We start from the raw sequence: 42902 nt of genomic DNA, 5'->3' as shown, positions 1-42902 counted from the left end.
TTTGCTCGTCAGAGCAAAGCGGGTGGGGATCTGCTCTGTCAGCTTGCAGCGTCGCCCGCGGCTGACCCCATCCCGACCTTCCCCCTTTCAGGGGGAAGGAGAAGACAGGCAGTCGCGCGGACTTAGGCATGTTATGCGTCACGCCTTCGTCGCATCATCCGCGAGATGCCGCGCCAGCACGACCGCAAGCGGACAGATCGCCAGCGCCGTGAGCGCGGTTGCTGCGGTCGCGAGCCTCGGGCCGAGCGCGTCGCCAAGCAGGCCGTAGATAACAGGCGCGATCGCGCCCGATCCGATCGTTCCGGTATAGAACAGCGCGAAGGCGCGCTCGGTCTGATGCGCGGGGGTGAGCTCGGGCACGGTGCCGTAGAGCACCGATGACGTGCCGTTGAGCATCACGCCGAGCAGCGGCAGCAGCACGATGGCCGGTGCGAGCGGCAACGCCAGCACCGCGACGATCAGCGCCGCCGTGCCGCCTTCGGTGATCAGCACGGTGCGCAGCGTGCCGACCCGCGCGCCGAGCCAGCCGCAGGTGAATTTTCCCGCGGCGCCGCCGATGAAGACCAACGCCAGCGCGAGGCCGTTGGTCGGCAGCGAGGCGCCCTTGTCGCGCAGCAGGAACGGCAGGAAGGTGAGAAAGCCCATCCTGACCGCGGTGTCGAGAATTCCGATCGCGAGCAGCCAATGAAAGCCGCGGCCTGTGCTGGCGCCGCGCGATGCTGATGTCGCCTTGTGCTCGGCGCCCCTGCCGACGGCCGGCATCCAGAGCGCAATGCAGATCGCGACGAGCAAGCCTGCGAGAGCGAGCACGAGCAGCGTGTGCCGCCACGACATGATCACCAGCAGGATCGAGGTCAGGGCCGGGATCGCCGCCTTGCCGAGATCGCCCGAGAAATTGTAGATGCCGAGCGGCCCGCGCGCCGCCGCGCCATAGGCACGCGACACCGCGGCGGATGCGATCGGATGCTGCGTGCTCGAGCCCGCGCCGGAGAGCGCGAGCGCCAGGCCGAAGCCAATGACACCGCCGGAGAATCCAGCAAACGCGTAGCCGAGCGCCGACAGCGCCGTGCCCGCAATCAGGATGATCTTGCCGTCGATCCGCTCTGCCATGCGTCCGACCGGAATCTGCAGCCCGGCCATGGCGCCGGCATAGAGCCCGCGCAGCAGCGCCAGCAGCCCGTAGCTCAGCGCAAATTCGGCCTGCCAGACCGGCAACAGCACGTAGATGACGTCGGTGTAGCCGTCGTGGAGGGCGTGGTTGAGCCCGGTCACGGTCAGGGTGCGGGTTGACCGGGCACGGTCGGGCCGCGTCGTGCCGGTTTCGGCCGACACGCTCATTGCCGCCCTCTAATGCAAGAAAATCTAAAGCTTGGGCGGGCGAGCATCAGAAGGGGACCTCAGAAAAGAAAGCTATGCAAGGAGCTTGCATGGCAGTATGCGCCGCCAAGGCGCTTGTCACAAATCAGTAATGATCGGATCATGCGTTAGAAAATCTTGTATTGAGGGATCATGTTCGTCCCACGCCGCAGCCTGCCGCCGCTCAATGCGGTCCGTGCCTTCGAGGCCGCCGCCCGGCTCGGCAGCTTCAAGGAAGCCGCCGCCGAGCTCAGCGTGACCCATGGCGCGGTCAGTCAGCAGATCCGCCTGCTCGAGGAATGGCTGGGCGCGCCATCGCTGTTTCGGCGATCGGTGCGGCGCGTGGTGCTGACGCCGGCGGGCGCGGCATTGCTCGCAGAGTTCGCACCTGCGCTCGACCGGATTTCCGCCGCCGTGCAGCAGCATCGCGAGCGGCGCGGCGATCTGGCGGTCGCGGTGTTGCGCGTCAATGCGCTCGCGACCTTCAGCCTGCGTTGGCTGCTGCCGCGGATGAGCCGGTTTCGCGCCGAGCATCCCGATATCGAGGTGCGCCTGAGCACGTCGAACGATCCGGTGGATGCGTTGTCTGAATCATTCGACGTCGTGATCCGCGGTGGCCCCGACACCTTCCACGGCTTCTCGTCACGTTTCCTGGTGTCGGAGCGCAGATTGCCGGTGTGCAGTCCGTCGCTATTGGCGCAGCTGCCGCTCAATGAGATCGCGGATCTCTCCAGGCACACGCTGCTGCATGTCACGTCGATGCCGCGGCTGTGGCGCGACTGGCTCACCGAGGCCGGGCAATCCGCGCTGGAGCCGGCGGCCGCGCTGACCTTCGATCACTTCTATCTGACGATCCAGGCCGCGCTCGATGGTCTCGGCGTCGCGATGGGACCGACCGCGCTGATCGCGGACGATCTCGCGGCCGGGCGCCTGGTGACGCCGTTTCCGGATGTCAGCCTGCCGGCGCGGAGCTACTTCGCTTACTTCCCGGCGGGGCGCAGCAACGATCCGCTCAGCGCGGTGTTCTGCGACTGGCTCGAGCAGCAGGGCCGGATGACGGGTTGAAGATATTGATCAGGCCGCCGACGGATCGTCGCCGTCGATTTCCTTGGGCAGGTCGATCACCACGCGGCCGCCGTCGAGATCGACGGTCGGCACCACGGCATTGGTGAACGGCAGCAGCATCGTCGCGCCCTGCGGCGGGGCGATCTCGATGATGTCGCCGGCGCCAAAATTATGGATCGCGATCACCTTGCCGAGCGGCTGATCCGTCGTGGTCACCGCGGCGAGCCCGATCAAATCGGTGTGGTAGTATTCACCGTCGTCGGTGTCCGGCAGCCGGTCGCGCGGAACGTAGAGCTCGAGACCGTTGAGCCGTTCGGCATCATCGCGGCTGGCGACGCCCTTCAGCGTCACCACCAGATGGTCCTTGGCCTCACGCACATGCGTGACCTCGAACTGGCGCGTGCCGTCCTTGGTCATCAGCGGACCGTAGTCCTTCACGGCCAGCGGATCTTCGGTGAAGGTCCAAAGCCTGACGGCGCCGCGCACGCCATGCGCAGCGCCGATACGGGCGACACAGACCGGTGCAGCCACCGTGGTCGCCGTTCAGCCTTAAGCCTTGGCGGCGGCTTCGGCCTGCGCCTTGCGCTCCTTGCGCGGCACGGCCTTTTCCGGGTTGTTGCGCGGTGCGCGCTTCTTGACGCCGGCGGCGTCGAGGAAGCGGGTCACGCGATCCGACGGCTGCGCACCCTTGGCGAGCCAGGCCTTCACCTTGTCCATGTCGAGCTTCAGGCGCGACTCGTTGTCCTTCGGCAGCAGCGGGTTGAAGTGGCCGAGACGCTCGATGAAGCGGCCATCGCGCGGGAAGCGCGAGTCGGCGACGACGACGTGATAGACCGGACGCTTCTTGGTGCCTGCGCGAGCGAGGCGGATAACAACGGACATTCAGTTCTCCTTCAAAGGTCGATGTGTTCGATTGATTGGCATTCCGCGTCGCGCCGGCCGTATGCGAGCCGTCGCGACGAATCCTCATTTCTTCTTGCCCGGGAAACCGCCGAGGCCCGGCAGCATCGGCTTGCCGGAAAGGCCGGTCAGGCCCGGCACGTTCGGCAGGCCGCCGCGCAGCCCGGCCGGCAAATCCTTCGGCAGATTGGGCAGGCCGCCGCCGGCGCCGCCCTGCATCTTCTCGGCGAGCGCCTTCATCTCCTCGGCCGAGGGCGGCTTCATGCCGCCGCCAAATCCCATCGCCTGCGCGATGCCGGCGAGCGGGCCGCGCTTGCCGCTGCCCATGGCCTTCATCATGTCGGCCATGTTCCGGTGCATCTTCAGCAGCTTGTTGACGTGCTCGACGCTCTGGCCGGCGCCCGCCGCGATGCGCTTCTTGCGGCTCGCCTTCAATATGTCCGGGTTCTTGCGCTCCTGCCGCGTCATCGAATCGATGATCGCGACCTGGCGCTTCAGGATCTTGTCGTCGATGCCGGCCGCCGCGATCTGGTTCTTCATCTTGGAGATGCCGGGCATCATGCCCATCAGGCCGCCGATGCCGCCCATATTGGCCATCTGCTGCAGCTGTTCGCGCATATCGTTGAGGTCGAACTGACCCTTGCGCATCCGCTCGGCGGTGCGCGCGGCCTTCTCGGCGTCGATATTGGCGGCGGCCTTCTCGACCAGCGAGACCACGTCGCCCATGCCGAGGATGCGGCCGGCGATGCGGTTCGGATGGAAGTCCTCCAGCGCGTCGGTCTTTTCGCCGGTGCCGATCAGCTTGATCGGCTTGCCGGTGACGGCGCGCATCGACAGCGCCGCGCCGCCGCGGCCGTCGCCGTCGACGCGCGTCAGCACGATGCCGGTGAGGCCGACGCGCTCGTCGAACGAGCGCGCGAGGTTGACCGCGTCCTGGCCGGTGAGGGAGTCGGCGACCAGCAGCACTTCATGCGGGTTGGCGGCGGCTTTGATCTCGGCCGCCTCCTTCATCATGTCTTCGTCGAGCGTGGTGCGGCCGGCGGTGTCGAGCAGCACGACATCGTAGCCGCCGAGCTTGCCGGCCTCTAGCGCGCGCCTTGCGATCTGCGGCGGCATTTGGCCGGCGACGATCGGCAGCGTCGGAATGTCGAGGTCGCGGCCGAGCACCGCGAGCTGTTCCATCGCCGCCGGGCGGTAGACGTCGAGCGAGGCCATCAGCACCTTGCGCTTGTCGCGCTGGACCATGCGGCGCGCGAGCTTCGCGGTGGTGGTGGTCTTACCGGAGCCTTGCAGACCGACCATCATGATCGGCACCGGCGGCACGGAATTGATATCGATGGTCTGGCCGTCGGAGCCGAGCGTGGCGACAAGCTCGTCATGGACGATCTTCACCACCATCTGGCCCGGCGTCACCGACTTGACGACGGTGGCGCCGATCGCCTGCTCGCGGACCCGGTCGATGAAGCTGCGGACCACCTCGAGCGCGACGTCGGCTTCGAGCAGCGCGCGGCGCACCTCGCGCATCGCGGCATCGACGTCCTTTTCGGTCAGCGCGCCGCGCCCCGTCAGACGATCGAGAATGCCACCAAGCCGTTCCGACAGATTGTCGAACAATGCCGTTGTCCTCTTTTACCTCTCCCCGCCTGCGGGGATAGGTCGCCGCGCACGTGCGCGGCGGGTGAAGGGGGTACAGGGCTATCCACACGCACAGTGCGCGGAGAGAGCCCCTCACCCCGACCCTCTCCCCGCAAGAGCGGGGCGAGGGAGAAGGAAATCCAAACACTTTCGCGCCCGAGGGCGCATCGCGCTGTCGGACGTTGGCCTCTGGCCTCCAGGACCAGTCGGCGGGTCGAAAAGACGGAGCTTTCCGAGAAAGTGGCCGCGTTAAACGCTGCCGGGGCGGCAAAGTCAAGGAAAGTTTCGCTGAAATCCGCTCAGTTCGGACAGTAAGGTACTGAAATTACGTCGATTTGCCGTCTTGGTTCCGAAATTCGCTGCTGCCACCCATATAACCGGAGCCTGCCTCCTATTCCGGAACCCGCGTGCTGATCACCCGCCGCCGCCTTCTCGCAACCTTGACCGGAGCCGCCGCGGCGATCGGCCTGCCCTCGATCTGGATGACCAAGATGAAAACCTACGACGGCCCCGTCTCCGATCATTTCGACGGCCTGCACTTCTTTGATCCGGACGGCTCGCCGCCGAAATCGCTTGGTGAGGTGCTGCGCTGGCAGTTCGGGGGCGGCCGGAAGCGCGCGGTCTGGCCGGAATGGGCGCCGAGCCCCCATGCCGATACGCCGCCGCCCCGCGTCGAGGGCGACAAGGTGCGGCTCTGCTTCGTCGGCCATGCCAGCTGGCTGATCCAGACCGCGGGCCTCAACATCCTGTTCGATCCGGTCTGGTCGATGCGGGCCTCGCCGTTCAGCTTTGCCGGGCCGAAGCGGCGCAACGATCCCGGCATCGCATTCGATAAACTGCCGAAGATCGACGTCGTGCTAGTGTCGCACGGCCATTACGACCATCTCGACGTCGCGACGCTGTCGAAGCTTGCGGGCGCATTTGGTCCTCGCGTGATCACGCCGCTCGGCAATGACGTCACGATGCGTGCATCCGATGCCGCGATCAAAGCCGAAGCGTTCGACTGGCATCAGCGCGTCGAGCTCGGCAATGGCCTTGCCGCGACGCTGGTTCCGACGCGGCACTGGTCGGCGCGGGGGCTGTTCGACCGCAACAAGGCGCTGTGGGCGAGTTTTGTCTTGGAGACGCCGGCCGGAAAGCTCTACATCGTCGGCGATTCCGGCTACGGCGACGGGGGGCATTTCCGCCGGGTGGCCGAGGCGCACGGTCCGTTGCGGCTCGCGATCTTGCCGATCGGCGCCTATGAGCCGCGCTGGTTCATGCGCGACCAGCACATGAACCCGGAGGATGCGGTGAAGGCGTTGGCCGATTGCGGCGCCGCCCAGGCGCTGGCGCATCACCACGGCACATTCCAGTTGACCGACGAGGCGATCGACGCGCCCGCGATCGCGCTTGGCGAAGCGCTCGACGCGGCGAGCGTGCCGCGCGAGAAGTTTCTGACGTTGAAGCCCGGGCAGGTGTTCGAGATTTGAACGCTGTTTGGGATTGAGTTGTCGTCCCGGCGAAGGCCGGGACGACAATCGCTACTTCTCCTTGATCGCCCAGGAGACGCTGACATTGACCGTCAGCGTTTCCTCGCCTTGCGCCACCGGCGTCGGCGCGGCGAAGCCTGCCGTCGCCATCTTGGGACGGAACACCGGGACCGGCGCCGAGCCGACCTCCGCGATATTCACGGGCGCGCCGAGCGTGACGCCGGCGGCCTTGGCGTAGATCTCCGCCTTGCGGCGGGCGTCGGCGATCGCCTTTTCGCGCGCCTCGTCGAGCAGCTTCGATGCCTGCGACACCGAGAAATTGAGCCCGCCGATATCATTGGCGCCGGCGCCGACCAGCACGTCGATGACGCTGGCGACCTTGCTCACATCGTGCAGCCTGATCGTGACGCGATTGCTCGCGTGGTAGCCGACGATGCTGGGCGGGGCGTTCGGCGACGACGGCCCACGGTTGGCGAATTGCGGCTGCAGCGACAGCCGCGAGGTCTGAAAGTCCTTCTCCGCGATCCCGGCGCCCTTCAGCGCGGCCAGCACCTTGCCCATCGTCACATTGTTGGCTTCGGCGGCTTCGCGTGCGGTCTTTGCGTCGGTGGTGACGCCCGCGTCAAGCTGCGCCTGGTCGGGCGGCGCCGACACGGTCGCCTCGCCGGTGACCGAAATCGCCGGCGGAAAGTCGTCATTGGCCAGTGCGGGCGCAGCCAGCAGCGTCGTCGCGATCAGGGTGGCGGCGAAGGGGAGGCCGAAGGGGAGGCCAAGGAGAAGGCGATGGGTCATTTGGCTCACTTCAGGGGTACGTAGACGTTGATCACAAGCTTGTCCTCCGCGGTCTTCAGCGGATCGGTGATGTATTCCTCGATAAAGGTGTCCTTGGCTTCGAGCTTCTTGTCGTCGAGGTGGTTGGTGATCGCCTCATAGGTGTTGTCCATGTTGTCGTAGGAGCCGCGATGGACGAACTTCAGCGCCTTGCCGTCGGGCGAATTGCCCATGCTCATGTTCTTGCCGAGGTTCCTGACGTCCTGATCGACCGGGATCTCGGCGATGAAGGTGAAGCCGGTGTCGTCGGTCGAGGTGTAGACGATCATCGGATTGCCCGATGCCTTGACGCTGTCCTTGTCGAGCAGCGCGGTAAGCTGCTTGAACGCCTCGATCAGCGCGTCGAAGGCGGAATCCCAATTGGCGGTGCCCTTCAGCATCACGACCTTTTTCGGCTCCAGCGTGAACGGCTCGCCGAAGGGATCGGCGGTCTGCACCGGGGCTGCCGGCGCCGGCGCCGGGGTCTGCGCTGCGGCCGGGCTGTCGGCCGGCGACTTGGTCTCGGCCGGCGGGGGCACCGGCGTTGCCGATGGTGCAGGCGCCGGGGTCGGGCTCGGGCTCGCCGCGGGAGCGGGCGAGGCTGACGGCGACTGGGCGGGGGCCGGGCTTGCCAGTGCGATCGCGGCCAAGGCCAGCAGCGCGACCAGGGCCGCGCGGAGCGTGTTGATACGGTTCATTGGTATTCTCCATCCCCTTCCTCGAACGGCCGCTCGATCTGTCCCGGCGCGCGGTCCGCGAGATGCGATATTCCTAACACGCTGGTTCTGCATTCGTCCCATGACAGATGTGTCATGGGGCCATTCAGGCTGGCTAACGGCCCACCACTCGCCATATAACCGGGCAGAATTTGGGAAAATCGATGAGCGCGCTCGCCAATCACGCATTCGCCAAGATGAACGGCATCGGCAACGAGATCGTCGTCGTCGACCTGCGCGATTCAGAGGCACAAGGTCGGGCACAGGTGTCGGCGGCAGAGGCGCGCGCCGTGGCTTCGCCGGCCGGTGTGCCCTACGACCAGCTGATGGTGCTGCAGCCGCCGCGACTCGAGGGCACCGAAGCGTTCATCTCGATCTACAACAATGACGGCTCGGAGGCCGGGGCCTGCGGCAACGGCATGCGCTGCGTGGTGCGGCGGATATTCGAGAAGACCGGCCAGACATCAGCGACGTTCCAGACCCGCGCCGGCCTGCTCAATTGCTGGCAGGGGCCGGCGCCCGATCTCTACACCGTCGACATGGGCGCGCCGAAGTTCGGCTGGCAGGACATTCCGCTGGCTGAGGAATTTCGCGACACCCGCTACATCGAGCTGCAGGTCGGGCCGATCGACAATCCGGTACTGCACTCGCCATCGGTGGTCTCGATGGGCAATCCGCATGCGATCTTCTGGGTCGATGACGTCAATGCCTACGATCTCGAACGTTTCGGGCCGCTTTTGGAAAACCATCCGATCTTTCCGGAGCGCGCCAACATCACGCTCGCCCATATCGTCGATCGCGACCACATCACGATCCGCACCTGGGAGCGCGGCGCCGGCCTGACCAGGGCCTGCGGCTCGGCAGCCTGCGCGACGGCGGTCGCGGCGGCACGGCTGAAGCGTGCCAACCGCGTCGTCGAGATCACGCTGCCCGGCGGCAAGCTCGGCATCGAGTGGCGCGAGCGCGACGATCACGTGCTGATGACCGGCACCGCCGATTTCGAGTATGAGGGCCGCTTCGATCCGGCGCTGTTCGCCAGCGTTGCTTGATCGTTATGGGCGTCGATGTCGTCACCTTTGGCTGCCGCCTCAATTCCTTCGAATCCGAGGTGATCCGCCGCGAGGCCGAGCAGTCGGGGCTTTCGGACACCATCGTCATCAACAGTTGCGCCGTCACCAACGAGGCGGTGGCGCAGGCGCGGCAGTCGATCCGCAAGCTGAAACGTGAACGCCCGCATGCGCGCATCGTCGTCACCGGCTGTGCGGCGCAGACGCAAAGCCGGATGTTCGCCGAGATGGCCGAGGTCGATCGCGTCGTCGGGAATGACGAGAAGATGCGCGGCGACGCCTGGCAGGCGACGCGCACTGCGTTCGAGGCGCCGTTCGGCATCGATGCGAGCGAGAAGGTCGCGGTCGCCGACATCATGGCGGTGACCGAGATGGCGCCGCATCTGCTCGACGGCTTCGAACGCGGCCTGCCGCGGGTGTTCGTTCAGGTGCAGAACGGCTGCGATCATCGCTGCACCTTCTGCATCATCCCCTACGGCCGAGGCAATTCGCGCTCGGTGCCGATGGGCGCGGTGGTCGATCAGGTCCGCGCGCTGGTCGAGCGCGGCCATGCCGAGATCGTGCTGACCGGCGTCGATCTCACGAGCTATGGCGCCGACCTGCCCGGCGCGCCGAAACTCGGCCAGTTGACCCGGCAGATCCTGCGCCATGTGCCCGAGCTGAAGCGGCTGCGCATCTCGTCGATCGATTCGATCGAGGCGGATCGCGACCTGCTCGATGTCATCGCCGACGATGCGCGGCTGATGCCGCATCTGCATCTGTCGTTGCAGTCCGGCGACGACATGATCCTGAAGCGGATGAAGCGCCGGCATTCGCGGAAGGACGCGATCGATTTCTGTGCGCAGGTCCGCCGGCTGCGGCCGGACATCGCTCTCGGCGCCGACATCATCGCGGGCTTCCCGACCGAGTCTGAAGAGATGTTCGCGCGTTCGCTCGATCTGGTCGAGGAATGCGATCTCACCTTCCTGCACGTGTTTCCCTATTCGCGGCGTCCGGGCACGCCGGCCGCACGGATGCCGCAGGTCGATGGCGGCGCGATCAAGGAGCGCGCCAGGCGGCTGCGCGCGGCAGGCGAAGCCGCGCTGCTGCGCCGGCTTGATGCGGAAGTCGGCGCGACGCGCGAGGTGCTGATCGAGAGCGGCACGCAGGGCCGCACCGAGCACTTCCTGCCGGTCGCGATCGAGAGAGATGTGCAGGGCATGGTGCGCGCGATGACTATCCGCGGCCATGACGGTGCGCGGCTCATTGCATCGGGCCGCTGAGAAAGTTCGCTCCCATTGTCGTCCCGGCGCAGGCCGGGACCCATTGCCCCAGATCTCAATTGTTGCGCGACGCTGGGGCCGCGATCTCGAACGGTCACCGAATGCGGTGGTTACGGGTCCTGGCTTTCGCCAGGACGACGAATATGGGGAGCCGCGCATGGCGCCTCCGGAGCAGCGGATCACCTGTATTTCGCAGGTGATGATACTGAACGAGCTATTTGACAGGTTGAATCTCTACATGGGCATCGTGCATGACGCACTCAGTGCGTGCGCCCGCCCAGCCTTGCCGGCTGCGACGCGCGAACCTGCCAGAACCGCAGCAGGCGATCGGCGTTTTCGCGGGTCAATTTCGTGAACTGGCCCTTCGCATGGGCGAGTTCGACCGGTCCCATGGAGCCGGTGGTATAGCGACATTCCATCACCGCGGCGGCGGTATCCCAACTCAGGCCTGCCGCCCGGCACGGCACCAGCAGGCCTTCACTGCGCAGGCTTTGCATCAGGGAGCGGATCACCTCGATGTTCGACTGCGCAAGATACGCCAGCGCAACGATGGTCTCTTCATATTTTCGCTGCCTGGCGAAACCGAGCAGTGAGGCTTCGTTGAGCTCGCCGTCGTCCTTCAGCTTCGCGACGTGGTGCTTGGCCGCGGTGAAGTCGCGGACCTGCGACATGTCGCGCTCGACGCCGGCGGCGACCGCGGCGATCGCGTGCCGGATCTCTTCGAACAGATAGGGCGGGGCGCGTTCCAGTAGACGGCCGCGAACCTCTTCCGTCGCGCGGCGCAGGAGCTGAAGGCGGAGCTCCGACGGCAGGTCCGCGCGAATGCCGGTCTCGACCGCAAGCACCGGATCGTGTTCGGCCTGCGCGAGGATGACGGCAAATCCGCCCGGCGATACTTTGGCGCCGGGATTGGTGACCAAGCGGTGGCTCACGCTCGCAAAGCGACGCGCCAGAAGCGCGTCAGTGACGACCTCCTTCAGCCACCAGCGGCCGGCGACGGCGAGCAGATGCTGCTCGCTCTTGGTCCGTGCGATCTCGACCAAATCGTCCGCGCTGAGCCGCGACGATTCCTGCAGGATCGGCCGCGCGATCCTGATCTCGTCATTGCTGGCGAGACGACGAATGATCGCGGGCGGTGCCTGGGCGACCGGTGCGAGCTGCTCGCTGATGTCGGTGAGCGCCATCCGGGCGCTGATGTCGGCGAGCGCGCGCAACTCGATGGTCTTCACCAGACGCTCGAGCACGTTGTCGAACAGCTCGATCTGTTCGCTGTTGAACTTGCCGGCGGATGCGAGGAAGAGGCTGGTGACGCGTCTTGCCGTGGCCAGGCATTTATCGGCGGAGCCGGCGCGTATCGCAGCCTCGACCTCGTCGACAATAGCTTGTCCATCATTCAGCATTGCTCGTCCTGAGCCGTCGCGGCGCGCTTTTTCTAAGCCGCCTGCAGGACTATCCGATGGGCCTGAATGTTCCGTAAAGGATAATTGTCCGTAAAATCACGGAGGCTAAAGCGCGATGAGGTTGGGGCTGGAAAACCGCTTCGCACTTTTCCGGATCATGCTTAGTCGCCGTTCCAGCCGCAGGCCCTGAGCCGCTCCCGCATGTGTTCGGGTGCCGGCGCCACCACATGCACCGGGTCCTTGTTCCTGGAGATCGGGATGCCGATCTCGCGGGAATGCAGATGCAGGGTCGGCTCACCGAAGCGCGGACCGTTGCCGTAGATATTGTCGCCGACGATCGGCCAGCCCATCGCCGCCGAGTGCACCCGCAGCTGATGGGTGCGGCCGGTGACCGGCTCCATCGCGAGCCAGGTGAGGCCGTCGCCACGCCCCAGCACCTTCCAGTTGGTGATCGCCTTCTGGCCATCCGGGTCCGGCTTCTGCCACCAGCCGCGCTCGGCGTTGAGCCGGCCGAGCGGCATGTCGATGGTGCCTTCATCCTCGGCAGGGCCGCCCTCGACCACCGTCCAATAGGTCTTCGAGATCTTGCTGTGCTTGAACAACAGCCCGAGAGAGGCGGTCGCCTTGCGGTGGCGTCCCAGGACAAGGCAGCCAGACGTGTCCTTGTCCAGCCGATGCGCCAGCACCGGCGGCCGCGGCAGGCCGAACCGCAGCGCGTCGAACGAGGCCTCCAGATTGGGCCCGCCCTTGGGACCACGATGCACCGGCAGGCCCGCCGGCTTGTCGATCACCAGCATCAGCCCGTCGCGGTGGAGCACCCGGCCCAGGATTTCTTCCGCGGTCAATTGGGGAACATCGATCAATTCGTCGAGACTTTCGTTTATGGGCCGAAACGGCTAACACGTCCGCGCCATGAACGATACCACTGCGGGAACTCCAAAACAGAGCTGGTGGCAGCGGCTGAAGGGCGGCCTGAAGCGGACCTCGAGTTCGATCGGGACCGCGGTCGCCGACCTCGTCACCAAGCGCAAGCTCGATTCGGCCATGCTCGATGACATCGAGGATGTGCTGCTGCGCGCCGATCTCGGTACCGATGTCGCGGTCCGCATCGCGGAGGCTGTCGGCAAGGGGCGCTACGACAAGGCGATCTCGGCCGACGAGGTCAAGGAGGTGGTCGCGACCGAGGTCGAGAAGGTGCTGTCGCCGGTGGCGAAGCCGCTCGAGATCGATGCCGCGATGCAGCCGTTCGTCATCCTGGTGGTCGGCGTCAACGGCTCCGGCAAGACCACGACGATCGGCAAGCTGGCGGCGAAATTCTCCGCCGAGGGCCGCAAGGTCATGCTGGCCGCCGGTGACACCTTCCGCGCCGCGGCGATCGAGCAGCTCAAGGTCTGGGGCGAGCGCACCAAGTCGCCGGTCATCGCCGGCGCCCAGGGCTCGGATTCGGCGAGCCTTGCCTTCAGCGCGCTGACCGCGGCCAAGGAGCAGCAGCGCGACGTGCTGCTGATCGACACCGCCGGCCGCCTGCAGAACAAGTCCGAGCTGATGAACGAATTGGAAAAGGTCGTGCGCGTCATCAGGAAGGTCGATGCGTCGGCGCCGCACGCGGTGCTGCTCGTGCTCGACGCCACGGTGGGACAAAATGCGTTGTCGCAAGTCGAGGCGTTTCATCGTACGGCAGGCGTCACGGGGCTCGTGATGACCAAGCTTGACGGCACCGCGCGCGGCGGCATCCTTGTCGCGCTGTCGGAGAAGCACAAGCTGCCGGTGCATTTCATCGGCGTCGGCGAAGGCGTCGAGGACCTCGCGCCCTTCGCCGCGAAGGATTTTGCCAAGGCAATTGCCGGAATCGATTGATGGACAAGACCCAGCCGCACCCGCTGTTCAAGCTGGCGACCGAACTCGGGCCGCTGCTCGTGTTCTTTATCGCCAACGCCAAATACCATCTGTTCGTCGCGACCGGCGCGTTCATGGTGGCGATCGTGGCCGCGATGATCGCATCCTATGTGGTCACCAGGCACGTGCCGATCATGGCGCTGGTGACCGGCGCGATCGTCTTGGTGTTCGGCACGCTGACGCTGGTGCTGCACGACGAGACCTTCATCAAGGTCAAGCCGACTATCATCTACGGGCTGTTCGCGGCCGTGCTCGGCGGCGGGCTCCTGTTCGGCCGGTCCTTCATTGCCATCATGTTCGATCAGGTGTTCAACCTGACGCCGCAGGGCTGGCGCATCCTCACCATGCGCTGGGCGCTGTTCTTCGCCGGCATGGCGGTGCTCAACGAGTTCGTCTGGCGCACGCAGACCACGGATTTCTGGGTGAACTTCAAGGTGTTCGGCGTGACGCCGCTGACCATGATCTTTGCCATCGCCCAGATGCCGCTGACCAAGCGCTATCACCTCGAGCCGGTCTCGCTGGAGGCGAGCGAGGCCGACGCGGGCGACGTGCGGAAGGGGTGATCACCGCTCTGCTCCTCGCCCCGCTCTTGCGGGGAGAGGGTTGGGGTGAGGGGTCTCTCCACGGACAGGCTCGGAGCCTATTACAAACACCGTCCAGAGCCCCTCACCCGAAATTCCCGCTTCGCGCGAATTTCGAGCTCTCCCCGTAAAGGACGGGGAGAGGGAGGCCAGTAAGCCGCTGTCACTAGCTGCCCGCCGCGAGCGCCTTCTCGATCTCGGCCTTGAGCACGCGGTTGACGTTGTCCGGGGTCACCGGGCCGACCAGCTTGTAGACGATGGTGCCCTCGCGCCCGACCAGGAAGGTCTCGGGCACGCCATAAACGCCCCATTCGATCGAGGCGCGACCGTTGCCGTCGACGCCGACGATGCCGAACGGATTACCGTAGCGGCCGAGGAAGCGCCGCGCGTTCTCGGGCGAGTCCTTGTAGTTGATGCCGATGATCTGGAAGCGCTTGTCCTTGCCGAGCTCGGTCAGCAGCGGCGCCTCGTCGTGGCAGGGGACGCACCACGACGCCCAGACATTGACGACCGAGACCTTGCCCTTGAAGGCGGCGGGATCGAGACCGGGGACCGGCGCGCCGTCCCGCACCAGGCCGTCGAGCGCGGGCAGCGCGGTCTGCGGCGCCGGCCGGCCGATCAGCGCCGACGGGATTTTCGAGGGATCGCCGCCATAGAGCCGCAGCAGGAACAGCCCGGCGAGGCCGAGAAAGATCAGCAGGGGCAGCACCACCAGCAGGCGGCGGGCTTGCGGCGGGCGGTTGGTCGCCTGATCGCTCATCTTGTATCTGCCGCACTGCGGCCGGAGCGGCGCGTCACGCCGCTGGCCTCGATCTCTCTGAGACGCGCCTGTTGCCGGCGATAGTCGGCGATGATCCAGACGATCAGCAGCAGCACGACCGCCGCGACCAGCGCGTAGGACGTCACGATGAAGGAGGCGTAGGGACCAAGCGCCATCGTGTCACGCCGCTCCAATTTCGTTTGACGCGGTTGCTTGCGAACCGCCGCCCGTCTCGCTCGTGAACGAGACGCGGCTCGCCTGCATCATCTGCAGGCTGCGCACGCGCCGGCGCAGGATCTCGTTGCGCATCGCCGCCAGGTGCAAGGTGATGAACAGCAGCGAGAACGCGATCGCCATCACCAGCAGCGGCCACAGGAACGCCTTGTCGAGCGTCGGCCCGCCGGCGCGAAACACCGAGGCCGGCTGATGCAGCGTGTTCCACCAGTCGACCGAGAACTTGATGATCGGGATGTTGATCGCGCCCACCAGCGTGAGCACCGCCGCCGCCCGCGCCGCGCGCGACGGGTCCTCCACCGCGCGCCACAGCGCCATCAGGCCGAGATACATCAGGAACAGGATCAAGACCGAGGTCAGGCGCGCATCCCACTCCCAATAGGTGCCCCACATCGGCCGGCCCCACAGCGAGCCGGTGACCAGCGCAAGGAAGGTGAAGGCGGCGCCGATCGGAGCTGCGGCTTTCGCGGCGACGTCGGCGAGCGGATGCCGCCACACCAGGGTGCCGAGCGCGGCCACGCTCATGACGCCCCAGACGAACATCGACAGCCACGCGTTCGGAACGTGGATGAACATAATCTTCACCGTGGCGCCCTGCTGGTAGTCGTCGGGCGCCATCGCCGATTGGTAGAGCCCGATCGCGAGCAGGATCACGGTCACGCCGGCAAGCCCCGGCAGGATGCGCGCGGTCAGCGCCAGAAACTTGGTCGGATTGGCGAGGTCGGTCAGCGTCATGGCACCCTGATAATCGTCCGGCGTGTCGCAGGCAATTGGCCGATTTCCTCCCGGCGAGATTTGATCGGGCTCATTTCAGTCCAGCCCGTGCCGCAGGCTCGCGGCGGCGGCAAAGGGGCCGATCACGAGGCTGGCAAGCGACAGCGCGCAGAGGATCGAGAACGGCGTTCCAAACGGCAGAGGCCCCGATATCGCCGCCTGCGAGGCCGCAACACCGAAGATCAGCACCGGGATCGACAGCGGCAGCACCAGCACCGCCAGCAATAGCCCGCCGCGATGCAGCGTCACGGCCAGAGCCGCGCCGATCATGCCCGTGAAGGTCAGTGCCGGTGTTCCCGCCAGCAGCGTCGCCGCAACCGCGAGCGTCGCGGTGCCGTCGAGATTGAGCAGCAGGCCGAGCACCGGGGTTGCGATGATCAGCGGCAGGCCGGCGGCGATCCAGTGCGCCAGCGCCTTGGCGGCGCAGGCGAGTTCCAGCGGCGTCCGGCTCATCACGATGAGGTCGAGCGAGCCGTCGTCGTGGTCGGCCGTGAACAGGCGGTCGAGGGTGAGCAGGCTCGCCAGCAACGCGCCGAGCCAGAGGATGGCGGGGCCGAGCCGCGACAGCAGCGCGAGATCCGGTCCGACCGCGAACGGCATCAGCACCGTGACGGTGAGGAAGAACAGCACGCCGATCAGCGCGCCGCCGCCGACGCGCAGCGCGATGCGGATGTCGCGCCGGATCAAGGCGCCAAGCGCGCTCATGCCGCGCCTCCCATCCGCAGATCACGCGCATCGATGCCGAGCGGAAGGTGCGTCGCCGCGACGATCAGGCCGCCGCCGGCGAGATGGTCGCGCATCAGGTCGACGAACAGCGCCTGTCCGGCCGCATCGAGCGCCGATGTCGGCTCGTCCAGCAGCCACACCGGCCGCCGCACCGAGAGCAGGCGCGCGATCGACAGGCGGCGGCGCTGCCCGGCGGAGAGGTAGGCCGCCGGCAGATGCGCGGCGTGGTCGAGCGCCACCGCGGCAAGGCAGCGGCCGGCATCCTTGGTCTCGCCGCCGAGGAATTCCCGCCAGAAGGACAGATTTTCCGCAACGCTCAGCGCCGGCTTCAGGGCGTCGCGGTGGCCGAGATAGTGGGCCTGCTCCGGCAGGCTGAGCTCGGCGTCGCCGCCCTCGAGCGCGACCACACCCTCGGCGGGGACCAATAGCCCGGCGAGGACGCGCAGCAGCGAGGTCTTGCCGGCTCCATTGGGGCCGGTGATGGCGAGCGCCTCGCCTGACGTGGCCGACAGATCGAGGCCGGAAAACACCTCGCGCCCGCCGCGCACGCATTTCAGATTTCGTCCCGAGAGCCGCATGGTTCGTCTTGTCACAGCCCTCTGAAATCTTTCGCTACCGCGTGAGAATTTTTGGGTCGCGCAACGCTGTCGCACGCTTGTCGGTGTGGCGGCGCTTCTAGAAAGGTTCTATAAGCCCGGAACTTGATGCAGCACACACAATCGGCGGCCGCAACCCACCCCAGGCCATCCCTTGGCCAGTGTCGACCGCCGGTGTTTAGTTACCCTTGCCGGGTATAACTGAGAATTGGGATTCCTCGCATGACCTCGCTCGACAGCTTCAAATGCCGCAAGACCCTGAAGGTCGGCGGCAAGTCCTACGTCTATTACAGCCTGCCCCAGGCAGAGAAGAACGGACTGAAGGGGATTTCGAAGCTGCCGTATTCGATGAAGGTTCTGCTGGAGAACCTGCTGCGCAACGAGGACGGCCGCACCGTCAAGAAGGAAGACATCGTCGCGGTGTCGAAGTGGCTGAAGAAGCGCCAGCTCGAACACGAGATCGCGTTCCGCCCGGCGCGCGTCCTGATGCAGGATTTCACCGGCGTCCCGGCCGTGGTCGACCTCGCGGCGATGCGCAACGCGATGCAGAGCCTCGGCGGCGATGCCGAGAAGATCAACCCGCTGGTGCCGGTCGATCTCGTCATCGACCACTCGGTGATCGTCAACTTCTTCGGTGACAACAAGGCGTTCGCGAAGAACGTCACCGAGGAATACAAGCAGAACCAGGAGCGCTACGAGTTCCTGAAGTGGGGCCAGAAGGCGTTCTCGAACTTCTCGGTGGTGCCGCCCGGCACCGGCATCTGCCACCAGGTCAATCTCGAATATCTGGCGCAGACGGTGTGGACCAAGAAGGAGAAGATGACGGTCGGCCGGAAGACCGGCACCTTCGAGGTCGCCTATCCCGACTCGCTGGTCGGCACCGACTCGCACACCACGATGGTCAACGGCCTCGCCGTGCTCGGCTGGGGCGTCGGCGGCATCGAGGCGGAGGCCTGCATGCTCGGCCAGCCGCTGTCGATGCTGCTGCCTGAGGTGGTCGGCTTCAAGCTCAAGGGCCAGCTCAAGGAAGGCGTCACCGCGACCGACCTCGTGCTGACCGTCACCCAGATGCTGCGCAAGCTCGGCGTGGTCGGCAAGTTCGTCGAGTTCTTCGGCCCGGGCCTCGACTATCTCTCGGTCGCGGACAAGGCGACCATCGGCAACATGGCGCCCGAATATGGCGCGACCTGCGGCTTCTTCCCGGTCGACGCCGCGACCATCGATTACCTGAAGACCTCGGGCCGCAAGGCCGATCGCGTCAAGCTGGTGCAGTCCTATGCCAAGGCGCAGGGCCTGTTCCGTACCGCCAAGTCGACCGACCCGGTGTTCACCACCACGCTGACGCTCGACCTCGGCGACGTCGTGCCGTCGATGGCCGGGCCGAAGCGCCCCGAAGGCCGCATCGCGCTGCCGGCGGTGTCGACCGGTTTCGCGACCGCGCTGGTCGGCGAATACAAGAAGCCCGAGGGCGAGCAGAAGCGTTATGCCGTCGAGGGCCGTGACTTCGATCTCGGCCATGGCGACGTCGTGATCGCGGCGATTACCTCCTGCACCAACACCTCGAATCCGAGCGTGCTGATCGGCGCCGGCCTGCTGGCGCGCAAGGCGGCCGCCAAGGGCCTCAAGGCCAAGCCGTGGGTGAAGACCTCGCTCGCGCCGGGCAGCCAGGTGGTGGCGGAATATCTCGCCAATTCCGGCCTGCAGGCCGATCTCGACAAGGTCGGCTTCAACCTGGTCGGCTTCGGCTGCACGACCTGTATCGGCAACTCCGGCCCGTTGCCGGAAGACATCTCGAAGTCGATCAACGAAAACGGCATCGTTGCCGCCGCCGTGCTGTCGGGCAACCGCAACTTCGAAGGCCGCGTCTCGCCCGATGTGCAGGCCAACTACCTCGCCTCGCCGCCGCTCGTCGTCGCGCACGCGCTCGCCGGCACCGTGACCAAGGATCTCGCGGTCGAGCCGCTCGGCATCGGCAAGGACGGCAAGCCGGTGTTCCTCAAGGACATCTGGCCGACCGCCAAGGAGATCAATGCCTTCATGAAGAAGTACGTCACCGCGACGATCTTCAAGAAGAAGTACGCCGACGTGTTCAAGGGCGATACCAACTGGCGCAAGATCAAGACCACGGAAAGCAAGACCTATCGCTGGAACATGAGCTCGACCTATGTGCAGAACCCGCCCTATTTCGAGGGCATGAAGAAGCAGCCCGACCCGGTCACCGACGTGGTCGACGCGCGGATTCTCGCGATGTTCGGCGACAAGATCACCACCGACCACATCTCGCCGGCCGGTTCGATCAAGCTGACCTCGCCCGCCGGCAAGTTCCTCAGCGAGCACCAGGTGCGCCCCGCCGACTTCAACCAGTACGGCACGCGGCGCGGCAACCATGAAGTGATGATGCGCGGCACCTTCGCCAACATCCGCATCAAGAACTTCATGCTGAAGGGTGCCGACGGCAATATTCCGGAAGGCGGTTTGACCAGGCACTGGCCCGACGGCGAGCAGATGTCGATCTACGATGCCGCGATGAAGTACCAGCAGGAGAGCGTGCCGCTGGTGGTGTTCGCCGGCGCCGAATACGGCAACGGCTCGTCGCGCGACTGGGCCGCGAAGGGCACCCGTCTGCTCGGCGTGCGCGCGGTGATCTGCCAGAGCTTCGAGCGCATTCATCGCTCCAACCTGGTCGGCATGGGCGTGCTTCCGCTCACCTTCCAGGACGGCACGTCGTGGTCCTCGCTCGGCCTCAAGGGCGACGAGAAGGTCACGATCCGCGGGCTGCAGGGCGATCTGAAGCCGCGCCAGACGCTGACGGCCGAAATCGTCTCCGCTGACGGCGGCAAAAAGGATGTCCCGCTGCTCTGCCGCATCGATACGCTGGACGAGCTCGATTACTATCGCAACGGCGGCATCCTGCATTATGTGCTGCGCAAACTCGCGGCCTAAGGGCCCCTTGTTTGAGCATGGTCTATCCGGAAAGCCACTTCACACTTTTCCGGACCATGCTCCAACGCGGATTTGTGATCGGTGCCTCACTGCTTAGTGAGTAGCGGCTAAAAAGAAGGCGGCCTATGAAAAGGCCGCTTTCTCGCGTTTTGGGGCACGCAAGTTCAGGGACAGACTTCATGCTCCGTACAATTACGGATGGAAATCATCACGACTGGTTCGCAGTATGACAGCGATGATGGCCTATAACTGTATCTCGCGATGGTCGAGCGCCCTTGGCATCTGCGCAATCGTCGCGATCATCCGCCCCGCCCACGCTGATCCGCGTGCTGTCGTCGAACTCTTCACCTCGCAGGGATGCTCGTCCTGTCCGCCCGCGGACAAGATCATCGGTGATCTCGCGAAGGACCCCAACGTCATCGCGCTGAGCATGCCGATCGACTATTGGGACTATCTCGGCTGGAAGGACACGCTGGCCGATTCCCGTTTCAGCGCGCGCCAGAAAGCCTATTCGCATGTGCGCGGCGACCGCGACGTCTACACGCCGCAGGCTGTGATCAACGGCTCCGCGCATGTGATCGGCAGCGACCGCGCCAGCATCGAGAGCGCGATCAAGGACACCGAGAAGGGCGGCAGCGTGATGTCGGTGCCGGTGACGATGACGCTGACCGGCAAGCAGATCAATGTGTCGGTCGCCGCATCGAAGTCGCCCGCAGTGTCGCGCGGCGAGGTCTGGATCTGCTCGATCTCCAAGTCGGTGCCGATCTCGATCGCGCGCGGCGAGAACCGCGGCCGCGAGATCACCTACCACAACGTGGTGCGCAATCTCCTCAAGGTCGGTGACTGGAACGGTTCGTCCGGGAGCTGGACCGTGCCGCTGGAGAACATCACGCGTGACGGTGTCGATGCTGCTGCGGTGTACGTCCAGGACGGCAACCGCGACAAGCCGGGCCCGATGCTCGGCGCTGCCTTCACCTCGCTTCACTAGCGCCTCGCCACAATAAGGCGCGATAAGCTGGCTTCGGCCAGTCGCGTCGCTGGCCGCACGCATGTTGTCGTCAGCCGCGCATGGCGACAAACCTGCATTCAGTGATTTGCCGAAAGGAAGGCGCCGGGGCTTTGCGCGCGTCTCGCTTGCGCAGGCCCCAAAACAAAAAGGACCAACTTTCGTTGGCCCAGTGTTGGGATTTGACTCCCCTGCGAACAGGCCCGATCCCGACGGCCCCGGGGGGCTGGGGGCTGAGGAATCCGGAACCGAAAGGACCGGGCCAACGCAGGGTTTCCTTTTCGCAGGGCAGCGGGGCGGGCGATGGGCGGAAGTGGGGCAGCAATATGATTCCGCTAACGTTCCCGTGACTCTGCGGTTTTCCGGACAATCCGCCGCGCGCGGCGGTGGTTAAGGCCCGGTTGCATTGCGATTGGCCCCTTGCGGGCCCCCTCGCTTAGCGCGATCATGTCACTCTCGTGACGATCCCGAACAGGGGCCTTCGGAACCCGATCGTCACCGAGGTGACAGGAGGCGCTCGATGAGTTTGATCTCGGAGGACACTGATCCGAGCGGGAGTCGTGCCGCGGCGCGCACCGCCGCCGCGACCCCTCAGCCCAACCGCGTGACATTCAATCGACTTGAGCTCAACCGCATTCTCAATCTCTACGGCCGCATGGTCGCCGACGGCGAGTGGCGCGATTATGCGATCGACTTCCTGAAGGACCGCGCCGTGTTCTCGGTGTTCCGGCGCGCATCCGAAATGCCGATCTACCGGATCGAGAAGGATCCCCTGCTTGCGCGCAAGCAGGGCATGTACAGCGTGATTTCCGCGACCGGCCTGATCCTCCGCCGCGGCCACGAACTGGAACGCGTGCTGTTCGTGATCGATCGCAAGCTGTCGCTGGTGTAAGCGCGTTCGCGCGACCCGTTGGTCCATCCGGGCTACTCACGTTCCAACCTCCCCCTTGAAAAGGGGAGGTCGCTTTGCTCGCCAAAGCAAAGCGGGCGGGGATATTCTCCCTCCACATACGCCGTCGTCTGCGGCTGACCCCCATCCCGACCTTCCCCCTTTCAGCGGGGAGGAGAAGAAACCGTAGCGCGGATGAAGCGCACGCAATCCGGGGCCGGTCTCTCCAAAGACTTACCCGGACGCTCCATCCGGGCTACGCCGCATTTTGCCTCGCGCAAAAGAAAAGCCCCGGCCGTGTGGCCGGGGCTTGGACTGCAAGGTTTGATCGATCGGCTCGCTCGAGGCGCTTAGTCGCGCTGGCCGAGCAGCTGCAGGAGCAGCGTGAACAGGTTGATGAAGTTCAGGTAGAGCGACAGCGCACCAGTGATTGCCGCACGCTCTGCCATCACGCCACCCTGCGAGGCGTAGCCGTAGATGTAGTCGTTCTTCAGCCGCTGGGTGTCCCAGGCGGTGAGGCCCGCGAACACCAGCACGCCGACCACCGACACGATGAACTGCAGCGCCGAGCTCGCAAGGAACAGGTTGACCAGGCTCGCGATGATGATGCCGATCAGACCCATGAACAGGAACGAGCCCATGCCGCTCATGTCACGCTTGGTGGTGTAGCCGTAGAGGCTCAGCGCACCGAACGTCGCCGCGGTGATGAAGAACACGCGCACGATCGAGGTGTGCGTGTACACTAGGAAGATCGACGACAGCGACAGACCCATCAGCGCCGAGAACACCCAGAACAGGAGTTGGGCGGTCGCGGGCTGCAGGCGGTTGATGCCGGCCGAGATGACGAACACCATCGCCAGAGGGGCGAGGATGAACAGCCACTTCAGCGGGCTCACGAACATCGCGTAGCCGAACTGCGTCAGATAGGCGTTGCCGAACTTGGCGACGGCGGCCGACTGGTCGGTCGTCACCGCACCCATGTAGACGCCGAGCGCGGCGAGGCCGGTGATGGCCAGGCCGATGCTCATGTAGTTGTAGATGCGCAGCATGTAGGCGCGCAGACCGGCGTCGACGGCCGCAGCGTCAATGCGCCCGGCGGCCCGGCCGAAAGGAGAAGCGTAGTTGCGGTCTAGGTCCGACATGGTCGAATTCCCGTGGTTGGTCCCGGTGGAGCGCAAGGGATTTGCGGCGCCGGTCGTAAATCTATCTCAGATGGCTCGGTTTGCGGAACATTAATTCCGTGTCATTCAAACCGACTATCCGACCCGATTGGTATGTGGGAAATTAACACATCCGACGCAAGCTTCCACGCGCGGCCGAATGTCGCTCTACCCTAGCGTTATAGGCAAAAACGGGCGCTCGCGCCGCTACATTTTGTCACAAATTCCGCAACACTGAGGCCGGCTTCTGGTTTAGCGCGAGCAGCGTCCCGGCGAGCCCCAGTCCGACCGTGACGACCAGCGCGGCGACCACGACCAGCGCGGCGCTGCCGGCCTGCCAGATAAAACTCAGCGTCATCAGCCGCGTCACGATCAGCCAGGCCGCGATCGAGCCGGCGATCACCCCGAACACGGCGGTTGCAAAACCGATCATCAGATACTCTAGCGCGTAAGCGCCGAGCAATCGCACCCGCGTGGCGCCGAGCGTCTTGAGAATCACGGCGTCATAGACGCGGTGACGGTGTCCGGCGGCCAGTGCGCCGCCGAGCACCAGGATTGCGGATATCAGCGTCACGGCGCTGGCGCCGCGGATCGCCAGCACCAGATTGCTGACCACGCTGCCGACCGTCTCCAGCGCCTCGCGGACCCGCACGCTGGTCACCATCGGGAACGCGTCGGCGACCTGCTTGATGATGCGCGCGTCGTCGGCGGAATCGGCGTGTGGTTCCGTCAGAGTCGCGACATGGCTGTGCGGCGCGCCCTTGAAGGCATTCGGCGAGAACACCAGCACGAAATTGATGCCGAGGCCCTGCCAGTCGATGTTGCGCAGGTTGGCGATCTTCGCCGGCACGTCGCGTCCGAGCACGTTGACGACGATCTCGTCGCCGATCTTCAACGACAGGCCGTCGGCGATCTTCTTCTCCATCGAGACCAGCGGGGGTCCGCTGTAGTCCGGTCCCCACCATTCGCCCTCGACGATCTTCGAGCCCTTGGGGATTTCGCCGGTATAGGTCAGGCCGCGGTCGCTCTGCAGCACCCATTCCGAATCGACCGACGGCCTGAGCTGATCCGCCTTGACGCCGCGCGCGGCGACGATGCGCCCGCGCAGCATCGGCACGTCCTCGACGGTCGAGCCGGCGGCGACCTTGGACAGGAAGGCATTGAAGCGGTCGGCTTCGGTGGAGGGGATGTCGATGAAGAAGAACGACGGCGCCCGCTCCGGCAGGGCGGCCAGGAATTGCCGGCGCAGATTGCCGTCGATCTGGGTGATGGTGACGAGCACCGCCAGCCCGAGCCCCAGCGACAGCACCACCGACGGCGTCAGCGCGCCCGGCCGGTGGATGTTGGCGATCGCGAGCCGCAGCATGGTCATGCGGCTGCGCGGCAACCGCCGCGCCACCGCCATCAGGAGCTCGGCAATTCCGCGCAGCAGCAGGAACACCGCGATCGACGAGGCGACGAACACGGCGGCGACCCGCTTGTCATAGGCAAGCCCGATCGCGACGCCGATCAGCAGCGCGATCACCACGGCCATCAGCGCCAGATAGCTCCAGCGCGGGCGATGCCACTCGCTGGCGACGGTCTCGCGGAACAGTGCGGCGACCGGCACGTCATGGACGCGGCCGAGTGGCCACAGCCCGAAAGCCAGCGCGGTGAGCTGGCCATAGATGAAGGACAGCGCGAGTTCGTCGGGATGCAGCGCGGGCACCACCGGCAGCGGCAGCAGCTTGCCGAACAGGCCGACGATGACGAAGGGCAGCGCCGCGCCGAGCACGAGCCCGATCACCGAGCCGATCCCGGCCAGCACCACCACCTGCGTGCAGTAGATCGTGAAGACGTCGCGGCCGGTGGCGCCGAGCGCCTTGAACGAGGCGATGACGTCGCGACGCCGGTCGATATGGCTCTTCACCGCGTTGGCGACGCCGACACCGCCGACCAGCAGCGCCGCGAGGCCGACCAGGGTCAGGAACTGGGTGAAGCGGTTGATGGTGCGCTCGAGCTGCGGCGAGGCATTGCTGCGGCTGCGGACCTCCCAGCCGGCCTCCGGCGCTGCGCTGCGTGCACCGTCGATCAGCGCGGTGGTGGCGCGATCGTCGTTGGCGCCGTCAGGCAGTTTCACGCGGTAGATCCAGCGCACCAGGCTGCCCGGTTGCAGCAGGTCGGTGGCGCGCAGGCTGGCTTCGCTGACCAGGAAGCGCGGCCCGAGGCCGACGCCGCCGGCGAGCTTGTCGGGCTCGGCCACCACCACGCTTCGGATCTGATAGGTCGCACTGCCGATGGTGACGCGGTCACCGAGCTTCAGGTCGAGCCGCGCCAGCAACGTCGAATCGGCGGCCGCGCCGTAGATGCCGTCGCGTTCGGCGAGCAGATCGGCGACCGACATGTTCGGCTCGAGCGTCAGCTCGCCGAGCATCGGATATTTGCCGTCGACGGCCTTGAGCTCGACCAGCGCCAGCTTGCCGTCATTGCTGCGGGCCATCGCGCGCAGCGTGGCCGCGATCGAAACCTCGCCGCGCGTGCGCAGATAAGCGACCTCGTCGGGCTTGGCCTCGCGCGAGATCAGCGAGAACGCGACGTCGCCGCCGAGCAGCGTGCGTCCCTCGCGGGACAGGCCGTCGCCAAGGCTCGCGGCGACCGAGCCGACGCCGGCAATCGCCATCACGCCGAGCGCGATGCAGGCGATGAACACGTAAAAGCCGCGCAGGCCGCCGCGCAATTCGCGCAGCGCATAACGGAAGGCAAGCGACGACGCGCGGCCCTGCACCGCGACTTCGGACGCGATGCTCATGTCGTGGATGGTCCGTCGATGCGGCCGGAGCGCAGCCGCACGACGCGGTCGCAGCGCTGCGCGAGCGCGAGATCGTGCGTCACCAGCACCAGGGTCATGCCGCGCTCGGCGTGCTTGGTGAACAGCAGATCGACGATCTGCTTGCCCGTCGTCTCGTCGAGATTTCCGGTCGGCTCGTCGGCCACCAGGATCGCGGGGTCGGGCGCGAGCGCACGCGCGATCGCGACGCGCTGCTGCTCGCCGCCGGAGAGCTGCGTCGGATAATGATGCAGCCGTTCGCCGAGCCCGACCGATTGCAGCTCCTGCGCGGCGCGCGCGGCGGCATCGGGATTGCCGGCGAGCTCGAGCGGCACCGCGACATTCTCCAGCGCCGTCATGGTCGGGATCAGATGGAACGACTGGAAGACGATGCCGACCTGGCGGCCGCGGAAGCGCGCCAGCGCATCTTCATCGAGGGCATTGAACGAGGTGCCGTTGACGACCACCTCTCCACTGTCAGGACGTTCGAGCCCCGCCATCACCATCAGCAAGGTCGACTTGCCCGAGCCCGACGGGCCGATCAGGCCGATGGCCTCACCCGCCGCCACACGAAGGCTGATATCTTTGAGGATATGGACCCGTGCCGCGCCGGTGCCGAGCGAGAGATTGACGTTCCTGACGGCAATGGTGTCCGGCTCGACGTCGGTCAGTGAAGAGGATTCGATGAGACTGTCCATGGTTCGGTCATATGGCACTTCCGCAGCTGCGGTCGAGGGCCGGTTGAGAATCTTCGTGCACATACTCGTGTTGCTTATGGGCTTGATGACGGCGGCCAGCGCGCAGACGCCAAGGCTGGAGAAAGGCCCGGCGAAGCCGATCAAGATGGTGGTCCTGGGCGATTCCCTGAGCGCCGGGTACGGCCTCCCGGGCCCGGCGGCATTCCCGATCCGGCTGCAAAAGGCGTTGGAAGCCAAGGGGATAAAGGTCGAGATGAGCAATGCCGGGGTGTCCGGCGACACCGCCTCGGGCGGCCGCGAGCGGCTCGACTGGTCGGTGCCTGATGGAACCGATGCCGTGATTGTCGAGCTCGGCGCCAACGATGCCTTGCGCGGCATCGATCCCGCCGTCACGCGTGCCGCGCTCACCGACATCATCACAAAGTTGCAGGCGCGCAAGATCGCCGTGCTCTTGTGCGGTATGCTCGCGCCACCGAACTATGGCAGTGAGTATGCAGCGAAGTTCAACGCGATCTATCCGGATCTCTCGAAGACACTTGGCGTGCCGCTCTATCCGTTCTTCCTCGATGGCGTTGCCGCCGATGCCAAGCTCAACCAGGCCGACGGCATGCATCCGACGGCAGCAGGTGTGGACATCGTTGTGAAAAATATCCTGCCCACAGTGGAGGCATTTCTCGGCGCAATATCAGGGCAACGCAGTTGAAGCGCAGGCAGTGAGCCGTGTCGTGTCCGTAGGTTTACGAGCTGTTAACGGGTCATGCTTCGCAGAGTCACATATCTCGGGTACAAATAGGCATCGGTGATTCGTCGCCGGGCCGTTACAGGGTGCGGGCTCCCAAAACCCGCGCCAAGCATCGAGGATTATTGCGATGCCGCGTCTGTTCACTGGACTGGAAATTCCGGCCGATATCGGCCAAACCCTCTCCAGCTTGCGTGGCGGCCTTCCCGGCGCACGCTGGATCGATCCCGAAAATTATCACGTCACTCTGCGCTTCATCGGCGACATCGATGGCATGTGGGCCAACGAGATCGCGACGATGCTGTTTCGGGTAAACCGCAAGCCGTTCGAGGTCAAACTGCAGGGCCTGTCGAGCTTCGGCGGACGCAAGCCGCGCGCGGTGGTTGCCGCCGTCGAGCCGAGCCGGCCGTTGATCGAACTGCAGGCCGAGCTCGAGCGGATGATGCAGCGGATGGGGCTCGATCCCGAGGGCAGAAAATTCACGCCACATGTCACGCTCGCGCGTTTGCACGACGCTTCGAGCCAGGACGTCGCGGATTATCTGTCCGTGCGTGGCTACTTCCCGAGCCGCACCTTCATGGCGGACCGCTTCGTGCTGTTCTCGTCGCGCGCATCGACCGGTGGCGGTCCTTACGTGGTCGAGGATTCCTACGACCTCTGCGCGTGAGGTGTTGCAGATCGCGCATTAAGGCGCCCCGGCAAGGCTCGTGCGGCCGGCGTGGCATGCAAGGGTTCGCGCTTGCATACCTGTCTGCATACCCACTGGCACAATTCACGGCTTGCAATTTGCCGCGCACTAGGGCCGTAAGGTGGGCTCATGTTGTCCACCTCGCCCAGTTCCTTTCTCGAGCACTACAAGTCCCTGGTCGCCTCCGGCGCGATCGAGGCTGATCCGGCGCAGGCCCGCGCCGCCGAGGCGTTCGGCGCGCTGGATGAGCGGCTCGCGAGCTACAAGCCGCAGCGCAAGCAAGGCCTGTTCGGGCGGCTGTTCGGCGGCGATAAGGACGACAAGCCGCCGCGCGGGCTCTACGTCCACGGCGAGGTCGGTCGCGGCAAGACCATGCTGATGGATCTGTTCTTCCAGCAGAGCCCGGTCGAGCACAAGCGCCGCGCGCATTTCCACGAATTCATGGCCGAGGCGCATGAGCGCATCTACGGCTACCGTCAGCAGATCGCGCGCGGCGAGATCGCGGACGGCGACGTGATCGCGCTCACCGCGCAGGCGATCTTCGACGAAGCCTGGCTGCTCTGCTTCGACGAATTTCACGTCACCGACATCGCGGATGCGATGATCCTCGGCCGGCTGTTCGCAAAGCTGTTCGAGCTCGGCACCGTCGTGGTCGCGACGTCGAACGTTGCGCCTGATGATCTCTACAAGGGCGGTCTCAATCGCGCGCTGTTCCTGCCGTTCATCGCGCAGATCTCCGACCACATGGACGTGTTGCGGCTCGATGCGCGCACCGACTTCCGGCTGGAGAAACTCGTCGGCGTCAAGATGTGGCTGGTGCCGGCGGATGACGCGGCCGATGCCGCGCTCAACGCGGCCTGGCGCAAGATGACCGGCAATGCGCCGTGCAAGGCGCGCCTCATTCCGATCAAGGGACGGATCCTGAACGTGCCCTGCTCGGCGCACGGCGTCGCGCGCTTCAGCTTCATGGACATCTGCGAGAAGCCGCTTGCCGCGTCCGATTACCTCAGGCTTGCGCACGATTACCATACGATCCTGATCGACCACATTCCGGTGATGGATTACGCCGAGCGCAATGCCGCCAAGCGCTTCATCTCGCTGATCGACACGCTCTATGACAATGCCGTGAAGCTGATGGCCTCGGCCGAGGCCGATCCGGTGTCGCTGTACCTTGCGACCGAAGGCGTCGAGGCGATGGAGTTCAAGCGCACATCCTCGCGCCTGATCGAAATGAGCTCGGAATCCTACCTGGCGCTGCCGCACGGCCGGAAGGACTCCTCCGCGAGCGGCGCGTCGACCGGCTTGGTCGAGACCTGAAATTCAGCCTCGAAATTCCGTCTCGAAATATCGTCTTGCGCGCGGTCTGGTTCGGAGCAACTTTTCGTGTCTCCGGGGCGGATGTTGCTGGCATGCCTGATCGAATTCCAGGCAGGGCCCGCAATCGGGCAGGCCGCGACTTGAATGGATCATTCGAAAGGGATAACCACCCTTGCAACCGACTTCCCTCCCTCCCGTACACAGTTCAAAGGACTGATTTCCCATGGCACGCGACAAGATTGCTCTGATTGGCTCCGGACAGATCGGCGGAACGCTGGCGCACCTCGTCGGCCTCAAGGAACTCGGAGACGTCGTGCTGTTCGACATTGCCGAGGGCGTGCCGCAGGGCAAGGCGCTCGACATCGCGCAGTCGTCGCCGGTCGACGGTTTCGATTCCAATCTGGTCGGCGCCAATTCCTATGAAGCGCTCGACGGCGCCAAGGTCTGCATCGTCACCGCCGGCGTGCCGCGCAAGCCCGGCATGAGCCGCGACGATCTCCTCTCGATCAACCTCAAGGTCATGGAGCAGGTCGGCGCCGGCATCAAGAAGTACGCGCCCGACGCTTTCGTCATCTGCATCACCAACCCGCTCGACGCCATGGTGTGGGCGCTGCAGAAGGCCTCGGGCCTGCCGCACAAGAAGGTGGTCGGCATGGCCGGCGTGCTCGACTCCGCGCGTTTCCGCTATTTCCTGGCCGACGAATTTCACGTCTCGGTCGAGGACGTCACCGCCTTCGTGCTCGGCGGCCACGGCGACACCATGGTGCCGCTGACCCGCTACTCGACCGTCGCCGGCATTCCGCTGCCCGACCTCGTCAAGATGGGCTGGACCTCGCAGGCGCGCATCGATGAGATCGTCGATCGCACCCGCAACGGCGGCGCCGAGATCGTCAACCTGCTCAAGACTGGCTCCGCCTTCTACGCGCCGGCCGCGTCCGCGATCGCGATGGCCGAGAGCTACCTGAAGGACAAGAAGCGCGTGCTGCCCTGCGCCGCCTATCTCAACGGCGAGTACGGCGTGAAGGACATGTATGTCGGCGTGCCGGTCGTGGTCGGCGCCAAGGGTGTCGAGCGCATCGTCGAGATCGAGCTGGCGGGTAAGGACCGCGAGGCTTTCGACAAGTCGGTCGGTGCGGTGCAGGGCCTGGTCGACGCCTGCAAGAAGATCGCGCCCGATCTGCTCGGCAAGTAATCTCGATTGGCAATGGCCCGATAGGCGGTTTCAATCGCCTGTCGGGTGCAAGGCAATGAAATTTCGGTGGGTTTTTAGTTGCGCGAGCTTTGGTATATGGTATGCCAGTCTCAAGGCTGACGTAAAAGGTCGCCGCACGAGGGTTTGGGAGCGTCTTTCCATGAATATCCATGAATACCAGGCCAAGGCTTTGCTGCATGAATTCGGCGTGCCGATCTCGCGCGGCGTGCCGGTGCTGAAGCCGGAAGAGGCCGACGCGGCGGCCAAGCAGCTGCCCGGCCCGATCTGGGTGGTCAAGAGCCAGATCCATGCCGGCGGCCGCGGCAAGGGCAAGTTCAAGGAAGCATCGGCCGGCGACAAGGGCGGCGTCCGCATCGCCAAGTCGGCCGCCGAGGTCAGCGAATTCGCCAAGCAGATGCTCGGCGCGACGCTGGTCACGGTGCAGACCGGTCCGCACGGCAAGCAGGTCAATCGCCTCTACATCGAGGAAGGCTCCGACATCGACAAGGAGTTCTACCTCTCGATCCTGGTCAATCGCGAGACCTCCGAAATTTCCTTCGTGGTGTCGACCGAAGGCGGCGTGAATATCGAGGAGGTCGCGCATTCGACCCCGGAAAAGATCGTCTCGTTCTCGGTCGATCCCGCGACCGGCATCATGCCGCATCACGGCCGCACTGTTGCCAAGGCGCTGAAGCTGACCGGCGATCTCGCCAAGCAGGCCGAGAAACTGACCGGCCAGCTCTATGCCGCCTTCGCCGCCAAGGACATGGCGATGCTCGAGATCAATCCGCTCGTCGTCACCAAGCAGGGCCAGCTTCGCGTGCTCGACGCCAAGGTGTCGTTCGACAGCAACGCGCTCTATCGTCATCCGGACGTGGTCGCGCTGCGTGACGAGACCGAGGAAGACGCCAAGGAGATCGAGGCGTCGAAATACGATCTCAACTACGTCGCGCTCGACGGTACGATCGGCTGCATGGTCAACGGCGCCGGCCTCGCCATGGCGACCATGGACATCATCAAGCTGTACGGCATGGAGCCGGCGAACTTCCTCGATGTCGGCGGCGGCGCCAGCGTGGAGAAGGTCGCGGCCGCGTTCAAGATCATCACCGCCGATCCGAACGTGAAGGGCATCCTGGTCAACATCTTCGGCGGCATCATGAAGTGCGACGTGATCGCCGAGGGCGTGGTTGCCGCGGTGAAGCAGGTCGGCCTCAAGGTGCCGCTGGTGGTGCGCCTCGAAGGCACCAATGTCGAGCAGGGTAAGAAGATCATCCGCGAGAGCGGCCTCAACGTCCTGCCCGCCGACAACCTCGATGACGCTGCACAGAAGATCGTGAAAGCCGTCAAGGGAGGCTAACGATGGCCGATCATCTCGACGCTCCGACACCGCTGGACGAACACCGCAAGCTCGCGGCGTTTGCGGGCGAGTGGAGCGGCGAAGAGATGGTCTATCCGTCGCGCTGGACCGCGGGCGGTCCGGCCACCTCGCATGTCGTTGCGCGCATCGCGCTCAACGGCTTTTACCTGATCCAGGACAGCGTGCAGACCCGCGACGGCAAGGAGAGCTTCGCAACCCACGGCGTGTTCACCTACGACCGCGACGACCGGGCCTACAAATTGTTCTGGCACGACTCGCTCGGCTACTACCCGCCGTCACCGGCGTCCGGTGGCTGGGCGGGCAAGTCGCTGATCCTGGTGCGCGGCTCGCTGCGCGGCAATGCCCGTCACGTCTACGAGGTCGTCGACGACAACACCTACAACATGAAAATCCAGTTCTCGCCTGACGCGGAAGGGTGGGCCGACGTGCTCACCGGCGTGTACCGGCGTATTCACTGAGCATGATCCGGAAAAGTGGTCTCCGGTTTTCCGATAAGATCATGCTCAAATCATAGAGTCCCTTCACCGATCGTCTCGCGAAAGCATCTCGAACCATGTCCATTCTGATCGACAAGAACACCAAGGTCATCTGCCAGGGCTTCACCGGCAAGAACGGCACGTTCCATTCGGAAGCGGCGATCGCTTACGGCACCAAGATGGTTGGCGGCGTGGCGCCGGGCAAAGGCGGCTCGACCCATCTCAACCTGCCGGTGTTCGACACCGTCGCCGAAGCGCGCGAGAAGACCGGCGCGGACGCCAGCGTGGTCTATGTCCCGCCGCCGGGCGCAGCCGACGCGATCTGCGAGGCGATCGATGCGGAAATCCCCCTGATCGTCTGCATCACCGAGGGCATTCCCGTGCTCGACATGGTGCGGGTGAAGCGCTCGCTCTCGGGCTCGAAGTCGCGGCTGATCGGGCCGAACTGCCCTGGCGTGATGACCGCCGGCGAATGCAAGATCGGCATCATGCCGGCCAACATCTTCAAGCCCGGCTCGGTCGGCATCGTCTCCCGCTCCGGCACCCTGACCTATGAGGCGGTGTTCCAGACCACCCAGGAAGGCCTCGGCCAGACCACCGCGGTCGGCATCGGCGGCGACCCGGTCAAGGGCACCGAGTTCATCGACATGCTGGAGATGTTCCTGGCCGACGAGAAGACCAAGTCGATCGTGATGATCGGCGAAATCGGCGGCTCCGCCGAGGAAGACGCCGCCCAGTTCCTCAAGGACGAGGCCAAGCGCGGCCGCAAGAAGCCAATGGTCGGCTTCATTGCCGGTGTCACCGCACCTCCCGGCCGCCGCATGGGCCATGCCGGCGCGATCATCTCGGGCGGCAAGGGCGACGCCGGTTCCAAGACCGCGGCAATGGAGGCCGCCGGCATCAGGGTGTCGCCGTCGCCGGCGCGCCTCGGGCAGACGCTCGCGGAGATGCTGAAGTAACCGCCGTCCGGCGAAGTTCCCTTCGAGATTTGACGTGATTTGGGGCGGGTTCTCCTTGGGGAACCCGCTCTCTTATTGCGCTTTGTCGCCAGAATGCCGATCAATAAAAAATGAAAATAAATTCATTTCTTGGTTCTTTTAGGCAGGAATATCTGTCCTAGATAGGGTAAAGGGTATCAACCCAGCCGGCGCACTTCCAGACCGGCATCAGCGCCGTCTCCTACGCGCGAACCGAAAAAATCACCAGGACTGCCCATGTCTCGCCAAGACGCGAACGCCGCTTTTGCACTCTCATCATTCCTGCAGGGCACCAACGCCGCCTACATCGACGACCTCTACGCCCGCTACGAGCAGGACCCGTCGTCGGTCGACGCCGAGTGGCAGGATTTCTTCAAAAGCCTGAAGGACGCCCCGGCCGACGTCCAGAAGAACGCCGAGGGCGCCTCGTGGGGCCGCGACAACTGGCCGGTGACGCCGCGCGACGAGCTGACCTCGGCGCTCGACGGCAACTGGGCCCAGGTCGAGAAGGCGGTCGGCACCAAGCTCGCGGCCAAGGCGCAGGCCAAGGGCGCCGAGCTGTCCGATGCCGACGTCCATCAGGCCACCCGGGATTCGGTTCGCGCGCTGATGCTGATCCGCGCCTACCGCATGCGCGGCCATTTCCACGCCAAGCTCGATCCGCTCGGCATCGAGGCGCCGCGCGACCGCGAGGAGCTCGATCCGCGCTCCTACGGCTTCACCGAGGCGGACTTCGATCGCAAGATCTTCCTCGACCACGTGCTCGGCCTCGAATACGGCACGCTGCGCGAGATCGTGCAGATCTGTGAACGCACCTACTGCCAGACGCTTGGCGTCGAGTTCATGCATATCTCCAACGCCGCGCAGAAAGCGTGGATCCAGGAGCGCATCGAGGGGCCGGACAAGGAGATCTCGTTCACGCCCGAGGGACGCCGCGCGATCCTCAACAAGCTGATCGAGGCGGACGGCTTCGAGAAGTTCTGCGACACCAAGTTCACCGGCACCAAGCGCTTCGGTCTCGACGGCGGTGAATCGCTGATCCCGGCGCTCGAGCAGATCATCAAGCGCGGCGGCAATCTCGGCGTGAAGGAGATCGTGGTCGGCATGCCGCATCGCGGCCGCCTCAACGTGCTGACCCAGGTGATGGGCAAGCCGCATCGCGCGCTGTTCCATGAGTTCAAGGGTGGTTCGGCCAACCCCGACTCGGTCGAAGGCTCGGGCGACGTCAAGTATCACCTCGGCGCCTCCTCGGACCGCGAATTCGACGGCAACAACATCCATCTGTCGCTGACCGCAAACCCGTCGCATCTCGAGATCGTCGATCCGGTCGTGATGGGCAAGGTGCGCGCCAAGCAGGACCAGCACGGCGATCCGCCGGATATGCGTATCTCCGTGCTGCCGCTTTTGATGCATGGCGACGCGGCGTTCGCAGGCCAGGGCGTGGTGGCTGAATGCTTCAGCCTGTCCGACCTGAAGGGCTATCGTACCGGCGGCTCGCTGCATTTCATCGTCAACAACCAGATCGGCTTCACCACCTATCCGCGCTACTCGCGCTCGTCGCCCTATCCGTCCGACGTGGCGAAGATGATCGATGCGCCGATCTTCCACGTGAATGGCGACGATCCGGAGGCCGTGGTGTTCGCGGCCAAGGTCGCGATCGAGTTCCGGCAGAAATTCCACAAGCCGGTCGTCATCGACATGTTCTGCTACCGGCGCCACGGCCACAACGAGGGCGACGAGCCGGCCTTCACCCAGCCGGTGATGTACAAGAAGATCGCTTCTCACCCCTCGACGCTGGAGATCTACGCCAAGCGGCTGGTGGCCGACGGCGTGTTGACCGAGGGCGAGGTCGAGAAGGCCAAGGCCGACTGGCGCGCACGGCTCGACGCCGAGCTCGAAGCCGGCGCCGGCTACAAGCCGAACAAGGCCGACTGGCTCGACGGCAAGTGGGCAGGCTTCAAGATCGCCGATCAGGAAGAAGACGCCCGCCGCGGCGTCACCGGCGTCGATGTCGCCGTTCTCAAGGATATCGGCCGCAAGATCACCAGGGTGCCGGACGGTTTCCGCGTCCACCGCACCATCCAGCGTTTCCTCGACAATCGCGCCAAGGCGATCGATACAGGAATTGGGATCGACTGGGCGACCGGCGAGGCGCTGGCATTCTGCACGCTGCTGCAGGAAGGTCATCACGTGCGGCTGTCTGGTCAGGATTCCGAGCGCGGGACCTTCTCGCAGCGCCACTCCGTCCTGATCGACCAGGAGGACGAGAGCCGCTACACGCCGTTCAATCATCTCGGCGGCGAAGACACCGGCCACTACGAGGTCATCAACTCGCTGCTGTCGGAAGAGGCGGTGCTTGGCTTCGAATACGGCTACTCGCTGGCTGAGCCGAACGCGCTGGCGCTCTGGGAAGCGCAGTTCGGCGACTTCGCCAACGGCGCGCAGGTGGTGTTCGACCAGTTCATCTCCTCGGGCGAACGCAAGTGGCTGCGCATGTCGGGCCTCGTCTGCCTGCTGCCGCATGGCTACGAAGGGCAGGGGCCGGAGCACTCCTCCGCGCGCCTCGAGCGTTACCTGCAGATGTGCGCCGAGGACAACATGCAGGTGGTCAATCCGACCACGCCGGCGAACTACTTCCACGTGCTGCGGCGCCAGCTGCATCGCGAGATCCGCAAGCCGCTGATCCTGATGACGCCGAAGTCGCTGCTGCGCCACAAGCGCGCGGTGTCGCAGCTCGAGGAGCTCGGCAAGAACGCCACGTTCCATCGCATTCTGTACGATGACGCGCAGATGCTGCCGGACGAGAAGATCAAGCTGAAGCCGGACGACAAGATTCGTCGTGTCGTGCTGTGCTCCGGCAAGGTCTATTACGATCTGTACGAGGAGCGTGAGAAGCGCGACATCGACGACATCTATCTGATGCGCGTCGAGCAGCTCTATCCGGTGCCGCTGAAGGCGCTGGTGCAGGAGCTCGGCCGCTTCAAGGGTGCCGAGGTGGTCTGGTGCCAGGAAGAGCCGCGCAACATGGGCTCCTGGCATTTCATCGAGCCCTATCTGGAATGGGTGCTCAACCAGATCCACGCACCCAACAAGCGTCCGCGCTATGCGGGCCGTCCGGCATCGGCGGCAACCGCGACCGGCTTGATGTCGAAACATCTGGCGCAGCTCAAGGCGCTGCTCGACGACGCACTGAACTAACGACTTTCATTGAAGCATGCCCCGCGAATGCGGGGCATCCGGTATCCCGCGTCATCCAGCAGAAGTGCTGTCGTCACGGAGTACCGGATCGCTCGCTTTGCGGGCGGTGGCGGACAAGTTTCACGACCGCAAATTTTGCGACCGCAGGGTTATCGAGGAAAAGACCATGACTGAAATTCGCGTTCCAACGCTCGGCGAATCCGTGACCGAGGCCACGATCGGCCGCTGGTTCAAGAAGGCCGGTGAAGCTGTCGCGGTGGACGAGCCGTTGGTGGAACTGGAGACCGACAAGGTCACCATCGAGGTGCCCGCGCCGGTCGCCGGCACGCTCGGCGAGATCATCGCCAATGACGGCGAGACGGTTGCCGTCGGCGCGCTGCTCGGACAGATCAATGACGGCGCCGCCCCGGCCGCCAAGCCGGCTGCTGCAGCTCCCGCCAAGGTGGCCGCACCGGCTGCCGCGGCTTCTGCCGCCCCGGCCCCGGCCGCGCCGAAGGCGCCGCCGGCGGATGCGCCGCTGGCACCCTCGGTCCGCAAGCTGTCCGCTGAAAGCGGCATCGATGCGTCCACCGTTCCCGGCTCGGGCAAGGACGGCCGCGTGACCAAGGGCGACATGCTGGCCGCGATCGAGAAGGCCGCCTCGGCGCCGACCCCGGTCAACCAGCCGGCCGCCGCCGTGCAGGTTCGTGCGCCGTCGCCGGCGGACGACGCCGCGCGCGAGGAGCGCGTGAAGATGACCCGGCTGCGCCAGACCATCGCGCGCCGCCTCAAGGACGTGCAGAACACCGCCGCGATGCTGACCACCTTCAACGAGGTCGACATGACCGAGGTGATGAAGCTGCGCGCCCTCTATAAGGACACGTTCGAGAAGAAGCACGGCTCGAAGCTCGGCTTCATGGGCTTCTTCACCAAGGCGGTCGTGCAGGGGCTGAAGGACATCCCGGCGGTCAACGCCGAAATCGACGGCTCTGACCTGATCTACAAGAACTACTATCACATCGGCGTTGCGGTCGGCACCGACCGCGGCCTCGTGGTGCCTGTGGTGCGCGACTGCGACCACAAGTCGATCGCCGAGATCGAGAAGTCGATCGCCGACTACGGCCGCCGCGCCCGCGACGGCCAGCTCAAGATCGACGAGATGCAGGGCGGCACCTTCACCATCACCAATGGTGGCATCTACGGCTCGCTGATGTCGACGCCGATCCTGAATGCGCCGCAGTCCGGCATCCTCGGCATGCACAAGATCCAGGAGCGGCCGATGGTCGTCGGCGGCAAGATCGAGGTGCGCCCGATGATGTATCTGGCTCTGTCCTATGATCACCGTGTCATCGACGGCAAGGAAGCGGTTACCTTCCTGGTGCGTGTGAAGGAGAGCCTGGAGGATCCGGCCCGCCTGGTGCTGGACCTCTGAGATCGTATCGCGCGCGGCGCCCGATCGGCTCGGGCGCCGCGATCTGTTGGGTGCTCACATTTGGGGATCAAAGTGACGGATAAGGTCGTTGTCATCACCGGCGGCAGCCGCGGCATCGGCCGCGCCACCGCGCTTGCTGCCGCCGCGCGCGGCTATCGCATCGTTGTCGGCTATGCATCCAACAAGACCGCGGCGGACGAGGTCGTCGCCGCGATCGAGGCCAGGAACGGCAAGGCGATCGCGGTGAAATGCGATGTCGGCAGCGAGCAGGACATCCTGGCGCTGTTCAAGGCGGCCGACGGCTTCGGCACGCTCGGCGCGCTCGTCAACAATGCCGGCATCGTCGGCAAGAGCGGCGTGCGTGTCGACGAGATGTCGGCCGAGCGTATCCAGCAGATGATGGCGGTGAATGTCACCGGCAGCATCCTGTGTGCGCGCGAGGCGGTGAAGCGCATGTCGACCAAGCACGGCGGCAAGGGCGGCGTCATCGTCAACCTTTCCTCCGTTGCGGCGAAGCTCGGTGCGCCCAACACCTATGTCGACTATGCCGCTTCCAAGGGCGCGATCGATTCCTTCACGATCGGCCTCGGCTACGAAGTCGCGAATGAGGGCATCCGCGTTGCCGGCATCCGGCCCGGCCTGATCGACACCGACATCCACGCCGCGGGCGGCGAGCCCGATCGTGCGCACCGGCTTGCCCATATGGTGCCGATGAAGCGTGTCGGCACGGCCGATGAAATCGCCAACGCCATCGTCTGGCTGATCTCGGACGAGGCTTCCTATGTCACCAGCGCGATCCTCGACGTGTCGGGCGGTCGCTAGCACACGATCAAGGGCGGGCGGCGGTCTGCCGACACGATCGCGCCCGCGTAATTGTCACAGAGCTTAGCTACAGGACGTTCTATCATGGCTTCTTACGATCTCGTCGTCATCGGCACCGGCCCGGGCGGATATGTCTGCGCGATCCGCGCGGCGCAACTCGGCATGAAGGTCGCCGTCGTCGAGAAGAACGCGACGCTGGGCGGCACTTGCCTCAACATCGGCTGCATGCCGTCGAAAGCGCTGCTGCACGCCTCCGAGATGTTCGAGGAAGCCGGGCACTCCTTTGCCAAGATGGGCGTCAGTGTTCCGGCGCCGAAGCTCGATCTGCCCGCGATGATGAACTTCAAGCAGCAGGGCATCGACGGCAACGTCAAGGGCGTCGAATTCTTGATGAAGAAGAACAAGATCGACGTGCTCAAGGGCACGGGCAAGATCCTCGGCGCCGGCAAGGTCGAGGTCTCCGGCGACGGCAAGTCCGAGACCGTCGAGACCAGGAACATCGTGATCGCCACCGGCTCCGATATCGCCCGCCTGAAAGGTATCGACATCGACGAGAAGCGCATCGTGTCCTCGACCGGCGCGCTGTCGCTGGAGAAGGTGCCGGAGAAATTGTTGATCATCGGCGCGGGGGTGATCGGGCTCGAGCTTGGCTCGGTCTGGCGGCGTCTCGGTGCGGACGTCATGGTCGTGGAATTCCTCGACCGCATCCTGCCCGGCATGGACGGCGAGGTGGCAAAGCAATTTCAGCGGATGCTCGAGAAGCAGGGCTTCGTCTTCAAGCTCGGCGCCAAGGTCACCGCGGTCGATAGCTCCGGCAAGACGCTGCAGGCCAAGGTCGAGCCCGCCGCGGGCGGTGCTGCGGAAACCATCGAAGCCGACGTCGTGCTCGTCTGCATCGGCCGGGTGCCCTACACCGAGGGCCTCGGGCTGAAGGAGGCCGGCGTTGCGCTCGACAATCGCGGCCGCGTCGAGATCGACGCGCACTTCTCGACCAACGTGAAGGGTATCTACGCGATCGGCGACGTCGTGGCCGGGCCGATGCTCGCGCACAAGGCGGAAGACGAAGGCGTTGCCTGTGCGGAGATCATCGCGGGCCAGGCCGGCCACGTGAACTACGACGTCATTCCAGGTGTTGTGTATACCACGCCGGAAGTGTCGTCGGTCGGCAAGACCGAGGAAGAACTCAAGCAGGCCGGCGTCGCCTACACCGTCGGCAAATTCCCGTTCACGGCGAACGGCCGATCCAAGGTCAATCAGACCACCGACGGCTTCGTGAAAATTCTCGCAGATGCGAAGACGGATCGGGTGCTTGGCGTCCACATTGTGGGGCGCGAAGCCGGCGAAATGATCCACGAAGCCTGCGTTCTGATGGAATTCGGCGGATCGGCCGAGGATCTGGCACGCACCTGCCACGCGCACCCGACCCGTTCGGAGGCGATCAAGGAAGCCGCGCTTGCGGTGGGCAAGCGCGCCATCCATATGTGATGATCGAAAGTCCGGCGTAGGCCGGGTCGAGATCATAGCGATGCTGCGCCGCCTGCTTCAACCGTTCTGGGTCCTGCTTGCGATCGTCTTCCTGGTCGAGGCCTGGCTATGGGACCACCTCGAGCCGATCGTGGCGCGGGTGGTGGCGTGGATTCCGCTCCGCGCGCTCAAGCAGTGGCTTGCCGACCGGGTCGATTCGCTGTCGCCGGCGATGACGCTGATTGTCTTCGTCGTGCCGGTGATCCCGCTGTTTCCGCTCAAGCTGATCGGGCTCTGGCTGCTGGCGAACCAATACTGGTTCAGTGCGGTCTCGCTGATCCTGTTCGCCAAGTTCGTCGGCGTCGGCGTGACGGCCTTCCTGTTCGACGTGACGCGGCCGAAACTGCTGGAGATGCCCTGGTTCGAGGCGCTCTATAATTTCGTGATGGCGCTGCGGGCCAAGGCCACGGCGCTGGTCGAGCCGATCAAGCGGCGCATTCGCGAGATGATCAGCGGCGACGGCGAGGGCTGGGCGGCGCGCACGCTGCGCGTGATCGCGCGCTTCCGCAAAAGCGTGCATCAGACCAGCAAGCCTCTCTAAGCAGGACTCTCCGTTTCGTCATCCTTCGGGGCACGCTCCGCTCGCGCCTCGGGATGATGGAGCAAAAGCCTTGCGTCTCAATGCAGATGCAGCAAGTGCGGCTGGAATAAGCCGAGCGCCGTCATCACGATGCCGGCGAGCGTCACCAGGCCGGAGACCCAGGCCAACGCGATGATGCCCGTGATGATGGTCGCCGATGCCAGCACGATGGCGATCTGGAAGGCGGCGGAGGCAAGCTCGAAATGATGATATTTCGCGGTGGCCTCGTCGCGCTCATGCTCGGCGTGCTTGGCGCGTTCGGAGAGCTGCTCCGAACCCTCGCCGGTTTCCGGCTCCGAGCGATAGCGCGCCGCGGTCTTCTGCCAATCGTCGATCTGCTTCTGCAGCGCGGCCCTTGCCGCCTCGTCGGTGGTTGTCGCGAGGTTCAGCTTGCCCTGTTCGGCCGCGGTCTGCACCGCGGTCCGGCGGATGCTCTTGGCCTGGAAGAAGGCCCACAGGTTGGAGGCCTCGACATTCTTGCTGATCGATTCGGTCTGGGCGCCCTTGCCGAGCGTTTCCGACAGCGCCAGGCACAGGGCGATCACGGCGATCAGGAGCGCGATCTTCTTGTTCTCGCCCGACGCATGCTCGGCATGCTCCGCGTGCTCCATACTTTCATGTGCGCTCATGATTCCCCTCCGGATGAGACCGCGCCACGATTGCCGAATGCGGTGCACAAGGCAAGGGCCGAACGGTTTTGGGTAACCGTCTGAAGATGAACGGCGCATGACGGCGGGCCAAAGCCCGCGCTTTATTTTTTCAGAACCGAACGTTCAACCTCGGGGATGCGCGGAGCGATAGACTTCGAGCAGGCGCTCGCTGTCGATGCCGGTGTAGATCTGCGTGGTCGACAGCGATGCGTGGCCGAGCAATTCCTGGATCGCGCGCAGATCGCCGCCGCGGCTCAGCAAATGCGTGGCGAAGGAATGCCGCAGCGCATGCGGCGTTGCGCTGTCGGGCAGGCCGAGCGCGCCGCGCAGCCGTTCCATGGTGAGCTGGATGATGCGCGGGCTCAAGGGACCGCCGCGCGCGCCGACGAACATCGGCCCCGCGGGGCTGAGTTGATGCGGGCAAATCGCGGCATAGTCCGCGATCAATTGCAGCACGTTCTGCAGCACCGGCACCATGCGGGTCTTGTTGCCCTTGCCGGTCACCACGAGCACGTCGCCCTCGCCGGGCTTCGGCACGTCGCGGCGCTTCAGCCCCAGCGCCTCGGAGATGCGCAGGCCCGAACCATAGAGCAGCGCCATGACGGCGGCGTCACGTACCAGGATCCAGGTCTCGCGGGTTTCGTCCGCGCGCTCGTCGGCGTCGGCGAAGCGTTTCGCTGCTTCCATGTGAATCGGCTTCGGCAGGCTCTTCGCCACCTTGGGCGCGCGTATCGCCGAGAGCGCGCCGACCTTGCCCTTGCCTTCGCGTTCCAGGAAACGTCCGAACGAGCGCAGGCCCGCCAGCGCCCGCATCAGCGATCGCCCGCCGATCTCCTCTGTCCGGCGCATCGCCATGAAGGCGCGCACGTCGCTCGCCTCGAGCGCGGAAAATGCCTTGAGCGTCACCCGCGCGCCCCAGTGTCCGGCCAGGAAGGCGAGGCATTGGCGCACGTCCCGGGCATAGGCCTCGAGCGTCTTCGGCGACAGCCGCCGCTCGGCACGCAGATGCGACAGCCAGCGCGTCATCTCCTGCGTGACGGATGCGTCGGCGCAGTCGAGCTCGAGCGGCTGGATGGGCTGATCGGTTCGGGCCATGTCCGTGTCTTAAGTCCGTGTCTTAAGGGCTATTGGCGCTGCTCATCTCCTGATTATATCGCACTGCCTTCGTTTACCGTTCGCTAAGAGAGCGAAGCGGTGG

39 protein-coding genes are annotated in these 42902 nt (G+C 65.2%); 21 read left to right on the top strand and 18 right to left on the bottom strand.

Going from position 1 to position 42902, the window contains the following annotated elements; all coding sequences use genetic code 11:
* Positions 1-138: 138 nt before the first annotated feature.
* Positions 139-1338 (bottom strand): MFS transporter, encoded by a 1200-nt coding sequence (locus AKL29_RS28725; protein WP_050386473.1) that lies wholly within the window; start codon positions 1336-1338, stop codon positions 139-141.
* A 171-nt stretch (positions 1339-1509) separates the two neighbouring features.
* Here AKL29_RS28725 and gcvA point away from each other — a divergent pair, with 171 nt between their 5' ends.
* On the top strand, positions 1510-2421 hold the full coding sequence (gene gcvA, locus AKL29_RS28720; RefSeq protein WP_050386472.1) for a transcriptional regulator GcvA: 912 nt from the start codon (positions 1510-1512) through the stop codon (positions 2419-2421).
* A 9-nt stretch (positions 2422-2430) separates the two neighbouring features.
* Here the strand turns inward: gcvA and rimM are convergent, their stop codons facing one another.
* From rimM to ffh, 3 genes are all read right to left on the bottom strand, one after another.
* Complete coding sequence (rimM, locus tag AKL29_RS28715; protein ID WP_028336282.1) at positions 2431-2952, bottom strand: ribosome maturation factor RimM; 522 nt, start codon at positions 2950-2952, stop codon at positions 2431-2433.
* Positions 2953-2970: 18 nt separating this feature from the next.
* Positions 2971-3303: a 30S ribosomal protein S16 gene (gene rpsP, locus AKL29_RS28710; protein WP_016847621.1), complete on the bottom strand. Its 333-nt coding sequence runs from the start codon at positions 3301-3303 to the stop codon at positions 2971-2973.
* Between the two features lie 84 nt (positions 3304-3387).
* Positions 3388-4935 carry a signal recognition particle protein gene (gene ffh, locus AKL29_RS28705; RefSeq protein ID WP_018269389.1) on the bottom strand — a complete coding sequence of 516 codons (1548 nt, stop codon included), beginning with the start codon at positions 4933-4935 and terminating at the stop codon, positions 3388-3390.
* Positions 4936-5363: 428 nt separating this feature from the next.
* Between ffh and AKL29_RS28700 the strand changes: the two genes are divergently transcribed.
* Complete coding sequence (locus tag AKL29_RS28700) at positions 5364-6428, top strand: MBL fold metallo-hydrolase (RefSeq protein ID WP_050386471.1); 1065 nt, start codon at positions 5364-5366, stop codon at positions 6426-6428.
* Positions 6429-6479: 51 nt separating this feature from the next.
* Here AKL29_RS28700 and AKL29_RS28695 read toward each other — a convergent pair whose 3' ends face one another.
* Both AKL29_RS28695 and AKL29_RS28690 read right to left on the bottom strand, forming a co-directional pair.
* Positions 6480-7220: an SIMPL domain-containing protein gene (locus tag AKL29_RS28695; RefSeq protein WP_050386470.1), complete on the bottom strand. Its 741-nt coding sequence runs from the start codon at positions 7218-7220 to the stop codon at positions 6480-6482.
* A 5-nt stretch (positions 7221-7225) separates the two neighbouring features.
* Complete coding sequence (locus tag AKL29_RS28690) at positions 7226-7936, bottom strand: GyrI-like domain-containing protein (RefSeq protein WP_050386469.1); 711 nt, start codon at positions 7934-7936, stop codon at positions 7226-7228.
* A 182-nt stretch (positions 7937-8118) separates the two neighbouring features.
* Between AKL29_RS28690 and dapF the strand changes: the two genes are divergently transcribed.
* A complete protein-coding gene (dapF, locus tag AKL29_RS28685; protein ID WP_050386468.1) occupies positions 8119-9003 on the top strand; it encodes a diaminopimelate epimerase in 885 nt (294 codons plus the stop codon).
* A gap of 5 nt (positions 9004-9008) precedes the next feature.
* Entirely contained in the window at positions 9009-10283 is a 1275-nt protein-coding gene (gene mtaB / locus AKL29_RS28680) for a tRNA (N(6)-L-threonylcarbamoyladenosine(37)-C(2))-methylthiotransferase MtaB (RefSeq protein WP_050386467.1), read from the top strand.
* Positions 10284-10543: 260 nt separating this feature from the next.
* Here the strand turns inward: mtaB and AKL29_RS28675 are convergent, their stop codons facing one another.
* Both AKL29_RS28675 and AKL29_RS28670 read right to left on the bottom strand, forming a co-directional pair.
* Positions 10544-11683 carry a DUF2336 domain-containing protein gene (locus AKL29_RS28675; RefSeq protein ID WP_028336289.1) on the bottom strand — a complete coding sequence of 380 codons (1140 nt, stop codon included), beginning with the start codon at positions 11681-11683 and terminating at the stop codon, positions 10544-10546.
* A gap of 161 nt (positions 11684-11844) precedes the next feature.
* Positions 11845-12546 (bottom strand): RluA family pseudouridine synthase, encoded by a 702-nt coding sequence (locus AKL29_RS28670; protein ID WP_028336290.1) that lies wholly within the window; start codon positions 12544-12546, stop codon positions 11845-11847.
* A 49-nt stretch (positions 12547-12595) separates the two neighbouring features.
* On the opposite strand from AKL29_RS28670, the gene ftsY reads away from it, so the two are divergent.
* Together ftsY and AKL29_RS28660 are read left to right on the top strand one after the other, a co-directional pair.
* Complete coding sequence (ftsY, locus tag AKL29_RS28665; RefSeq protein WP_050386466.1) at positions 12596-13540, top strand: signal recognition particle-docking protein FtsY; 945 nt, start codon at positions 12596-12598, stop codon at positions 13538-13540.
* The gene (locus AKL29_RS28660; RefSeq protein WP_050386465.1) at positions 13540-14142 is read left to right on the top strand and encodes a septation protein A; all 603 of its coding nucleotides are present in this window, start codon (positions 13540-13542) and stop codon (positions 14140-14142) included. Before ftsY ends, AKL29_RS28660 begins: the two co-directional genes overlap by 1 nt.
* Before the next feature lie 184 nt (positions 14143-14326).
* Here the strand turns inward: AKL29_RS28660 and AKL29_RS28655 are convergent, their stop codons facing one another.
* From AKL29_RS28655 to ccmA, 5 genes are all read right to left on the bottom strand, one after another.
* Positions 14327-14920: a DsbE family thiol:disulfide interchange protein gene (locus AKL29_RS28655; RefSeq protein WP_028336293.1), complete on the bottom strand. Its 594-nt coding sequence runs from the start codon at positions 14918-14920 to the stop codon at positions 14327-14329.
* The gene (gene ccmD, locus AKL29_RS28650) at positions 14917-15096 is read right to left on the bottom strand and encodes a heme exporter protein CcmD (RefSeq protein ID WP_028336294.1); all 180 of its coding nucleotides are present in this window, start codon (positions 15094-15096) and stop codon (positions 14917-14919) included. Before ccmD ends, AKL29_RS28655 begins: the two co-directional genes overlap by 4 nt.
* 4 nt (positions 15097-15100) lie before the next feature.
* The gene (locus AKL29_RS28645; RefSeq protein WP_050386464.1) at positions 15101-15889 is read right to left on the bottom strand and encodes a heme ABC transporter permease; all 789 of its coding nucleotides are present in this window, start codon (positions 15887-15889) and stop codon (positions 15101-15103) included.
* A gap of 75 nt (positions 15890-15964) precedes the next feature.
* Positions 15965-16633: a heme exporter protein CcmB gene (ccmB, locus tag AKL29_RS28640; RefSeq protein ID WP_050386463.1), complete on the bottom strand. Its 669-nt coding sequence runs from the start codon at positions 16631-16633 to the stop codon at positions 15965-15967.
* Positions 16630-17232, bottom strand: coding sequence for a heme ABC exporter ATP-binding protein CcmA (ccmA, locus tag AKL29_RS28635; protein WP_050386462.1), 603 nt, complete (start codon positions 17230-17232; stop codon positions 16630-16632). Before ccmA ends, ccmB begins: the two co-directional genes overlap by 4 nt.
* Before the next feature lie 240 nt (positions 17233-17472).
* Between ccmA and acnA the strand changes: the two genes are divergently transcribed.
* The 3 genes from acnA to AKL29_RS28620 all read left to right on the top strand — a co-directional run bounded on the left by acnA (position 17473) and on the right by AKL29_RS28620 (position 22091).
* The gene (gene acnA / locus AKL29_RS28630) at positions 17473-20193 is read left to right on the top strand and encodes an aconitate hydratase AcnA (protein WP_050386461.1); all 2721 of its coding nucleotides are present in this window, start codon (positions 17473-17475) and stop codon (positions 20191-20193) included.
* 226 nt (positions 20194-20419) lie between these two features.
* Positions 20420-21181, top strand: coding sequence for a DUF1223 domain-containing protein (locus AKL29_RS28625; RefSeq protein ID WP_028336299.1), 762 nt, complete (start codon positions 20420-20422; stop codon positions 21179-21181).
* A gap of 538 nt (positions 21182-21719) precedes the next feature.
* On the top strand, positions 21720-22091 hold the full coding sequence (locus tag AKL29_RS28620; protein ID WP_050386460.1) for a DUF2794 domain-containing protein: 372 nt from the start codon (positions 21720-21722) through the stop codon (positions 22089-22091).
* A 347-nt stretch (positions 22092-22438) separates the two neighbouring features.
* Here AKL29_RS28620 and AKL29_RS28615 read toward each other — a convergent pair whose 3' ends face one another.
* From AKL29_RS28615 to AKL29_RS28605, 3 genes are all read right to left on the bottom strand, one after another.
* Positions 22439-23230, bottom strand: coding sequence for a Bax inhibitor-1/YccA family protein (locus tag AKL29_RS28615; RefSeq protein ID WP_021078796.1), 792 nt, complete (start codon positions 23228-23230; stop codon positions 22439-22441).
* Between the two features lie 235 nt (positions 23231-23465).
* The gene (locus AKL29_RS28610; RefSeq protein WP_050386459.1) at positions 23466-26036 is read right to left on the bottom strand and encodes an ABC transporter permease; all 2571 of its coding nucleotides are present in this window, start codon (positions 26034-26036) and stop codon (positions 23466-23468) included.
* Positions 26033-26752, bottom strand: a complete 720-nt coding sequence (locus AKL29_RS28605; RefSeq protein WP_050386458.1) for an ABC transporter ATP-binding protein — start codon at positions 26750-26752, stop codon at positions 26033-26035. Before AKL29_RS28605 ends, AKL29_RS28610 begins: the two co-directional genes overlap by 4 nt.
* A gap of 55 nt (positions 26753-26807) precedes the next feature.
* On the opposite strand from AKL29_RS28605, the gene AKL29_RS28600 reads away from it, so the two are divergent.
* The 12 genes from AKL29_RS28600 (at position 26808) to AKL29_RS28545 (ending at position 41015) form a co-directional block, all read left to right on the top strand.
* Positions 26808-27455 (top strand): arylesterase, encoded by a 648-nt coding sequence (locus AKL29_RS28600; protein WP_050386457.1) that lies wholly within the window; start codon positions 26808-26810, stop codon positions 27453-27455.
* A 166-nt stretch (positions 27456-27621) separates the two neighbouring features.
* Positions 27622-28158, top strand: a complete 537-nt coding sequence (thpR, locus tag AKL29_RS28595) for an RNA 2',3'-cyclic phosphodiesterase (protein ID WP_050386456.1) — start codon at positions 27622-27624, stop codon at positions 28156-28158.
* Positions 28159-28308: 150 nt separating this feature from the next.
* Complete coding sequence (zapE, locus tag AKL29_RS28590; protein ID WP_050386455.1) at positions 28309-29496, top strand: cell division protein ZapE; 1188 nt, start codon at positions 28309-28311, stop codon at positions 29494-29496.
* A 223-nt stretch (positions 29497-29719) separates the two neighbouring features.
* Positions 29720-30688, top strand: coding sequence for a malate dehydrogenase (mdh, locus tag AKL29_RS28585; protein WP_028336306.1), 969 nt, complete (start codon positions 29720-29722; stop codon positions 30686-30688).
* 160 nt (positions 30689-30848) lie between these two features.
* Complete coding sequence (gene sucC, locus AKL29_RS28580; RefSeq protein WP_028336307.1) at positions 30849-32045, top strand: ADP-forming succinate--CoA ligase subunit beta; 1197 nt, start codon at positions 30849-30851, stop codon at positions 32043-32045.
* Positions 32046-32047: 2 nt separating this feature from the next.
* Positions 32048-32524, top strand: coding sequence for a DUF1579 family protein (locus AKL29_RS28575; RefSeq protein ID WP_016845086.1), 477 nt, complete (start codon positions 32048-32050; stop codon positions 32522-32524).
* Positions 32525-32619: 95 nt separating this feature from the next.
* Complete coding sequence (gene sucD, locus AKL29_RS28570; RefSeq protein WP_028336308.1) at positions 32620-33501, top strand: succinate--CoA ligase subunit alpha; 882 nt, start codon at positions 32620-32622, stop codon at positions 33499-33501.
* Between the two features lie 255 nt (positions 33502-33756).
* Positions 33757-36717 carry a 2-oxoglutarate dehydrogenase E1 component gene (locus AKL29_RS28565; RefSeq protein ID WP_028336309.1) on the top strand — a complete coding sequence of 987 codons (2961 nt, stop codon included), beginning with the start codon at positions 33757-33759 and terminating at the stop codon, positions 36715-36717.
* A gap of 166 nt (positions 36718-36883) precedes the next feature.
* The gene (odhB, locus tag AKL29_RS28560) at positions 36884-38128 is read left to right on the top strand and encodes a 2-oxoglutarate dehydrogenase complex dihydrolipoyllysine-residue succinyltransferase (RefSeq protein WP_028336310.1); all 1245 of its coding nucleotides are present in this window, start codon (positions 36884-36886) and stop codon (positions 38126-38128) included.
* A 72-nt stretch (positions 38129-38200) separates the two neighbouring features.
* On the top strand, positions 38201-38950 hold the full coding sequence (locus AKL29_RS28555) for an SDR family oxidoreductase (RefSeq protein ID WP_028336311.1): 750 nt from the start codon (positions 38201-38203) through the stop codon (positions 38948-38950).
* Between the two features lie 84 nt (positions 38951-39034).
* On the top strand, positions 39035-40435 hold the full coding sequence (gene lpdA / locus AKL29_RS28550; protein ID WP_028336312.1) for a dihydrolipoyl dehydrogenase: 1401 nt from the start codon (positions 39035-39037) through the stop codon (positions 40433-40435).
* A 40-nt stretch (positions 40436-40475) separates the two neighbouring features.
* Positions 40476-41015: a hypothetical protein gene (locus AKL29_RS28545; protein ID WP_028336313.1), complete on the top strand. Its 540-nt coding sequence runs from the start codon at positions 40476-40478 to the stop codon at positions 41013-41015.
* Between the two features lie 77 nt (positions 41016-41092).
* Here the strand turns inward: AKL29_RS28545 and AKL29_RS28540 are convergent, their stop codons facing one another.
* Both AKL29_RS28540 and AKL29_RS28535 read right to left on the bottom strand, forming a co-directional pair.
* Positions 41093-41683: a DUF4337 domain-containing protein gene (locus AKL29_RS28540; protein ID WP_028336314.1), complete on the bottom strand. Its 591-nt coding sequence runs from the start codon at positions 41681-41683 to the stop codon at positions 41093-41095.
* Positions 41684-41827: 144 nt separating this feature from the next.
* On the bottom strand, positions 41828-42799 hold the full coding sequence (locus tag AKL29_RS28535; protein ID WP_028336315.1) for a tyrosine recombinase XerC: 972 nt from the start codon (positions 42797-42799) through the stop codon (positions 41828-41830).
* Positions 42800-42902 lie beyond the last annotated feature (103 nt).

Origin of the sequence: Bradyrhizobium pachyrhizi, assembly GCF_001189245.1 — a bacterium.
GTDB classification, from domain to species: Bacteria; Pseudomonadota; Alphaproteobacteria; order Rhizobiales; family Xanthobacteraceae; genus Bradyrhizobium; species Bradyrhizobium pachyrhizi.
Note: the sequence above shows the minus strand (reverse complement) of the source record. Positions and strands in the feature narration are given on the sequence as shown.

Bases quoted from the DNA above. Each gene is read 5' to 3' on its own strand.
- AKL29_RS28625 (WP_028336299.1), top strand. From the start codon at position 20,420: ATGACAGCGATGATGGCCTATAACTGTATCTCGCGATGGTCGAGCGCC.
- sucC (WP_028336307.1), top strand. From the start codon at position 30,849: ATGAATATCCATGAATACCAGGCCAAGGCTTTGCTGCATGAATTCGGC.
- AKL29_RS28725 (WP_050386473.1), bottom strand. From the start codon at position 1,338: ATGAGCGTGTCGGCCGAAACCGGCACGACGCGGCCCGACCGTGCCCGG.
- rpsP (WP_016847621.1), bottom strand. From the start codon at position 3,303: ATGTCCGTTGTTATCCGCCTCGCTCGCGCAGGCACCAAGAAGCGTCCG.
- AKL29_RS28655 (WP_028336293.1), bottom strand. From the start codon at position 14,920: ATGAGCGATCAGGCGACCAACCGCCCGCCGCAAGCCCGCCGCCTGCTG.
- thpR (WP_050386456.1), top strand. From the start codon at position 27,622: ATGCCGCGTCTGTTCACTGGACTGGAAATTCCGGCCGATATCGGCCAA.
- ccmA (WP_050386462.1), bottom strand. From the start codon at position 17,232: ATGCGGCTCTCGGGACGAAATCTGAAATGCGTGCGCGGCGGGCGCGAG.
- AKL29_RS28540 (WP_028336314.1), bottom strand. From the start codon at position 41,683: ATGAGCGCACATGAAAGTATGGAGCACGCGGAGCATGCCGAGCATGCG.
- zapE (WP_050386455.1), top strand. From the start codon at position 28,309: ATGTTGTCCACCTCGCCCAGTTCCTTTCTCGAGCACTACAAGTCCCTG.
- AKL29_RS28575 (WP_016845086.1), top strand. From the start codon at position 32,048: ATGGCCGATCATCTCGACGCTCCGACACCGCTGGACGAACACCGCAAG.
- AKL29_RS28615 (WP_021078796.1), bottom strand. From the start codon at position 23,230: ATGTCGGACCTAGACCGCAACTACGCTTCTCCTTTCGGCCGGGCCGCC.
- dapF (WP_050386468.1), top strand. From the start codon at position 8,119: ATGAGCGCGCTCGCCAATCACGCATTCGCCAAGATGAACGGCATCGGC.
- AKL29_RS28610 (WP_050386459.1), bottom strand. From the start codon at position 26,036: ATGAGCATCGCGTCCGAAGTCGCGGTGCAGGGCCGCGCGTCGTCGCTT.
- AKL29_RS28690 (WP_050386469.1), bottom strand. From the start codon at position 7,936: ATGAACCGTATCAACACGCTCCGCGCGGCCCTGGTCGCGCTGCTGGCC.
- AKL29_RS28660 (WP_050386465.1), top strand. From the start codon at position 13,540: ATGGACAAGACCCAGCCGCACCCGCTGTTCAAGCTGGCGACCGAACTC.
- sucD (WP_028336308.1), top strand. From the start codon at position 32,620: ATGTCCATTCTGATCGACAAGAACACCAAGGTCATCTGCCAGGGCTTC.
- odhB (WP_028336310.1), top strand. From the start codon at position 36,884: ATGACTGAAATTCGCGTTCCAACGCTCGGCGAATCCGTGACCGAGGCC.
- gcvA (WP_050386472.1), top strand. From the start codon at position 1,510: ATGTTCGTCCCACGCCGCAGCCTGCCGCCGCTCAATGCGGTCCGTGCC.
- AKL29_RS28545 (WP_028336313.1), top strand. From the start codon at position 40,476: ATGCTGCGCCGCCTGCTTCAACCGTTCTGGGTCCTGCTTGCGATCGTC.
- ccmB (WP_050386463.1), bottom strand. From the start codon at position 16,633: ATGAGCGCGCTTGGCGCCTTGATCCGGCGCGACATCCGCATCGCGCTG.
- mtaB (WP_050386467.1), top strand. From the start codon at position 9,009: ATGGGCGTCGATGTCGTCACCTTTGGCTGCCGCCTCAATTCCTTCGAA.
- ccmD (WP_028336294.1), bottom strand. From the start codon at position 15,096: ATGGCGCTTGGTCCCTACGCCTCCTTCATCGTGACGTCCTACGCGCTG.
- lpdA (WP_028336312.1), top strand. From the start codon at position 39,035: ATGGCTTCTTACGATCTCGTCGTCATCGGCACCGGCCCGGGCGGATAT.
- AKL29_RS28675 (WP_028336289.1), bottom strand. From the start codon at position 11,683: ATGCTGAATGATGGACAAGCTATTGTCGACGAGGTCGAGGCTGCGATA.
- AKL29_RS28620 (WP_050386460.1), top strand. From the start codon at position 21,720: ATGAGTTTGATCTCGGAGGACACTGATCCGAGCGGGAGTCGTGCCGCG.
- acnA (WP_050386461.1), top strand. From the start codon at position 17,473: ATGACCTCGCTCGACAGCTTCAAATGCCGCAAGACCCTGAAGGTCGGC.
- AKL29_RS28645 (WP_050386464.1), bottom strand. From the start codon at position 15,889: ATGACGCTGACCGACCTCGCCAATCCGACCAAGTTTCTGGCGCTGACC.
- ftsY (WP_050386466.1), top strand. From the start codon at position 12,596: ATGAACGATACCACTGCGGGAACTCCAAAACAGAGCTGGTGGCAGCGG.
- AKL29_RS28565 (WP_028336309.1), top strand. From the start codon at position 33,757: ATGTCTCGCCAAGACGCGAACGCCGCTTTTGCACTCTCATCATTCCTG.
- AKL29_RS28535 (WP_028336315.1), bottom strand. From the start codon at position 42,799: ATGGCCCGAACCGATCAGCCCATCCAGCCGCTCGAGCTCGACTGCGCC.
- mdh (WP_028336306.1), top strand. From the start codon at position 29,720: ATGGCACGCGACAAGATTGCTCTGATTGGCTCCGGACAGATCGGCGGA.
- AKL29_RS28605 (WP_050386458.1), bottom strand. From the start codon at position 26,752: ATGGACAGTCTCATCGAATCCTCTTCACTGACCGACGTCGAGCCGGAC.
- AKL29_RS28695 (WP_050386470.1), bottom strand. From the start codon at position 7,220: ATGACCCATCGCCTTCTCCTTGGCCTCCCCTTCGGCCTCCCCTTCGCC.